Here is a 48542-nt window from a genome sequence, read left to right as displayed (position 1 = left end):
CCTCGCCTACAACATCCTCCGCGCCATCAACATCAAAACCGCCGCAGCCTGAAAGCACCTGAAGCAAAAGAGGCCCCGGTTACCCGGAGCCTCCAATCGTTTCCACACAGCCTGGCTTGGCCGGGCTTTTTATTGATGGAGGGGGCGCTTCGAGCGGCCGCTGGCCTGCCGTTCGCCTCAATGAAGAACTGCACCGTCGCCGTCCGGCCGCGTTGTGTGACGCCGGACACTTTCTCCCGTCTCGCTTTCATCCAGAGTGCCGCCACGCGCTGGATGTCCCGGCCGCACAAGCCAAGGGAGAAGGGTCATGAAGTTTCCTCGTTTCGCTATGTCCGCCTTTGCAGCCACCGTCGGAATTGGCCTGCTGGCAGTCTCCGCCTCGTACTCGCCCGCCGCTGCAGGCGCTTTCGGCCCGGACTACAGCTGGATGGGCAATCGAAAATACATGGACTGCCTGAAATATATGGGGGCGTTCGGGCCCAACTATCCCGGACGGGACAAGAACATCGCGATCTGCAAGAGAGAGTTTCTTCCGGGCGGTCGCTGATCGTGACCGGCAGGCGGCTGCATCGCGCCACGCCTACTTCACCGGACGCTTCTCGAGCTTTCTCGCGAGCGTCCGTCGGTGCATCCCGAGCCGCCGAGCCGTTTCCGAGATGTTGAATTCCGTTTCGATCAGCGTCTGGTGGATCCGTTCCCATTCCAGCGTCTTGATCGAAGTGGGCCGCGCATCGAGGGCGACCTCGGCATTGCCCTCGGCCTTGTGGAAGGCAGCCTCGATGTCGTCGGTGTTCGACGGCTTTGCGAGATAGTGGCAGGCGCCCAGCTTGATCGCCTCGACGGCGGTGGAGATGCTGGCGAAACCGGTCAGCACCACGATCAGCATGTCCGGATCGTGTGCGTGCAGCAGCTCGACGCAGGCGAGGCCTGAGGCTCCTCCCAGCTTGAGGTCGACCACGGCATGGCTGAAGGAGCGTTGCTCCAGCACCTGTCGTACCTCCTCGATCGAGGCGGCGAGCACGACCTCGTAGCCTCGGCGTTCGAAGGAGCGCTTCAGCGTGCGTGCAAAGCCGGCGTCGTCCTCGACGACGATGAGCGAACGGTCAGCCGTCAAAATTCCCTCCGATCGCGAGCGTTGCGAGCGGCAACGTCAGGCGCACCGTGGCCCCGCGCTTCCTGTGGTTCCTGGCGGTCACGGTGCCACCTAGCTTGCGTACCACGTTCACGACCAGGAACAGGCCGAGGCCGCCGCCGGTGCGGCCCTTGCTCGATTGGTAGGGCTTTCCCAGCTGCGCGAGCATTTCCGGCGCAAAGCCGGGGCCGCGGTCGCTGATCGACAGCACCAGATTGTCGTCCTCGCGCTCGGCCACGAGCTCGACCCAATCGCGCGAGACCTCATAGGCGTTGTCGAGCACGTTGAAGATCACCTGCTTCAGCGCGACGTCGGAGACGATCGCGACGTCCTCGCCGAAGGTGTTGACGAAGTAGAGCGTTCGGGCCGAGCGCGCGTCGCGCCACTCCTCGACCAGCGCAGTCACGAACGCCGTCACCGTCGTCGGCGAGGAGCCCTCGCCGCGCGCTTCGCCCGCCGAGACCAGGATCCCCGTGACGATCGACTTGCAGCGCTGCAGCGAGGTTTCCATCTCCGCAAGGTCTTCGGCGAGCTCCTGATCGGCGGCGAGATCCGGCATGCGCCGCCAGTCGCTGAGGATCACCGAGAGCGAGGCGAGCGGCGTGCCGAGCTCGTGCGCCGCTCCGGAGGCGAGCAGGCCCATGCGCACGATATGATCCTGCTCGGCGGCATGCTGGCGCAGCGCTGCCAGATTGGCGTCACGCTCGCGCAAATTCCTGTTGATGCGGGTGACGAAGACCACCAGCAGCACGGCGTTGAGCACGAAGCCCAGGAGCATGCCAAGCACGGTGAGACTATAGGTCTCGCTCAAGGGGTTGGGCGGCAGATCGAGCGGGCGGTAGGCCAATGTCAGCCAGACGAAGCTTGCGCAGGTCAGGGCGACCAGCGACCAGGTCGAGCGGGAATCGAGCAGCACTGCGCCCAGCGTGACCTGGAGCAGGAACAGCGAGGTGAAGGGATTGGTGGCGCCGCCGGAGAGGTAGAGCTGCGCGGTCAGCGCGGCGACGTCCAACATCAACGCGACCAGTAGCTCGTTATTGGTGATCGCGGCGCGATGGCGCACCCACACGAGGCTCGAGACGTTGAGCAGCACCAGGGCGCCGATCACGGCGCCCATCCGTTCCAGAGGCAGCGGGATGCCGAGACCAAAATGCACGACGCCGATGGTCACCATCTGGCCGACCACCGCCGTCCAGCGCAGCTGGATGAGCAGCGCCATGTTCTTGCGGTTGGTCTCGTGATCGGTCGGGGCCGTCCCGACCAGCTCGCTACGCGCATCGGCCTGCGATTGCAGCGTGACCAGCCCGCCGCGCGCAAGCGTCTGGGAAAGCGTCTTCCCGTCGTCAGGTGGGCTCGGCGATCGTTCCAGCATCTGATCCCGTCCTGCGGGCGAGGGCATTCGGGCCGCCGGCCTTGTCGTGGACGAAGCGTTTGCGGCGGAACAGCCCGCCGCCGAATGTGACGAACAGTCGGCCGGCCAGCATGAAAGCCAGGGCAAACCACGTCAGCGCGTAGATCAGGTGGTTATTGGGAAAGCGGATCACGGTCAATCCGCCGATCGGCCCGCCAGCGATTTGTGATTTGGCGTCGGCATCGACAAAGAAGGGCGCGACCTCGTGGAGACCCCGCGCGGCCGCGATCGCGGCGACGTCCCGCGAGTACCAGCGGTTGTGCTGCGGCACGTTGTTCCTGAGGAATCCACCCTTCGGCTCGGTGATGCGAAGAAGACCGGTGATCTCGACCAGGCCCTCCGGATTGCCGTCTCTGCGCGTCGATGCGTCGCGCCGCTCCGACGGCACGAAGCCGCGGTTGATCAGCACCTGCGTGCCGTCATCGCGCTGGAGCGGCGTCAGCACCCAATAGCCGGGGCCTTCCTCGGTGACGGCATGAACCAGCGTCTCGCGGTCGTGGAGGAAGCGGCCGCTGAGGCCGACGTGCCTGTATTCGTCGTTTGCGGCGCTGATGATGGGCCATGAAGCGGCCGAGGGAACCGGCTGGGCCGGAGCGTGGACGCGCTGCTCGACACGGTCGATGAGAGCCAGCTTCCAGGCGCGGCGCTCGATCTGCCAGACGCCCAGAGCGATCAGAAGTACAAGAGCGGTGAGCGAGAGGACCGTGAACCACAAGGAGGGCGGACGCACAGCCTTGCTGTGCATCCCTGTCTCGCTCGTCGCCGGCCGGGTCATGCTCACTTCATCCCGCTCATCTGGTGCATCGGCATCATGTTGCTGTTCAGGTGGCTCATCACCCACAGCGATCCGGACAGTGCAATCACCACCATCACGATGGTGAAGATCAGCGCCATCATGGTCCAGCCGTTCTCGGAGGCCGCGTTCATGTGCAGGAAATAGATCATGTGCACGACGATCTGCACGATGGCGAAAGCCATGATGACCAGCGCGGTGATCTGCTTGCTCGGCAGTGTGCCGCTCATCACCAGCCAGAACGGAATTGCGGTGAGCACGACCGAGAGCACGAAACCGAGCATGTAGCTCGAGAACGTGCCGTGGGCGTGGCCGTCGCCGTGATGATGGCCGTGAGCGTGCGCGGCGTTCGTATCGGTGCTCATCGCAGAACTCCCAGGAGATAGACGAAGGTGAAGACGCCGATCCAGACCACGTCGAGAAAGTGCCAGAACATCGACAGGCACATCAGGCGGCGGCGGTTGGCTTCGATCAGGCCGAACTTTCGGACCTGCACCATCAGCGTCACCAGCCAGATCAGGCCGCAGGAGACGTGCAGGCCGTGCGTGCCGACCAGGGTGAAGAAGGCCGACAGGAAGGCGCTGCGCTGGGGCGTGGCGCCCTCATGGATCATGTGGGCGAATTCAAAGAGCTCGATGCCGATGAAGGCCAAGCCGAACAGGCCGGTGATCGCAAGCCACGCTTGGGTCTGTGCGACCTTGTTCTGCTGCATCGTCAGCATGGCGAAGCCGTAGGTGATCGACGACAGCAGCAGCATCGAGGTGTTCACCGCGACCAGGTTCAGGTCGAACAGGTCCTTCGGTGCAGGTCCGGCCGCATAGTTGCCGCCGAGCACGCCGTAGGTGGCGAACAGGATCGCGAAGATGAGGCAGTCGCTCATCAGATAGATCCAGAAGCCGAGCGACGTGCTCCAGCCTTCCGGATGCGGGTGCTCGTCGGCGAGATAGAAGACCGGCTCGCCGGTCTGCGAGGGATGAACAGCGACGGTCATTCAATTGACTCCCGCGAGCAGCTTGGTGCGCGCGTCCTCGGTCCGGATGACGTCTTCAGCCGGAATGTCGAAGTCGCGGTGATAGTTGAAGGTGTGGCCGATTCCGACGGCGATCATCGCGATGAAGCTCACCACTGCCAGCCACCACATGTACCAGACGAGAGCAAAGCCCATCGCGGTGGCAAGGCCGGCGATGATGATACCCGTGCCGGTGCTGCTCGGCATATGGATCGGCTTGAACCCGGTGAGCGGACGCTGGTAACCCCGGCGCTTCATGTCCCACCACGCGTCGTTGTCGTGAACGACGGGGGTGAAGGCGAAGTTGTAGTCCGGCGGCGGCGAGGACGTCGCCCATTCCAGCGTGCGTCCATCCCAGGGATCGCCGGTGACGTCCTTGAGCTGCTCGCGCCGGAGCAGGCTGACCGCGAACTGCATGAGCATCGAGAGAATGCCGATGAAGATGAAGAGGGCTCCGACCGCGGCGATGACGAACCAGATCTGCAGTGACGGATCGTCGAACACGCGCAAGCGGCGGGTCACGCCCATCAGGCCGAGCACATAGAGCGGCATGAACGCGAGATAGAACCCGGTGACCCAGAACCAGAACGACATCTTGCCCCAGAACGGATCGAGCTTGAAGCCGAAGGCCTTCGGGAACCAGTAGTTGATGCCGGCGAACGCACCGAACACCACGCCGCCGATGATCACGTTGTGGAAGTGCGCGATCAGGAACAGGCTGTTGTGCAGCACGAAATCGGCCGGAGGCACCGCGAGCAGCACGCCGGTCATGCCGCCGATCACGAAGGTCAGCATGAAGGCGACCGTCCACATCATCGGCAACTCGTAGCGGATGCGGCCGCGATACATCGTGAACAGCCAGTTGAACATCTTCGCGCCCGTCGGGATCGAGATGATCATCGTGGTGATGCCGAAGAACGAGTTGACGCTGGCGCCCGAGCCCATCGTGAAGAAGTGGTGCAACCACACCAGGTACGACAGGATGGTGATGACCACCGTGGCGTAGACCATCGAGGTGTAGCCGAACAGCCGCTTGCCCGAGAAGGTCGAGGTGACCTCCGAGAAGATGCCGAAGGCGGGAAGAACCAGGATGTAGACCTCGGGGTGCCCCCAGATCCAGATCAGGTTCACGTACATCATCGGGCTGCCGCCGAAGTCGTTCGTGAAGAAGTTGGTGCCGACATAGCGGTCGAGCGACAGCAGCACGAGCACGACGGTCAGGACCGGGAAGGAGGCGACGATCAGGACGTTGGTGCAGAGCGAGGTCCAGGTGAACACCGGCATCTTCATCATCGTCATGCCGGGGCATCGCAGCTTGACGATGGTGCAGATCAGGTTGATGCCGGATAACGTCGTTCCGACGCCGGCGATCTGCAGCGCCCATATGTAGTAGTCGACGCCGACATCCGGACTGTAGCCGATGTTCGACAGCGGCGGATAGGCCAGCCAGCCGGTGCGGGCGAACTCGCCGATGAACAGCGAGGCCATCACCAGCACCGCCCCGCCGACCGTCATCCAGAAGCTGAAATTGTTCAGGAAGGGGAACGACACGTCGCGGGCGCCGATCTGCAGCGGCACGACGTAGTTCATCAGGCCGGTGACCAGCGGCATCGCCACGAAGAAGATCATGATCACGCCGTGAGCGGTGAAGATCTGGTCGTAGTGATGGGCATTGAGATAGCCTTCGGAGCCGCCAAAGGCGAGCATCTGCTGGCCGCGCATCATCAGCGCGTCGGCGAAGCCGCGCAGCAGCATCACGATGCCGAGGATCATGTACATGATGCCGATGCGCTTGTGGTCGACGGTGGTGAACCACTCGCGCCAGAGATAGCCCCAGAGGCGGAAATAGGTGAGGCCGCCGAGCAGCGCGGCGCCGCCGAGCGCGACCACCACGAAAGTGCCGACGACGATCGGCTCGTGCAGCGGCAGTGACTCGAGGGTGAGCCGGCCGAAGATGAGCTTGGGAAGATCAGGAGACATGCGGGATCTCGTTAGGAGTCTGATTTCGGACGCTGTCCGAGGAAGAAGGACGAGGATTTGAGCGGCATGAACGAGGGTCGCTTCAGGCCGGCGCCGAGCAGAGGCGCGGTATCGAGGGGTGCTGCGATCGAGGCGGTGGTCCTGCCCTGCGGCGCATCGGGTGTACAGGTGCCGGCGACGAAGGTCGGCTCAGGCCCAAGCGCGGTGCCGCGGCGGGCGTATTTGTCGTAGGCCAGCGGCAGGGTGTTGGTGAGGCCCTGATGACCGGCGCCGCCCCTGGCGTCGATCGCCATCATCTCGCTCTGGCACATCTTGCCGGTCTCCACGCACATGTTGAGGATCAGGCGATAGAGATCGGCATCGACGGTGCCCCAGCGCCGCACCGGCTCGTTCTGACTGGGCTTTTCGAGCTGGAGATACTCGGCGCGGCCGAGCGTGCCGCCGGCGGACTTGGCGCTGGCGATCCAGGCGTCGAAGCCTCTGTCATCCAGGCCCTGGAAGTTGAAGTGCATGCCGGAGAAGCCGGCGCCGCTGTAGTTCGCGGAGAAGCCCTTGTAGGTGCCGGCGTGATTGACGACCGCGTGCAGCTTGGTCTCCATGCCCGGCATCGCATAGATCTGGCCGGCGAGCGCGGGGATGTAGAACGAGTTCATCACCGAGGACGCGGTGATGCGGAAGGTGATCGGACGATCGACCGGCGCGGCCAACTCGTTGACGGTCGCAATGCCGTAGCCCGGATAAATAAAGAGCCACTTCCAATCGAGCGCGACCACATCGACCTCGAGCGGAGCCTTGGACTGGTCCACGGCGCGCTCGGCATGGATGCGGCCGAGCGTGCGATAGGGATCGAGCAGATGCGTGCCCATCCAGGTCAGCGCGCCCAGGCAGACGATGATCAGGAGCGGCGCCGACCAGATCACCAGCTCGAGAGCGGTCGAATGATCCCAATCCGGTTCATAGCGAGCGTCGGTGTTGGACTGGCGGTAGCGCCACGCGAACAGCACCGTCAGCGCCATCACGGGCAGCACGATCAGGAGCATCAGGACGGTCGAGATGATCACGAGGTCGCGCTGCTGGGCGGCGATGTCGCCGGCTGGCGCCAGCACGACGTAGTCGCAGCCGCTGAGAGCGGCAGCCAGAGGGAGCAGCGCCAGGATCTTGAGACGGGACACGGGCCGGGCCTTTGAGAATGAGTTTCCTTTGCGGGACCGACGGGTAGCTGCGGCGCAACAGGCCGGACATTGGACAATTTGCCCAATGTTGCAGTGCGGAGCGTTGGACCAGACAGGGCCTGATCGCCTGGCCTCGCCGGGCGGTCGGCTTTGGTTTTCAGGACGTTGAAGGCGCACGGATGGCGACGGCACAGACCCCCGCAATGGCAGACCTCCACACCGGCGAGCACGGCCACGACCAGGCCAGTCCCGGCGAGATCGCCATCGGCGTCATCATCGGCCGCACCTCGGAATTCTTCGACTTCTTCGTCTTCGCGATTGCCTCGGTGATCGTGTTCCCGCGCCTGGTATTCCCGTTCGCGAGCGAACTGACCGGCACGCTCTATTCTTTCATGATTTTCGCGCTGGCTTTCATGGCCCGGCCGATCGGCACCGTCATCTTCATGACGATCGACCGGAGTTACGGCAAGACCGCCAAGCTGATCTCGGCGCTGTTTCTGCTCGGCACAGCCACCGTCGCGATCGCGTTCTTGCCCGGCTATCCGGAGATCGGCGCCGCCGCGATCTGGCTGCTGGCGCTGGCGCGAATCGCACAAGGTCTTGCCTGGGGCGGCGCCTGGGACGGCATGGCTTCGCTGTTGGCGCTGAATGCCCCGCCTTCCCAGCGCGGCTGGTACGCGATGGTACCGCAGTTGGGCGCCCCGCTCGGACTGATCGTGGCGAGCGCGCTGTTCGCCTATTTTGCCGGCAATCTGTCTGCCGACGATTTCTTCGACTGGGGCTGGCGCTATCCGTTCTTCGTCGCCTTCGCCATCAACGTCGTGGCGCTGTTTGCCCGCCTGCGCATGGTGACGACGGAAGAATACGCCTCGCTGTTCGAAAGTCGCGAATTGCAGCCGTCGCGCATCTCCGAGACCGTCGCGCGCGAAGGCCAGAACATCATGCTCGGCGCATTCGCGCCGCTGGCGAGCTTTGCGCTGTTCCACATGGTCACGGTGTTTCCGCTGTCCTGGGTGTTCCTCTTCACCCATGAAAGCCCGGTTCGCTTCCTGATCATCGAGATCGTGGCCGCCGTGTTCGGCGTCGGCGCGATCGTGGCGTCCGGCATCATCGCCGACCGCGTCGGCCGCAAGTCGCTGCTGATGGGATCGGCGATCGCGATCGCGATCTATAGCGGCTTCGCCCCGCAATTGCTCGACGCCGGGGCATTCGGCGAGACCATTTACATGGTGATCGGGTTCATCCTGCTCGGCCTGTCCTTCGGCCAGTCTTCCGGCGCGATCGCCTCGAACTTCCGGCAGACGTACCGCTACACGGCTTCGGCGTTGACTTCGGACATGGCCTGGCTGTTCGGCGCCGGCTTCGCTCCGCTGGTGGCGCTGCTTCTCGCCACCAATCTCGGCGTCATCGCCTCGGGTGCGTATCTCCTGTCGGGCGCGTTCTGGACCTTGCTCGCGCTCTGGCTCAGCGGCCAGCGCGAGAAGGGGGATATGGACACGGGGCGGTAGGGCTCAAGCAGCACGCGATTCGTAGCCCGGATGGAGCATCGCGTAATCCGGGACAGACGGGCCATCGATACAAATCCCGGATTGCGCTGCGCTCCATCCGGGCCACGGCGTGCGCCTGGTGCCAGCCTCAGTCCGCCACGATCTTCACGCGATCGCGCACCTTCACTTGCGCGTTGCGTTCGAGACCGTTGAGCACGCGGAAGCGCTCGGCGGGACGGTCGACGCCGGCCATGCGGTGGGACAGCGATTCCACGGTATCGCCGGGCTGCACGGTGATGACCTTGATCCGCAGCGGGCGCGCGGCCTGGATCTCGTCGAGTGTCAGGCGGCGGAATGAATTGACGGTCTCGCGCGCATTGCGGTCGCTTTCCGTCGACCTCTGCCGTGTCGCAAAGATGAAACGGTACACGTCGCTCCCGAAGCGCAGCGCATAGACCTTGAACTGCCACTGGTCGCCCTTGGCGGTGGCGGATGCCGCCGGAAAACCGTTGATGGTGATGTCCTCGGTCGAGGCCTTCTCGACGCCTTCCATCCAGCCAGAGTTCAGGTACTCGCCGAGCGACTGTTCGGCCGGCACGCGCACGACATCGAAGCGCATCGCCTGCGCGCCGCCCTCGCGCACGCCGATCACGGCCTGCGCGGTGTTGTCGAGCGTAAAATTCTCGGGTGCCTGGAAGGTGAAGCCGAGCTTCGGATGCAGGAAGCGCCGGCCGCGGACGAAACCTTCGCTCGGGTCTTCGCCATAGACGAGGTTGTCGACCGCGGCGAGATAGCTCTCGCGGTCGCGCTCGGCGCCTTCCGGCGCAGTGTATTGCCGCGCGATGTTCTGCGCGTTCTGCACCCGCTCGGGCGTCGCCGGGTGCGAGGAGGTGAAATCCTGCGCGCGCGGATCGAGCGAGTTCTTTCCGGCCTTCAGCTCGGCATTGCGCTCCATCGCGGAGAGGAAGCGCGCCGCTCCATAAGGGTCGAAATGCGCCTTGGCGGAGATGCCGACGCCGATGCCGTCGGCCTCGATCTCCTGCTTGCGCGAGAAGCTCGCCATGGTGAGCTTGGTCTTGGCGAGCGCGAGGGCGGTGAGATCGGGATCGTTGCTCATGTCCGTGACGACACGGGTGACGATCGCGGCCTGGCGGGCCTGGTCCTCGCGCATCGCCGCATGCTTGGACAGCACATGGGCCATCTCGTGGCTGAGCACGGAGGCCAATTCCGAGGTGTCGCTCGCAAGCGCAAGGAGTCCGCGCGTGACGTAGAGCTGGCCGTTCGGCAACGCGAAGGCATTCACCGCGCCGGAATTGAGAATGGTGACCTTGTAGCCCTGGTCCGGACGGTCGGAGGCCGCAACCAGCCGGTCGACGGTCTTGCTGACGAGCGCCTCGAGCTTGGGATCGTCATAGGTCCCGCCATAGCTCGACAGGATGCGCTCGTGCTCCTTCTCGGTGGCCGGCGTTTGCGCGATCGCGGGCTTCGGCTTGGGCATCACGACGGCCGCCGGGGTCGCCGCGGTGTGGAACCGGCCCATATCGCCGCATCCCGCCAGCGCAGTGCCCAGAGCAAGGCACAGCACGGCCGGCGCAGCCCGCAGCCGGCGGCCTTCACCTCGTCCCTGCCGTTCTAGCACCCCATTCACGTCGCTTAACCCGTGCCCGGCCTGATCTAAGGCCTTACCCCTATCGGCTCGTTTGCGCCCAGCAACTCGACCTGTCCCACGAGGCGTATATCGATCCGCGGCCCCGTGTTCCCTTCGACCCAGCCTCGAATTCGAATACGTTTATTCTCCAAGGACTTAAGGGCGATTCCGGTGCTTTCGAATGCCGGTAGCGTGCGCCTTGAAATAGTCGCCGCAAAGCTCCGTGTCCAGTTTCGCCCGAAGTTGAGGTAGGTCATTGCCCCAGCTTGCCGGACCGACAGGACCTTGCCCTCGACCACCGTAAAGCGCCCGATCTCCGCCAAAATATCGTCCGGACTTTCCGCGTTTTTTATGGCCGACGAGTCAGCCCAGCTGCCCATTTTTTGGCGCCGCGCTGCGGCTTCGGACGCCATCAAGACTGCCGCGCAGTCCCTGTCCACGATTTCGGCGGAGACCATGGCATCGCCCTGGGCCAGCAGCATGGCCTGCACCGACGTGTCGCTTCCGCCGATGAACAGCAGCGCGCCCTGGCGGCCGTATCGATCGGGCATGTCGTCGGGACTCCGCAGCGTCACGTCACGGCCGGCGAGCAGCGACACCAGCGCCTGCTTCGTGGCCGCCGTCGGCTCGATGCCGGCGAGGCGGACCTCGCGCCCGTCAGCGAGGCGCACGCTGCGCGGATCGATGATCGCCGCGACGCGGCCCTCGCCGAGGGCTTCGAACTGGCAGGGCGCGGCGAACGCACAATGTCCGGCCACGAGCAGAAATGCGACGATGAGGTGAAGCCGTGGCGTCACGTGACCGGAGAGGTTGCGTTGTCTGCCGAGCATAGCTCAAGCGTGCTGGATTGCGAAGAGACGGTTGTGTGACCTTTCGCTGTTGCCCCACATCCGTCACTGCGAGCGCAGCGAAGCAAATCCAGACTCATTCCATCGTGAGATCCTGGATTGCTTCGCTGCGCTCGCAATGACGCGTGGAAACCTTCGCGGCCGACTCGCCATTCCGTTTTGCGGAAATCATGCGCGGCAATTCTGCTATCGCAACCCCCTCGCGCTTGCTGCGCTGTTGCGCATGCGGCATGATTGCGGCAATAGCAAACACCCATCTGCTATAGCCAAGAGCAATACCAAGCCGCCATCAGAGTACGGCGCGATAAGGGAGGTTGTTTTCGATGAAGATGATTTTGTCCGGCATTTTTGCCGCCGCGTTTGCCCTCAATGCGAGCGCCGCGCAGGCCCAGGACAAGCCGCCGCTGAAGATCGGCGGCATCCTCGACATGTCGAGCCTCTATGCCGACATCACGGGTCCCGGCAGCGAGACCGCGGCCAAGATGGCCGTCGAGGATTTCGGCGGTGAGGTGCTGGGGCGCAAGATCCAGGTGCTGGCAGCCGATCATCTCAACAAGGCCGATCTGTCCGCCAACATCGCCCGCGACATGCTCGACAATCAGGGCGTCGAGATGATCTACGACGTGGCGGCCTCCGCGACCGCGCTCGCCGCCGGCGAGATCGCGAAAGCGCGCAACAAGATCATCATGTTCAACGGCCCGGGCTCGATCCGTCTCTCCAACGAGGCCTGCGGCCCCTACACCATCCACTACGTGTTCGACACCTACGGTCAGGCCAACGTCACCGGCCTTGCGGCCGTGAAGTCGGGCCTCGACAGCTGGTTCTTCCTCACCGCCGACTACGCCTTCGGACAGGATCTGGAGAAGGACACCAGCGCAGTCGTGACCAAGACCGGCGGCAAGGTGCTCGGCAGCGTGCGCCATCCGCTCAACACGTCGGATTTCTCGTCCTTCCTGCTCCAGGCCCAGGCTTCCAAGGCCAAGGTGATCGGGCTCGCCAATGCCGGCGGCGACACCATCAACGCCATCAAGCAGGCGGCGGAGTTCGGCATCACCAAGGGCGGCCAGAAGGTCTCGCCGTTGCTCGCCTTCGTCACCGATATCGACTCGATCGGGCTGGAGACCGCACAGGGCTTGCTGCTTGCGGAAGCGTTCTACTGGGACCTCAACGACGATACGCGCGCATTCTCCAAGCGCTTCATGGAGCGCACCAAGCGGGTGCCGACCTCGGCGCAGGCCGGGGTCTATTCCTCGGTCACGCATTACCTGAAGGCGGTGAAGGCGGCCGGCACCACCGACGCCGCGGCCGTGATCAAGGTGATGAAGGAGACGCCGGTCAACGACTTCTTCGCCAAGAATGGCAAGATCCGCGAGGACGGCCGCATGATTCACGACATGTACCTGTTCGAGGTGAAGAAGCCCTCGGAGTCGAAGGGCCGCTGGGATGACTACAAGCTGATTGCCACCGTGCCCGGCGCCGAGGCGTTCCAGCCGCTGGAGCAGTCGCGCTGCCCGCTGGTGAAGAAATAAGCCTCGTCGTTGCGAGCGAAGCGAAGCAATCCAGAGACGTTTCCGCAGAGACGGTCTGGACTGCTTCGTCGCTTCGCTCCTCGCAATGACGGCGTGGTGAGAGCTAAATCAAAAAACAAGGGAGACGTCCTGTGAGCAACGACATGGTCTTGCAAAAGCTCGAAGGCGGGCTGCTCACCATCACGATGAATCGCCCGGAGCGCAAGAACGCGCTCAACCCCGAGATGGTCGTCGGGCTGGTCGAAGCGGCACGACGCGCAGCCGACGATCCCGAGGTGCGGGCGGTGCTGTTCAAGGGTGCGGGCGGCTCCTTCTGTGTCGGCGGCGATGTCAAGTCGATGGCGGCAGGCCGCGCACCGCTGCCGTTCGAAGTGAAAATGGCCAACCTGCGCCGCGGCATGGAGGTCTCGCGCATCCTGCACCAGATGCCGAAGCCGGTGGTGGCCCAGCTCGACGGTGCGGCGGCCGGCGCGGGGCTGTCGATGGCGCTGGCCTGTGACCTGCGCATCGCCTCCGAATCCTGCAAGATCACCACGGCCTTCGCCAAGGTCGGCTTCTCCGGCGATTACGGCGGGACTTATTTCCTGACGCAGCTGCTCGGCAGCGCCCGGGCGCGCGAGCTCTATCTGATGTCGCCGGTGCTGACGGCGAAGGAAGCACATGCGATCGGCATGGTGACGAAGGTGGTGCCCGACGCCGAGATCGACGCCGCCGCGCACGAACTGGCGCTGTCGCTGGCGCAGGGCCCGTCGATCGCGCTCGGCTTCATCAAGCGCAACATCAACAATGCCGAGCATCTGGCGCTGGAGGATTGCTTCGACGGCGAAGCGATCCATCACACCCGTTGCGGCGATACCGAGGACCACAAGGAGGCCGCAAAGGCCTTCGTCGAGAAGCGCAAGCCCACCTTCAAGGGCGCATGACGATGGCGCCCTATATGCGGCTGCGGCAGATCTGCCTGGTTGCGCCGCAGCTCGAGCCCGTCATCTCGGACATCGCCGAGATCATGGGCCTTGCGGTCTGCTACCGCGACGGCAATGTCGCAAAATACGGCCTGGAGAATGCGCTGCTCCCGGTCGACACGATCCTGCTGGAGGTGGTCGCGCCGTTCAAGGACGGCACCACGGCCGGCCGCTTCATCGAGAAGACCGGCGGCCGCGGCGGCTACATGGCGATCTTCTGCTGCAACGATCCCGACGAGCGCGGCCGCAACGCCAACGCGATGGGCGTGCGCACCGCCAATGTCATCGACCATGCGCCCTATCACGGCGTCCAGCTCCACCCGCGCGACTGCCGCGCCGCCTTCATCGAATTCAATCACACCGAAGGCAGCGACGACATCCTCGGCGCCTATCCGCCGGCGGGACCGGACTGGCAGAAATTCATCCGCAAGGATGTGACGCAGGCGCTGACGGCGGTGGAGATGCAAAGCCCGGATCCGGCGGGGCTCGCGGAGCACTGGGGCAAGATCATCGGTGTTGCGCCGAGTGGCGATGCCGAACTGAGGCTGCCGAACGCCACCTTCCGCTTCGTCAAAGGCCGCAGCGAGATCATGAGCGCACTGGAGTTCCGGGTCGCCGATGCTGCTCGTGTGCTGCATGCCGCGCGGGCGAAAGGCCTTGCGGTGACCGGAAATGAGTTCTTGTTGGGCGGTGCGACGTTTCGCGTTGCTTGAGCCGCTTCATCGTTATCCGTCACCCTGAGGCGCTCGCCTCTTCGGCGAGTCTCAGGGGCGACGTTGCGGGCGGAGCCGTTCATCCTTCGAGACTCTCTGCACGTGCTGCGCCGTGCAGCCCGCGCCCTCAGGATCCAAGGTCCGATGGCGCGGCCGCTCAGGGATGGGACAGGGGCGAGAAGAGATGCTACCGTCCCTTGAAGTTCGCGACCCGCCGCTCTTCGGTCGCCTTCACGCCTTCCTTGAAGTCTTCCGTGGCGCGCAGGCGCGTCTGCTCGGCGAGTTCGTGGTTGGTCGCGGCCATGACGCGGTCGGCGAGGCCGGCGCGCATGGTGGCGCGAGTCGAGAGCAGGCCGAGCGGGGAGCATTCGGCGATCTCGCCAGCGAGCTTCATCGCGGCCGCCTTCACCTGATCCTGCGGCACCAGCTCGTTGGCGAGGCCCCACTTCACCGCCTCTTCGCCGGTGACGCGGCGGCTGGTGTAGAACATCAGCTCGGCGTTGTTCTTGCCGATCAGTTCCGGCAGCGTCACGGTCAGGCCGAAGCCGGGATGGAAGCCGAGCTTGGTGAAGTTTGCGGAGAAGCGCGCTTCGGGACAGGTGACGCGGAAATCCGCCGAGACGGCCAGGCCCAGACCGCCGCCGATGGCGGCGCCCTGCACGGCCGCGACGATCGGCTTCTTGGCGCGGAAGATGCGGACGGCCTGGATGTAGAGATGGTTGATCGGGCCGAGACTGTCGGCCGGATCGCCCTTCTTCTCGGCCTCTTGAGCCTCCTGGGCCTGCCGCGCCGGATCGCCGAAATTGGCGCCGGCGCAGAACGCCTTGCCCTGCGCGGAGAGAACGGAAGCGCGGATCTCGATGTCGCGGTCGAACTCCTCCAGCGCATCCGCGATCTGGTTGATCAGCGAAATGTCGAAGAAGTTCAGCGGCGGGCGGCGGATCTCGATGGTGCCGACATGCCCGACCTTCTCGACGCCGATATCTTTATAGGTGCTCATTTCTAGTCTCCAGTATCTCAGTAGCGAAGAACCACCTCTCCCGACGGGAGAGGTGGACGGAGCGCGGGGCGAAGGTTTCGATCCCATCTATCGCAGGCCAAGTCCGCGGGCGATGATGCCGCGCAGCACTTCCGTGGTGCCGCCCTGGATGGTGAGTTTCGGCGCGGTCTTGATGGCGAAGTCGAGCTGCCGCTCCAGGGTCTCGCGGTTGGTCGCGGTCTCCTCGACGAAGGCGGCGAGATCGCGCACGCGATGCGGCAGCTGCTGCTCCCAGACGGTGCCGATGTCCTTGACGATCGAGGCCTCCACCACCGGCTCCTTGCCCGCTTCCAGCATGCCGGCAACGGAGACCGACATGCGCCGCATCGTATGGAGTTGCGCGACGAGGCGCCCGATGCCCTCGGCGCTGCGCGTATCGGGATCGGGGCCGACCGCGCGGACGAGCTCGGTGAGCACGTAATAGGTCTCGAGGAAGCGCTCGGGGCCGGAGCGTTCATAGGCGAGCTCGCTCGTCGCCTGCTTCCAGGCACCGTCGACCTCGCCGAGCACGTGATCATCGGGGATGAAGTAATCGGTGAAGACGACTTCGTTGAACTCGTACTGGCCGGTGATCTGGCCGATCGGGTTCACCTTGATGCCCGGCTGCTTCATCTTGACCAGAAATTGGGTCAGGCCGTGGCGGCGGTTCTCCTTGGTCGGCGGCGAGGTCCGGAAGATCGCGATCATGTAGTCGGCGATGTGCGCCGACGAGGTCCAGATCTTGGTGCCGTTGATGAGATAGCCGCCGTCGGTCTTGGTCGCGCGCGTCTTCGCGGCGAACAAATCGGAGCCCGAGTTCGGCTCGCTCATGCCGATGGCGAAACAGATCTCGCCGCGGCAGATGCGGGGCAGGATGTCCATCTTGATGTGCTCGGGCGCATATTTCAGCAGCACCGGTCCGCTCTGACGATCGGCCACGAAGAAGCGCCGCGTCGGCGCGTTGGCGACACGCATTTCCTCGGTCACGACATAGCGTTCGAGGAAGGAGCGCTCCTGGCCGCCATATTTCTTCGGCCAGGTCATCCCCAGCCAGCCTTTGGCGCCGACCCGGCGGGAAAATTCCGGCGCATCGGTGTCTTCGCGGTTGGGCTGGTGCGGATCGAAGGTGCCGGCGGCGATCTCCTCCGCAAGGAAGGCGCGCACTTCCTTGCGCAATTGCTCGCACTTCTCGGGGAGGCGGATCGGATCGAAACGGAGGGCAGCGGTCATTGTGTATCTCCCGGATCAGCGCGACGCCACGAGCGGCCACAATTCGTCGGCGCCGCGGTTTGCGACCAGCTTGCCGAGCTCGACCGCCCAGTAGCTTTCCGAGCCGAAATCGTCGCGCCAGGCCAGCGCGCGCAGGGAATAACGGTGCAGGATGTGCTCCATGGTGAAGCCGATGGCGCCGTGAACCTGATGCGCGATGCCGCCGCCTTTCTCCGCGGCTTCGGCGCAGCGGATCTTGGCCGAGGCGGCTTCGAGATAGACCTCGTCGTTGAACGACTTTGCATTCGCGATGGCGTCGGCCGCGGATGTTGCAGCGGCCAGCGCTGCGGCGGATTCGCCGGCAAGGCGCGCGAGATTGTGCTGCACGGCCTGGAATTTCGAGATCTTCTTCTCGAAAGCGACGCGCTCGTTGGAATAGCGCACGGAGATGTCGAGCATGGACTCCAGCGCACCCGCGATCTGAAGGCTGCGTACAACGCCGCCCATCAGCATCAGATTGGTCTGGTCGAGGCCTTTCGGCGCAGGCTTGATGGTGACGGGCTGGACCCTGTCGAGCGTCACGGTGTCGCTGTGGTCATAGCCAACGTTGAGGCCCGCCTCGATGCGCACCTTGGCCGCATCGACCAGGGCGATGGAAACGCCGTCCTTGCTGTGCACCAGCACCGCAAAGTGCTTCGCCGCCTTGGCAAATGGCACGCCGCGCGCGCGGCCGGAAAGCGCGCCGTCGGCATCGAGCGTTACACGGTCCTTCGGTGAGGCCGGCAGCACCGTCATCTCGCCTTCGGGCGAGGCGATCTTCGCCTGCGCCAGCAGCCAGCCTGCCAGCATGGTCTCGGCCAGGGGAACCGCGACGGCGAAACGCCCCGCGGCATTCAGCAAGGCAAAGCCATCGGCAAGGCTGGCACCGGAGCCGCCGAGATCGTCGGGCACCCAGGCCAGCGGCAGGCCGGCTTCGCTCAGCGCCTGCCAGAGCGGCGCCTGCCATGAATCTTTCTTGTCGTTGTTGATGGTTTGCGGATCGGCGAGATCGGCGAAGATCTTCTCCGCGGTCTCGACGACGATATTGTCACTCTCCGCCACAGCGTTCCCCGTGTTTTGCCCATTGGCGCGCCCCTTCGGGCGGCGCGCAGGCTCTTCTTGCGCCCGATGATCCGAAAAAGCCATGGCCCTGACAAGCGTTGATCGCAGATCAACCTGCGGCCTGGGCATGGGCGCGAGGACCGCAGAAGACTAATTCCGCTTAGCGGAGTTTGCTCGATTTGCAGGGCGCGGCAAACTCGCTAAACATGATGCCGACGTCAGAACAGGGGAAGGAATTTCAGGATGGCAAAGGACGGCTTATGCGCAATCGTGACGGGGTCGGCGTCCGGTCTCGGCGCGGCGACTGCGGAAATTCTCGCCCGGAGCGGAGCGCGGCTCGTCATCAACTATTCGTCGAGCCAGAAGGAGGCCGAGGCCACGGCCGAGCTCTGCCGCAAGGCCGGCGCCGCGGAGGTCCTGGTCGCGCAGGGCGACGTCTCCAGGGATGACGATTGTCGCAAGATCGTGGCTGCCGCTGCGCCCTGGGGCCGGCTGGATATCCTCGTCAACAATGCCGGCACCACCAAGCATGTCGCTCACGCCGATCTCGATGGATTGTCAGCGGAGGACTTCCAGCGGATCTACGGCGTCAACACCATCGGCCCGTTCCAGATGGTGCGCGCTGCGCGCAGCCTGCTCGAGGCCGGCGCCAAGGCTTCGGAGCGACCGTCCGCGGTGGTCAACGTCTCCTCGGTCGCCGGCATCAGCGGCGTCGGCTCGTCGATCGCCTACGCCGCGAGCAAGGGCGCGCTCAATACCATGACGCTGTCACTGTCGCGCGCGCTGGCGCCGCTGATCCGCGTCAACACGGTCTGCCCCGGCTATATCGACACGCCCTGGTTCACCAAGGGCCGCGGCGAGGCCGGCGCCAAGCAGGTGCGCGACAGCGTGGTGGCCAAAGTGCCGCTGAAGGTCGCGTCGACAGCGGAAGACATCGCCCAGCTCGTCTGCTTCCTGGCAATGCCGGCCTCCAGCAACATGACCGGCGAAGTCGTGCGCATGGATGCGGGCATGCATTTGGTGACGTGATTGGCGCGCTCTTTCCCCGTCATGGCCCGGCTTGACCCGGCGATCCACGCGTTGCCGCGTGGATCGAAAGACGTGGATGCCCCGGGGCAAGCCCGGGCATGACGATCTGGAGACGGTTCGCCGTCTCTGGGCGCTGCGAGTTGCTACCCCTTGATCACGCCGCTCGCCACCAGCCGATTCCAGATGAACAGCACCACCACCGCGCCGATGGTTGCGGTGATGAAGCCTGCGCCCTGGTCGGGGTTGTAGTGGCCGATGGCCTGGCCGAGCCAGGTGGCGAGAAACGCGCCGGCGATGCCGAGGATGGTGGTGAGGATGAAGCCGCTCGGATTGTTCGGCCCCGGTGCGAGCCAGCGCGCGATGAGGCCGGCGACGAAGCCGACGACGATGATCCACAACAGGCCGCCCATGCTCATGATTGTGCTCCCCTTCCTGAGAACGCTTGGAGCATGATCCAGAGACGTGTGTCGCCGTGCTCCGAAGAGATCATGCTCAGACCAAAACCTCAGATTCGGCCCGAGAGCTCGTCTTCGGTCGGCAGCCGCCCGTCCGGCGTCAGCTGATCGACCACCTGCGGCAGATATTGGCTGAGGCCGGAGAGCAGGTCCTCGCGTGACAGGCCGCTCTGGGCGGACAGGCTGTCGATCTGGTCGGCGCCGAGTGCGCTGGCGAGATCGCCCGGCGCGATCGGCTTGTTCTCGCCCTTGCCGACCCAGGAATTGGCGGTGTCGGCGTGGCCGCTTTGCTGCAACTGGTTGAGGAGATCGCCGAGCCCGCCGCTAAGAATGCTGCCGGCCGCACCGCCGGCGAGCAGGCCGCCGAGGCCGCCCTTGAGCATGTCGCTCAGACCGCCGCCCGTGCCTGCGTTCACAGGCGGAGGTGCGGGTGCCGGTGACGGTTGGGGCGCAGAGCCGGACTGGTTGCCGGTGAAATGCTTGAATGCCTTCCAGGCCAGCAGGCCGAGCAGCGCCATGGTCATCGGCGACATGCCGCCGGAGGATTTGTCGGTGCTCGCTGTGCTCGGACCGCGCGGGCCGTTCTGCATGCCGTTGAGGACATCGAGTAGACCCATGGTGCTCTCCTTTGGCGTCTCGTTCGGCGAGCGCTCGCCGCTGACTGCCCCCCGGGGCGAAAACATATGAGGCGCTCATGACGGTTACAAGGCGGCTGCGACGCGATGGGCAGCGGCCTTTGCCTCTGCTATCGAAGGCCGGCCATTCAGGGAGCGAGTTCAGTGATGACGGATCGACCGATCGTGGTGGCCGGCGCGGGCGCCATCGGCTGTTTCGTCGGAGGCATGCTGGCGGCGGCAGGCCGCCGCGTCGCGCTGCTGGTGCGGCCCCGGGTGAAGGCCGAGATCGAACGCTTCGGACTGTATTTGACCGATTTCGACGGCTCCGAGAAGAAGCTCGATGTGAGCCGGCTGACGCTGGCAGAGGATCCCGTGATCTTGCACAGCGCAGGCATCGTGCTGGTCACGGTGAAGAGCGCCGACACCGCCGCTGTCGCCGAGCAGATCGCGCAGCATGCGCCGCAGGACGCGGTCATCGTCTCGCTTCAGAACGGCATCGGCAATGTCGCGGTCCTGCGCGAGCGGCTCGGCGGCCGCCGCGTGCTTGCCGGCATGGTGCCCTTCAACGTGATCGCGATGGGCGAGGGCCGCTTCCACCGCTCGACCTCCGGCGATATCCACGTCGGAGAGGATCCACAGAATACGGCCGCTGCGCTCTCGGTTGCCGGCCTCGCGGTGCGCGCGAGCGGTGACATCACCGGCGTGCAATGGGGCAAGCTGATCATCAACCTGAACAACGCGCTCAGCGCGCTCTCCGACATGCCGCTCGCCGCGCAACTGGCCAGCCGGGACTGGCGCAGGCTGTTCGCGGACCAGATGGCCGAGGGGCTGGCCGTGCTGAAGGCCGCCGGCATCGTGCCGGTGTCGTCGACGCCGATCCCGATGAACTGGTCTCCGACCCTGCTGCGCTTGCCGGATGCGATCTTCAACGCGATCCTGGGGCGCACGATGAAGATCGATCCCGAGGCACGCTCCTCGATGTGGCAGGACCTCAAGCTGGGCCGCAAGACCGAGATCGACTATCTCCAGGGTGCGCTGATCGCGCTCGCCGAGCAAAACAATGTCAGCGTGCCGCTGATGCGCCGCATTGTTGCGCTGATCAAGGAAGCCGAGGCGACCGGCAGCGGTCCCCTTCGCCTGACACCGCAGCAGATCCGCGGGAACGCGTGAGCGGAATGGAGAACAGGATGAAGCGTCGTTTTGTGATCGGGCTCGCGCTGACCGCGTTTTGCGGTGCATCGACGCTAGCCCATGCGAGGCCGCCGACGGTGATGAACTCTCCGGGCTACGACAGGCGATTGCAGGAGAGCAGGTCGCAGCTGGGGAGTTCGCCGACGGTAGTGGAGCCTGCGAGTCCGCCCGTGGTCAAACCGAAGCGCAGCAAGAAGAAGCGCGCGCGCTGACGCTCCATCCCTCCGCTATCGTCCCGGGCCAGCGCCAGAGGGCGCTCCAGCTTCGCGACTACGTTTTGTTGCAAGGCTATTCCGGCCTGGCGTGGCTCAACCCTTCTTCGCCGGCTTGCTGGGTGCCGGGTTGAACAGCTTCTTCAGATCGTTCAACCCTTCCGACAGGCGTGGCCATTCGCAGGAGAAGGAGCCCTTGGTGCATGCGCCCTTCGCTCGCGCGCGCGTATCGCCGATGGCGGCCTGCTGAACCTTCGGCCGACCGACGGGGATCGGCACGCGCTCGACTTCGGTTCGCAGCGCGACCTGCTGAAGCTGCTGCACCTGTTGCTCTTGTTGCTCGCGCTGCTGGCGGGCCGTGGCTTGCGCCGCTTCATTGCTGCGGCGCTGCTTGGCGAGATAGGCGGTATAGGCTTCGTCGATCTTCTTCTGTTCCTCCGGCGTCGGATTGGGGCCGGCGATGTCGAAGGTGCGATCCTGGAGGAAGTCGTAGTAGGAATAGCCGCCGCCCGGCTTGCGGCGGCCGGCAAACTTGGCGTTGCAATCGGCAAGGGCCGCCGTCTTCTCCGCCTTGGTTGCGGCTTTCTCGGCGGCGTCAGCGCATTCCTCGAAATCGACCGGTGCGCGTCTCCACCATTGCGCCTCGGCGTGTGCAGGCATCAGCAGGAAAAATCCTGCTGCGGCCGCGGGAAGCAGCGCCGCACGACGCGATGTATCTCCGGTCGACATTCTACGAGAGCATTCCTTGCAAGACTCAACCCGAGCTGAGTCGAGTCGGATTTTTGCCCCTTTATCGTCGCCTTGTCACCCGTGGAACCCGGGAATTTCATGGCTGTAATGCTGACATTTTGTGCTTGACGTGGCGCGAGAGTCACAGCGCTGCGGCGGCATGCTGTTACACTTGTGCCGCCAGCCCCTCACTGCCGAGGTGCCGCCAAGAAAATGGAAACGCCTGATGCTGTTGCCCCTGTCCGATGTGCCGCGCTGGTATGCCGAGCGCAAGCCGCAAGGCACGATCGCCATTCGTCACGGGCAGGACACCCTGACATGGGACGAGCTCGAGCGCGGCGCCAACCGGCGCGCGCGGGCGTTTGCGGCCAAGGGCGTCAAGCCCGGCGATTTCGTCGCGATCGGATTGCCCAACGGCAACGCGTTCTTCGAGACGTCATTTGCGGTCTGGAAGTGCGGGGCGACGCCGACCTCGCTGTCATGGCGGCTGCCGCGCGGCGAAGCGGCCGCCGTGCTCGACATTCTCAGGCCTGCGCTCGTGGTCGGCGGCGAGGCCGACTGGAATGCGCCGAACCGGTTGCCCGCCGAGTTCGTGCCGGAAGGTTTCTCGGATGAGCCGCTGACGCCGCCGGTGGCGCGCTACTGGAAAGCGATGACCTCAGGCGGCTCGACCGGCCGTCCCAAGGTGATCCTCGACCACCAGCCGGCGGTGACCGATACCGCGGCCGCCCCGCCGCTCAATATTCCCTTCGGCGTCTCGCTGCTCAATCCCGGCCCGCTCTACCACAACGCCCCGTTCATCGTGTCGCACTACGCGCTGTTCGTCGGCGGCATGCTCACGGGGCTCACCAAATTCGATGCCGAGGAAACGCTGCGCCAGATCGAGCGCGAGCGCGTGCAATGGGTCAATTTCGTGCCGACGATGATGCACCGGATCTGGGCCCTGCCGGAGAGCGTGCGCAACGCCTACGACCTGTCGAGCCTGCAGACGGTCTTCCACATGGCGGCCCCGATGCCGCCGTGGCTGAAGGAAAACTGGATCGCCTGGCTCGGACCCGAGCGGATCTGGGAGCTCTATGGCGGCACCGAGCGGCAGGGCGCCTGCATCATCTCCGGTACCGAATGGCTGACGCACAAGGGCTCGGTCGGCAAGATCGGCGACATGGCGCGCTTGCGCATCATCGGCGAGGACGGCAACGACGTCGCGCCCGGCGAGACCGGGGAGATCTACTTTCTCAACAACGACGGCAAGGACGCCACCTATCACTACCTCGGCGCGGAGCCGAAGCGCCGCGCCGACGGCTGGGAATCGCTCGGCGATATCGGCCGGCTGGATGCGGAGGGCTATCTCTATCTGGGCGACCGCCTCGCCGACATGGTACTGCGCGGCGGCGCCAACATCTATCCGGCGGAGGTCGAGGCCGCGGTGTCCGAGGCTCCCGGCGTGCGCTCCTGCGTCGTGGTTGGGCTGCCCGATCCGGAACTGGGCCAGCGTGTGCATGCCATCATCGAGCCGGAGCCCGATGCGGACGGCCAGGCCATCGCCGACGGGATGGCGGATTTCCTGAAGGACCGGCTCAGCCGCTACAAGCATCCCGAGAGCTTCGAATTCGTCAACGCCCCGCCGCGCGACGACTCCGGGAAGGTCCGGCGCACGCTTTTGCGCGACGAACGCGCAGCATGGATGAAGGAAGGTCGCGCCTTCCGGATTCTGCCGGCGAGAGCGCGGGCGCATGCCGACTGAGACAGATACGGAAGGACTGACATGACGATCGCCATTGCAGCGAACAGCGTGCCGAAACCGCCGGCCGACATCATCGCGGGCTTTCGAGACGCGCCGACCTCGATCATCTCCGACAATCTCTCCCGCCTGCCCGGCGCGGTGGGGCTGAGGCCCTTTCATCGCGGCGCCAAGCTGGTGGGCGCGGCCTTCACCGTGCGCACGCGGCCCGGCGACAATCTCGCCATCCATCGCGCGCTCGAACTGGTCGGTCCCGGCGACGTCATCGTCGTCGATGGCGGTGGCGATGAGACGCGCGCCTTGGTCGGCGAGATCATGAAGAACATCGCGCAATGGCGCAAAGCCGAAGGCTATGTCATCGACGGCGCGATCCGCGACGTCGCAGCCTTCGCGGCCGACGACTTTCCGTGCTTCGCCCGCGCGGTGATCCATCGCGGCCCATACAAGAACGGTCCGGGTGAGATCAACGTGCCTGTCACCATCGGCGGCAGCGTGATCTCGCCCGGCGACATCGTGGTCGGCGACGAGGATGGCGTGGTGTCGTTCCCCGCTGCCGGCGCAACTGCGCTGCTGCAGGCGGTCCGTGCCCAGATGAGCCGCGAGGAGGAGACGCTGAAGGCGATCCGCGAGGGCCGCTACCAGGGCTCTTACGGAAAGTCCTGATCAGAGAAGCGAAGGGGAGGATGGCGTGAGCCAGAAGGACGAGTTCCACAACATCGACGATACGAACGATGGCCTTTTCCGCGAGCTGGCCGCCGGAGTGACGACGCGCATCTTCTCCGGGGAGCAGGCGATGCTGTCTGTTGTGACGCTGGCCCCGCATGCGCAAGGCACGCTGCACCATCATCCCGAGGAGCAATGGGGCGTGCTGCTCGACGGTTCGGCCATCCGCGTTCAGGGCGATGAGGAAATCGCGGTGAATAAGGGCGATTTCTGGCGCACGCCGGGTAACGTGCCGCACACCATGCGCGCCGGACCCGAAGGCGCCCGCGTGCTGGACATCTTCAGTCCGCCTCGGCCGGAATACCGGAAAGCAGGGTCGGGCTTCGGAACGACCTGAAGCGCTCCGCGCTTCAGGTATTGATGTGGGGCATGATCTTTCCGGAGAACCGCTGACCGTTTTTTCCGATCGTGCTCGAGCGCCAAAGAGCAAAAAGCCGGGCGCAACGACGAGGGGGGGACCGTGACGATCACACGACGGGCGCTGCTGGCCGTGCCCGCCATCCTCGCGATGGCACCGGCGCGCGCCCGGGCCTCGAAAATCACGCTGGTGGTGCCGTTTCCGCCGGGCGGATCGACCGATGCGATGGCGCGGCTGCTGCAGAGCAATCTGCCACCCAGCTGAAGGAGACGCAACACATGACGCTGCTGCTCCAGGACGGCGCCGCCTTCAAGACCTTCTTCGACAAGCAGGTCGCCACTTGGCGCAAGGTGGTGAAGGACAACAATATGAGGGCGTAGCCGGCGGCCTCGTCACGCGCCGCGCAGCGGACGGGCGAAGCTCAGCTCATGGCCATCGGGGTCGGTGAGATGAAAGTAGCGCTCGCCCCATTCCGCATCGCGCGGCGTGGTCGACGGCTGCCATCCGGCCGCGCGAGCCTGCTCATAGGTGGCGTCGACGTCGGCGACATAAAAGATGACTCGGCCCCACCAGGACCACTGCCTGTCATCGGGCTGTGCCGTCAGGTTGAGATAGCCGGTGCCGGCGCGAAAGCTCGTGAACGCCGCGGCCTCGCCGCCATACAGGAGCTCGAACCCCAGCGAGCGGTAGAAATGCACGGCGCGCGCCATGTCATGGGTGCCGAGCGTGATGGCGCTGATGCTGTCGATCATGTGGCTGCTCCGGGGCAATGGATCTGGAGCTGAATGTACAGCTCCTTCTGCGCGTTGAGATGACCCGCGTTGCAGCTGGCGAACCGCATCCTCCTCTGCTATGAGAAGGCCGAACCTGCAAGGCCGGGTTCCGCGGTCCCGTAGCTCAGCCGGATAGAGCGGCGGTTTCCTAAACCGTAGGTCGGAAGTTCGAGTCTTCCCGGGATCGCCACTTCGGCATGTATCCAGCCCGAAGACATGGGCTGTGGCGTCCTCGTCCGTGCGCCCCCGTCGGCGAAAGCCGATCGGGTACGCCCCGCAAGATCGACGGCTTGGACGCACCTGTCAGTCCCTTCCCGCCTCCATGATCGCCCTGGCAAGCCGCGCCGGATCGGAGAAGCACAGCTCGTGGCTTCCCGGCACCTGCACCAGGCGGAACAGGCCGAGCTTCTCCGACAGACGCGGATGCCAGCCATAGCTGTGCGGCAGCGCGGTGTCCTCGGTGCAGTTGATGTAGGATTTGGCCAGCGGCATCTCGGCCGGATTGGCCTTGAGCGCGATCTTGTCGGTGAAGGTCGCGAGCGGGTGCGGATTGAGGACGTCATAGGCGCGTTGCGCCGTCTCCAGGTCGGCATCGTTGATGAAAGCCTCGCGCCAGATCGGGAAGGGCAAGACGACGGAGCCGTCGCCGCGCTCGGCTGCGATCGCGTCGAACAGCCCGACATAGTGCGGCGGCACCATGTCGTTGAGGCATTCGCCGTTGTTGGGCACGAAGGCATTCCAGTAGACCAGGCGGCGGATGCGCTCCGGCGCGAGGTCGGCAACGCCGGTGATGATCATGCCGCCATAGGAATGGCCGAGCAGGACGACGTCCTTCAGATTGTTCTCGGCAAGGTGGTCGGCGATCGACTGGATCGCCTCCTTCAGCCCGGTCGTCTTGGCATCGCCGGGACGGTTGCCCTTGATGGTGGGGGTGTGGACCTGGTGGCCGGCCGCGCGGATCGGTGCGGCGACGGGCTCGAACTCGGCACCGGTGTGCCAGGCGCCGTGGACGAGAACGTAGGTCGACATGTTGTGGCTCCTCCCGAGGGTGTGGTTAGATCGAGGCCGCGCCGTTCTGACCGAGCGGCGCCGCCGCACGTCAATTCTGGACGCGCGGCTGATCTGCCGCTTGGCTGGAAGTGAACCGGATTGGTCTCGGAGTGAACCGATGCAGCTGATCGAGCGCGCCGTTTCGTCACGCCAATCGGCCTGGGACACCGGGGGCGTCCGGCCGGCGGAGCAGTTCGCCTATTATCGCGAGGCGATCTGCCAGGCCTTCATGAATCTGACGCCGGAGCCGGCGGCCGCAGCCGGCTTTCCTGCCAGCGTCGAACACATCCGTCTCGGCGATGCCGCGATCAACCGCGTCAGCTTTCCCGAGCACGTGGTGCGGCGCTCGGCGGCCGACATCGCGGCGTCCGAGCGCAGCTGCTTCTACCTCAATTTGAAGCTTGCCGGACGTTGTCGCATTCAACAGGGCGATCGCGAGGTCAGCCTGTCGCCCGGGCAGGTCGGCATCTTCGACAGCGATCGGCAGTTTGCGCTTCTGCACGACCGCGGACCGCAATTGCGCGTCGCCTCGTTCTGGGTGCCGGCCGAGGCCTTGCGCGAATGCCTGCCGGCATCGTTCGGCGTCGCTGCGGCGCGCGTCTCCGATGATCCCTATGTCGGCCATCTCATCGTCGAGACCGCGCGTACGCTCAGCGACGGGGCCTTGCGCATCTCCGAGGAGGAGGGCGTGCTTCTGTTCCGGGCGTTGATCGAGCTCGTCGCGGTGAGCCTGTCGCGGCGCAGCCGGGCAGGCGCAGCGGAATCTGAAAGTCTCGCCGATGCAACTGCGCTGGCGGTGAAGCGCGCCATTCACCGGCGGCTCCGCGAGCCCGGCCTTGCGGTTGCCGATATCGCCGGTGCCGTGGGCATCAGCGAGCGCTATGTGCACAAGCTGCTGGCGCGATCGGGCTCCAGCTTCACCGACTACATCATCGACCGCCGGCTCGACGGCGCGGCGAGGGATCTCGCGGATCCCGCGATGGCGGATCGTGCGATCGGCGCCATCGCGTTCGACTGGGGTTTCTCGGATCTCTCCCACTTCACGCGGCGCTTCAAGCAGCGCTTCGGCTGCCGGCCGCGCGACTGGCGTGCGCGATGATCTAAAGCGACCTCGAAATCAGCAGCTTCATGATCTCGTTGGTGCCGCCGTAGATCTTCTGGATGCGGGAATCGATGAAGATGCGGGAGATCGGATATTCCTGCATGTAGCCGTAGCCGCCGAACAGCTGGAGGCATTCGTCGGCCGTCTCGACCTGCTTTTCCGAGCACCAATATTTCGCCATCGACGCCGTCACCGTATCGAGATCCTTTGCGATCAGGCGCTCAATGCACCAGTCGACGAAGACGCGCGCGATCATCGCCTCGGTCTTGCGCTCGGCCAGCGTAAAGGCGGTGTTCTGGAATTCCATCAGCGGCTTGCCGAAGGCTTTCCGTTCCTTGGTGTAGTCGGTGGCGAGCTTGACCGCGCGCTCCATCGAGGCGACGGCGCCGACCGCCAGCGCAAGGCGCTCCTGCGGCAGCTGCTGCATCAGCTGAACGAAGCCCTGGCCTTCCTCCTTGCCGAGCAGGTTTTCCGGCGGCACGGTGACGTTGTCGAAGAACAATTCCGACGTGTCGGAGGCGTGCAGCCCGATCTTGTCGAGGTTGCGCCCGCGCTTGTAGCCCTCGGCGCCCGCGGTCTCGACCACGATCAGCGAAATGCCCTTGGCACCGGCATCGCCGGTGCGCGCGACCACGATGACGAGATCGGCGGCCTGTCCGTTGGTAATGAACGTCTTCTGGCCGTTGATGACGTAGGAATTGCCCTGCTTCTTCGCCGTGGTCTTCACGGCCTGCAAATCCGAGCCGGTGCCGGGCTCGGTCATGGCGATGGCGCCGACCATCTCGCCGGAGGCCATCTTGGGCAGCCAGCGCTTCTTCTGCTCCTCCGAGCCGTAATTGAGGATGTAGTGGGCCACGATGGCGCTATGCACGGAGACGCCGGTCGTCAGCTCCGGCACGGTGCTTTCGAGATCGTCGAGCACGGCGGCGTCATAGGCGAAGGTCGCGCCGAGCCCGCCATATTCCTCCGGCACGCTGGCCAGAAGTGCGCCCATCTCGCCGAGCCCGCGCCAGGCGAAGCGATCGACCATCTTCTGCTCGCGCCATTTCTCGGCGTGAGGGGCCAGGTCCTTGGCGAGATACTTGCGGAACTGGTCGCGGAACGTGTCCAGCTCTTCGGTCATCCACGACGATCGGTAATGCATCAGCGCCTCGCTCTCAGACAATCAGGCCGCCACCGGCGACGACCACCTGGCCGCTGATATAGTTGGATTCCGGGCTGCAGAACAGATAGACGGCGTCGGCTGCTTCTTCCGGCGTGCCGCCGCGGCCGAGCGGGATCATGCGCGACATGGCTTCCAGCATGTGCGGCTGCACCCCGACCTTGATGTCCCGGCCGGCGACGTCGATGGTCTTCTGCTGCGCCTCGATCGGCTGGGTCAGGCGGGTGTTGATGAGGCCGAAGGCGACGCAATTGACGTTGACCTTGTAGCGGCCCCACTCCTTGCACATGGTGCGGGTCAGCCCGATCAGCGAGGCCTTGGCCGAGGAATAGCTCGCCTGACCGGCATTGCCGTAGAGGCCCGCGATCGAGGAGATGTTCACGACCTTGCGGAACACCTCGCGCCCCTCCTCGGCTTCCTTCCTGGCGAAGACGCGGATCGGCTCGGCGGCGGCGCGCAGGATGCGGAACGGGGCGACGAGGTGGACGTCGAGCATGGCCTGAAACTGCTCGTCCGTCATTTTCTGGATGGTGGAGTCCCAGGTGTAGCCGGCATTGTTGACGATGATGTCGAGCCCGCCGAACTTGTCCAGCGCGGCTCCGACGAAGCGGTCGGCGAAACCCGTCTCCGAGACGCTGCCGTTCACGGCGGCGGCGTCGCCGCCGAGCGCCCTGATCTCCGCGACCACGGCGTCGCCCGGTTCGGCATCGAGGTCATTGACGACGACGCGCGCGCCTTCACGCGCGAGCTTGAGTGCTATCGCGCGCCCGATGCCGCGGCCCGAGCCGGTGACGAGCGCGACCTTTCCCTGCAGTTTTGCCATTCTGAATGAGTCCTTTTGCTGTTACAGCGCGACGACGGCGCTGCCTTCGAGCTTGACCTCGCCGCGATCGTCGGCGGCGGTGAGCGCAAGCCTTGCGCGGCGCTCGCCATCCTCGGCGAAGAGCTCGGTCACCGTGCCTTCGCATGTCAGCTTGGCGCCAAGCTGGGTGATGGCGACGAATCGGGTCGCGAAACTGCGTAGCCGCGACGGTGGCACCGCATCCGTCAGCGCCTGCCCGAGATAGGCCATCGCCAGCATGCCGTGAGCGAACACATCCGGAAATCCGGCCGCCTTGGCGAAGTCGAGATCGACATGGATCGGATTGTGGTCGCCCGAAGCGCCGCAATAGAGCGCCAGCGTGTGACGGGTGATCGGCGGAAAGACCTTGTGGACGATCCGGTCGCCGGCCCTGATGTCTCCGGGTGCCGTCATCACGTCACCTCGTTCCGGACGACGATGGTGCGCGCGGTATCGGCAACGTGCACGCCGTCCTGGTTGGTCACCTCGCATCGAATGCCGATCAGCGTCATCGCGCCGCCCTTCTTGTCCGTCACGCTGGTCACGCGCGGCCGGAACGTCAGGGTGTCTCCGACCAGAACCGGCGCGTGATAGGCGAAGCTCTGCTCGCCATGCAGCACGCGGGCGAGATCGATGCCGAGCGCGCTGAACATCTCGAAGGGGTCGTCGACGTCCATCATCTCCAGGCAGAACAAGTAGGTCGGCGGCACCGGCATGCCGTCGAATCCGGCCGCCCGCGCCGCGTCCGCGTTGCGGTAGACCGGGTTCTCTTCACCCAGCGTATTGAGAAAATAGCGGAGGCGGCCCGGCTCCACCCGCGCGGTGACGGGCGTGAAGCTGCGCCCTACGGCGGACTGATCGACCATGTTTGTCAGTGCCGCTTGTAGAGCGTAACGACGCAGGCGCCGCCGAGGCCAAGATTGTGCTGCAGCGCGACCTTGGCACCCTCGACCTGCGTGGAGCCGGCCGTGCCACGCAGCTGCCGCGTCAGCTCGTAGCACTGCGCAAGTCCGGTGGCGCCGAGCGGATGTCCCTTCGACAGCAATCCGCCGGACGGATTGGTCACGATCCGGCCGCCATAGGTGTTGTCGCCGTCATTGATGAACTTGCCGGCTTCGCCCTCGCCGCAAAGGCCGAGCGCCTCGTAGGTGATCAGCTCGTTGTGGGCAAAGCAGTCGTGCAGCTCGACCACGTCGAGATCGTCGGGCCCGATGCCGGCGCTTTCATAAACCCGGCCTGCCGCCTCTTTTGCCATGTCGTAGCCGACCAGCTGCATCATGTCGCCGGCCTTGAAGGTCGAGGGCGTGTCGGTGGTCATGGCCTGCGCCGCGATGCGAACCTCCTTGCCGATGCCGTGCTTGTCGGCAAACCGCTCGGAGACCAGCACGGCGGCTGCGCCGCCGCAGGTCGGCGGGCACGCCATCAGGCGCGTCATGACGCCGGGCCAGATCACCTGGTCGTTCATGACGTCGTCCGCCGTGACCTCCTTGCGAAACAGTGCGAGCGGATTGTTCTTGGCATGGCGGCTCGCCTTGGCGCGCACCTTGGCGAAGGCGTCGAGCGGAGTGCCGTACTTCTTCATGTGGCTCAGCCCGGCGCCGCCGAAATAGCGCAGCGCCAGCGGAATGCCGGGAGCGTCGATCAGCTGGTCCGCTGCCGCGTCGAATTCCTCGAATGCGCTCGGACGATCGGTATAGACGCTGCCGAGCGCGCCGGGCTTCATCTGCTCGAAGCCGAGCGCCAGCACGCAATCCAGCGCTCCGCTCGCGATCATCTGCCGCGCCATGAACAGCGCGGTGGAGCCGGTCGAGCAATTGTTGTTGACGTTGACGATGGGGATGCCGGTCATCCCGACATGGTACAGCGCGCGCTGCCCGCAGGTGGAATCGCCATAGACGTAGCCCGCGTAGGCCTGCTGCACCTTGTCGTAGCCGAGGCCCGCATCGGCGAGCGCCAGCTTGACCGCTTCCGTCCCCATCTCGTGATAGGGCGCGCTGGCTCCCGGCTTGGCGAAGGGAATCATGCCGACCCCTGCGACGATGACGTCAGACATCGCTTCCTCCAAATAAATTACCCGTTGGACTTTTTCTTACCCACGGGTAACATATCGGTCGATGCCCACGAGAGTCAACCGACCGAGCATGGATTCAGCGCCGCCCGTTCCGCCCTCATTGCCGTCCTCTTCGCCCTGGCTGCCGTTCGAAAGCCGCCGCCGCGCCCGCGACGAAAAGCGCGAGGCGGTGCTGCGCGCCGCCGTGCAGCTGTTCCTGGAGCAGGGCTATCATCGCGTGACGCTGAACGAGGTCGCCGAGCGGCTGAACATCACCAAGCCCGCGCTGTACAATTATTTCCGCGGCAAGGACGAGATCCTGTTCGAATGCTGGTCGATGGGCGCCGAGCTCGTCGACAGCGTCATCACGGAGATCAACGGCGGCGGCGGTTCGGGGCTGGCCAAGCTGCGCAAGCTGGTGCACGCCTATGCCGCGCTGATGGCGACCGATTTCGGCGCGAGCCTGGTGCGTTTCGACCTGCGCGACCTGACCGAGCGGAACGCCGCGGTCGCGCGTGCCGCCAAGAAGCGGATCGACGCCACCTTCCGGCGCTACATCGCCGCAGGCACGGCCGACGGCTCGATCAGGCCTTGTGATCCCAAGCTTGCAGCCTTCGCGATCGCGGGCGCGCTCAACTGGATCGGCCATTGGTATCGCCGCGACGGCGAGCTGTCGCCGAGCGAAATCGCCGACGAGTTCACGGTTCGCCTGACGGAGGGCCTCGCAACCGAGAGCCGGCAGCAGATGACAAAGAAGACGCCGGGGGCGCCGCAACGGCGCAACTCAGGACGCACGACGGCAGGGAAGAAGCGTACAGGAGGAGGAACGCGATGAACATCACGCACGGACTGCGGCGCGCGCTGCAGATCAACCCGAAGGGACTCGCCACCGTCTATGGCCAGCGGCGTCGCAGCTGGGGCGAGCTCGGCGAACGCGTTGCAAGGCTGGCCGGCGGGCTGCGCTCGCGCGGCGTCAGTGATGGCGATCGCGTCGCCGTGCTGTCCTTCAACTCGGATCGCTACCTCGAGCTCTACCTGGCGACCGGCTGGGCGGGCGGCGTGATCGTGCCGCTCAACATCCGCTGGAGCGCCCTTGAAAACGAGGATGCGCTGCGCGACTGCCGTGCCTCCGTTCTGTTGGTCGACAAGGCCTTTGCGCAGGTCGGCGCGCAGCTCGCCGGCGCAATTCCGGGTCTGAAGCTGATCTATGCCGACGACGGCGAGGTGCCGGCCGGAATGGAGAGCTATGAGGAAATGGTCGCGGGCAGTGCGCCCGTTGCCGATGCCATGCGCAAGGGCGAGGATCTCGCCGGCATCTTCTACACCGGCGGCACCACCGGGCGTTCCAAGGGCGTGATGCTCAGCCACCAGAACCTGATGGCCAATGCGCTCAACGCTCTCGGCGAAGGACTGTTTCCGGCGAGCACGATGTACCTGCACGCGGCGCCGATGTTTCACCTCGCCAACGGCGCGGCCATGTATTCGCTGCTGCTCTCCGGCGGCTCCAACGTGATCGTTCAGGGCTTCACGCCCGAAGGTGTGATGGCCGCGATGCAGAGCGAGCGTGTCACCGACGTGCTGCTGGTGCCCACCATGATCCAGATGCTGGTCGATCACCCCGCGATCGGGAACTACGACCTGTCCTCGCTCAAGCACATCATCTATGGAGCCTCGCCCATCAGCGAGGCGGTACTCGACCGTGCTGCGCGCGCACTGCCGCATGTGCGTTTCACCCAGGCCTACGGCATGACCGAATTGTCGCCGATCGCGACGCTGCTGCATGCGAACGAGCATGTCGGGGAGGGGCGCAGGAAGGGACGTCACCGCGGCGCGGGCCGCGCCACGCTCGGCTGCGAGGTGCGGATCGTCGACGAGAACGATCAACCCCTGCCCACGGGCGCTGTCGGCGAGATCGTGGTGCGCGGCGACACCGTGATGATGGGCTATTGGGAGCGGCCGGAGGAGACCGCGCGGGCCGTCGTCGACGGCTGGATGCACACAGGCGACGGTGGCTACATGGACGAGGACGGCTTCATCTATGTCGTCGACCGCGTGAAGGACATGATCATCTCGGGCGGCGAAAATGTGTACTCGGTCGAGGTCGAGAACGCGCTGGCGCAGCATCCCTCGGTGCTGCAATGCGCGGTGATCGGCGTTCCCAATGAGCAATGGGGAGAACAGGTCCACGCCGTCGTGGTCAAACGCAGCGGTGTCGAGGTTTCGCCCGGCGAGCTGATCGAGTTCACGAAGACGTTGATTGCCGGTTATAAATGTCCCCGCAGCATCGAGATCACAGAAACGCCGCTGCCGCTGTCCGGCGCCGGCAAGGTGCTCAAGCGCGAGCTGCGCAAGCCGTTCTGGGAGGGGCGGGAACGGCGGGTCAGCTAGGGCCTTCGCGGACACGTGCGAGGTTTCCTGTTTTCAGATCGCGGTCGCGCAGGTACCATCGAGAGCATTCATCGGGAACATTCGGTCTTGGTCGAGACGCGCGAGCTCAAGCTCGACATCGAACGCATTGGTACGGTCTCGGCGATCCTGACGCGGCCGGACCATGCGCGCGCCTGCTACGTGCTGGCGCACGGCGCCGGCGCCGATATGCGGCATTCCTTCATGGAGAAGGTCGCGGAGGGGCTCGCGAGCCGCGGCATCGCGACCTTGCGCTTCAATTTTCCCTACATGGAGAAGAAACAAGGGCGTCCCGACCAGCCGGCTGTTGCGCATGCCGCCATCCGCACGGCAGTCGAGGAGGCGGCGCGGCTGTGTCCTGGCCTGAAACTTGTTGCCGGCGGCAAATCGTTCGGCGGGCGCATGACCTCGCAAGCGCAGTCGAAGGCACCGCTCCCTGGTGTCAAGGGCCTCGCCTTCCTCGGCTTTCCCCTCCATGCCGCCAAGAAGCCGTCGTCCGAGCGCGCCGAGCACCTCGCCGGCATCGCGATCCCGATGCTGTTCCTGCAAGGCACGCGCGACGAGCTTGCCGATCTCGGCCATCTCAAGCCGGTGACCGAAATGCTGGGCGCGAAGGCGACGCTGCATGAGGTCGAAGGCGGCGACCACTCCTTCGCGGTGCTGAAGAAGTCCGGCCGCAGCAATGACGAGGCGCTCAAGGAGGTGCTTGATACTCTCGCGGCCTGGATCGACCAGCGCGCCTGACCTCAGGCTGAATAGAGCCCCTTGTCGCGCGCTTTCTGGATCGCCAGTGCGCCGATCAGGTCGAGCGTCGGCGTCGACAGGCCGGCGGTCCGCGCGAAGGCCTGCGGCGCCTTGACCAGCACGTCGATCTCCATGGCGCGGCCGAGTTCGTAGTCCTGCAGCAGCGACGGCTTGTGATTTGGGGCGGGGCCGCTGCGCGTGACGCGCTTGACCTCTGGGATGAAATGCTGGGCAATCTCGTTGGCCTCGTTCAGCATGCGCGGAATCACGTCCGCGAAGGCCGGGTCGTCGCGCACGCCGCGCGCGGTCTGGCCGGTGAGCAGGCACAGCACCGAGAGCGACATGTTGGTCAGCAGCTTTGACCAGATCGCCTCGCGGATCTCGGCCACCGGCGGCGATTCCAGCCGGGCATCGTTGAGGACGTTGCGGAGCTTCGTGATGCGCTCGCAATTGCGGTCGTCGCATTCGCCGATCAGAAGCCGGTTGCGGTCCGGGGTCAGGTTCTGCACCACGCCCGGCGCGATCACCTCGTTGGAGGAGAACACGACGCCTCCGATGATCCGCTCCTTCGGGATGCAGGCGCGCAAGCGTCCGCCGGGGTCGAGAAATGAAATGTCGGGCGGGGCGGGATGCCGCGGCGGCAGGCCGATACCGTACCACCAGGGAATGCCGTTCTGGGCGAACACGATGGCGGTGTCGTCCTGGAGCAGCGGCTTGATGCTGGAGACCAGTCCCTGCAGCGCCGTCGCCTTCAGCGTCGAGATCACCACGTCCTGCGGGCCGAGCTGGGCCGGATCGCCTGTTGCGTTCACCTTGGCGCCGACCTCGGAATCGCCGACGCGCAGCTTGAGGCCGCCCGCGCGCGCGGCCTCGAGATGCGCGCCGCGCATCACGCACGAGACCTCGTGGCCGGCGCGCGCCAGCCGTACCGCAATGTGGCTGCCGACGGCGCCCGCACCGAAAATGCAGATACGCATGATGATGTCCGGTCCCTGTCTCTTTGCCGCCCGGAAGCCAGCATGACACAAGCCGCCATGCGGTGGACGCGGCCGCCCCACGCCGGAAAGATATGGATCAGGACACGCCGCGTCGGCCATAGTGCGCAGCAAAGAAACCGACCGGAGGACCACCGATGACCGCCAACCCCGTCCTGTGGACATCAGATGAGCGTGGGGTTGCGACCGTCACGTTGAACCGCCCGGAGGTCAACAACGCCTATGATGGCGCGCTGATCGCGGGCGTGCTCGCGGCCATGGACGATCTGTCCAAGAAGCCGAACCTGCGCGTCGTCGTGCTCAGGGGCAACGGCAAGCATTTCCAGGCCGGCGCTGACCTCAAGTGGATCAATAGCGTGCGGCCGCAATCGGCTGAGGCCAACGAAGCGGCCTCGCGGGCGACGTTCGAGGCTGTGCAGCGGCTCAACACGCTGCCGATCCCCACCGTCGCGCTGGTGCAGGGCGGCTGTTTTGGCGGCGGCACCGGCGTGATCGCGGCCTGCGACGTCGTGATTGCCGCGGATAACGCGTTGTTCTCGATTACCGAGGTGCGCTGGGGGCTGACGGCGGCGATCATCATCCCGCAGCTCTGCGACGCCATTGGTGTACGCCAGGTCCGCCGCTACGCGCTCACCGGGGAACGTTTCGGCGCCGAGGACGCCCGCCGCATCGGCCTCGTCCACGAGGTGGTGCCGCTCGCCGATCTCGAAGGCGCAGGCAGCAAGGTGGTCGAGCAATTGCTCGCCAACGGACCGGATGCGATGGCCGAGACCAAGCGTCTCGCGCTCGAGAGCTCGTTCGGCGGCATGGCGGTGGGCGATGCCGCCTACACCCGGCTCGTGCAGTTGCATTCGCTCAAGCGACAGAGTGCGGAGGCAGCGGAAGGGCTGGCGTCGTTCGCCGAGAAGCGGGCGGCGAATTGGGGCGGCGGTAAGGGCTGAACGTCAGCAGCCGCGGCAGATGTTGTTGATGCTGCGATAGACTGCGTCGTCGTTCTGCCGCATCTCGCGGAGCGTTTCGAGCGCGGTACTTTCGCGAGGCGGCTCGGGCCTGCGCTTGGCCGCAAGCTCATCCTCCTGCCGCTTGTAGCAGGCTTCGCGGTCAGGCTTTTCCCGGATGAAGCGGCAGTTCTGCTCCAATGCCGCTGCATGGCCCGATGGGAGCACGAAGGCGACCAGGGCAACGAGCGCGGATTTCTTGGCCATACGATACATGGCTGCCTTGTCTCAGGTCCAGCGAGCGGGAGCAACCGTGATCTTGCGATGGTGGGGCGAGCCGGGCTAATCCTCCATCCCTCCAGACAAATGCCGGGAGCGGACGCGCCATGCGGCCCAGGATGATCGAAGAACCGGCACGGAAAGTGCCGCTCTATGGCGAATACGAAGTGGTCGTGCTTGGCGGCGGTCCGGCCGGCATCGTGGCGGCGGCCTCGGCCTCGCGGGCCGGGCGGAAGACGCTGCTGATCGAGCGTTACGGGTTTCTCGGCGGCATGGGCACCGCAGCCGGCGTCACCAACTTCTGCGGCCTGCATGGCAATGTCCATGGCGAGCACCGGCGGCTGGTGCAGGGCATGGCGTCGGAGCTGCTGGCGCGGATCGATCGCTTGAACGGCCTGAACACGCCGCATCTGATCCTCGGCAAGGTCTATGCGCAGGCCTACGACACCGCGGCCTACAAGATCGCGGCCGATCAACTGCTCGCCGGTCACCAGGTGAACATCCTTTTCCATGCGCTCGGCGCCGGCGTCGTGATGGGGGATGACCGCCGCATCGACGCGTTGCTGGTCGAGACCAAGGCTGGCCGACAGGCGGTGCGGTCCGAGATCTTCATCGATTGCTCCGGCGACGGCGATCTTGCCGTGTGGGCCGGCGCGCCGTTCGAGCTCGGCGATGAGCACGGTCATCCGCTCTACCCTTCGATGATGCTGCGCCTCAACGGCATCGATCCGGAGAAGGCGGGCGATGCGTGGCGCACCATTCCGCAATTGATGGACAAGGCCCTTGCGGCCGGCACCCACACATTCCCGCGCAAGAGCGCGATCGTGCGGCCGCAAAAGTCCGGCATCGAGTGGCGGGTGAACTTCACGCAGGTCGCGCGCGAGGACGGCCACGCCATCAACGGCGTCGAGCCCGACGATCTCACCCGCGGCGAGATCGAGGGCCGCAAGCAGGCGCTGGCCGCGTTCGAGTTCCTGCGTACCGTGCCGGGCTTCGAAAGATCCTATATCGTCGACTTGCCGCCGCAGCTCGGCATCCGCGAGACCCGCCGCATCAAGGGCGGCTACCAGCTCAGCGGCGAGGACGTGCTCGGCTGCGCCTCGTTCGAGGATTCCATCGGCGTCAATGGCTGGCCGATCGAGGCGCATGTTCCCGGCGACGTCGTCTTTACATTCCCGCCGATCCCGGACTCGCGCGGCTACAACGAGCTGCCTTACCGGATGCTGGTGCCCGAAGGCGTCGACAATCTCCTGGTTGCGGGCCGCTGCGCGTCCATGACACATGAGGGCCAATCGGCCGCGCGGGTCTCCGGTGCCTGCTTCGCGATGGGCGAGGCCGCAGGTTCCGCCGCCGCGCTCGCGCTCGCTGGAAATCGGATTCCGCGCGACATCCCCATTGAAAAATTGCAGGAAACCTTGAAACAACAGGGCGCCTTCGTCGGGCGGGACCAGGCGCTGCCTGAAGGCCTGTAGCGGACTGCAAGACAACCACGAGAGGAAACGGGATGATCGGGATGGTGCGGCTCGTGCTCGCGGGCCTGGTGGCGATCATGGTGATGGGTACGGCGCGGGCCGAGGACGGCCTGAAGGCCAAGATCGGCGTGCTCCGCCTGTCCTCCTCCGCGCCCGTCTTCATCGCGCAGGATAAGGGCTATTTCCGCGACGCTGGCCTCGAGGTCGAGCTGAAATTCTTCGATGCGGCGCAGCCGATCGCGGTCGCCACCACCTCGGGCGACGTCGATTTCGGCATCACCGCCTTCACCGCCGGTCTCTACAATCTTGCCGGCAAGGGCACGCTGAAGGTGATCGGCGGTATGAGCCGCGAGAAGGCCGGCTATCCCCTGATCGGCTATTTCGCCAGCAACAACGCCTATGCGGCCGGCCTGAAAACGCCGAAGGACCTCGCCGGCAAGCGCGTGGCGATGACGCAGGTTGGCTCGAGCTTTCACTATTCGCTCGGCCTGCTCGCCGATAAATACGGCTTCAAGCTCGCCGATGTGAGGATCGTGCCGCTACAATCGCTTTCGAATGCGGCGGCAGCGCTCAAGGGCGAGACCGTCGATGCGGCGCTGCTGCCGATCTCCACGGCGCGCAAGCTGATGGACGATGGCGGTGCGAAATTCCTGGGTTGGGTCGGCGACGAAACGCCGTGGCAATTGGGTGCGGTGTTCGCCTCGCCGAAGACACTGACCAACAAGATGCTGGTGACAAAACTGCTCGGTGCGCTCGCCAAGGCCGATCGCGAATATCACGACGTCATCCTTGCCGCGATGAAGGACGGCGTCGCCCCGATTAACGAGCAGACAAAACCGCTGCTGGAGATCATCGCCAAATACACCAACTTGCCGGTCGAGCAGGTGGTCGGCAACTGCGCCTATATCGATCCCGACGGCAAGCTCGACGTGAAGAACGTCGACAACCAGATCAAATGGCTGCAGGAGCAGGGTTTTGTCGACAAGGGCTTTGATGTGAACACGATCATCGCCAAGGACTACGTGAAGGCGGACTGATGTTTCCGTCATTCCGGGGCGATGCAAAGCGAGAACTATGGTGCGCCCTTGCGCACCTGAGAATCTCGAGGTTCCCTGGTGCGCAATTGCGCACCGAGGTCTGATCCTTCGGATCATCCCGGAACGACGCAGGGATAGACAACGCGCATGGACCTGATCGCCAGCCACATTTCCCACCGCTTCGGCGATCTCGCCGTACTCGATGACGTCTCATTCACGGTCGGCGCCGGCGAGGTGGTGGCCGTCGTCGGTCCTTCCGGTTGCGGCAAGAGCACGCTGCTGTCGATCCTGGGCGGCCTCTTGCAACCGACCTCCGGCGCGCCCGAGTTGCGCGGGACGCCGCCGGCGGACAGTCTCAATCCGCTGACTTTCGTATTCCAGGATTTTGCGCTGCTGCCCTGGGCCACGGTCGAGGAGAACGTCGAATTCCCGCTGCTGCACACCCAGCTCACGGCCACGCAGCGGCGCGCGTTAGTCGAGGACGCCCTGCGACGAACCAGCCTGACCGATTTTCGCCAGACCTATCCAAAGCAGCTCTCCGGCGGCATGCGCCAGCGCGTCGGCATTTCGCGCGCGCTGGCGGTGAGGCCCGCCATTCTCCTGATGGACGAGCCGCTCTCGGCACTGGATTCGCAGACTCGCGAACTCTTGATGGAGGATTTCGTCCGCCTGCTCTCCGATGGCGGCATGGGTGCGGTCTATGTCACCCACAATCTCGAAGAGGCGGCGCGGCTCGCGGACCGCATCGTCGTGCTGTCGCGGCGGCCCGGACGCATCCGCGAGGTTGTGACGGTGCCGATGACGCGCACTGAGCGCGGTGAGACCGCGGCGCGTGAAAGGCTGCTGGCGCTGCAGACGCAGATCTGGTCGCTGATCCGCAACGAGGCGATCGATGCCGAGCGCGAGGTCCAGCATGCTTGATCGCGCGCCTGCCGAGGAGACCTTGAAGGATCAGGCGACGCGCCGCGTCCGTTTCCGCGGCGCCGGCTTCGTGCCTGCGTCGAGTCGGTTCGGCGGCTGGTTCGCGCTCGCGCTTGTCATCGCGATCTGGCAGGCCGCCAGCAGCGCCGGCCTCGTCAATCCACTGTTCCTGCCGGCGCCTACCGCGATCGCGCGCGCGATCTACCAGCTCGCGATCTCCGGTGCGCTCTGGCAGCACGTTTCGGCCTCGCTGCTGCGCATTGGCATCGGCTGGCTGTTGGGAACGGCGGCTGGCGTCGCCGTCGGCTTTGCCATCGGCCTGTCGCGGCTCGCGCGCAGCGTCGGCATCACCTTCATCTCGGCGTTGTTCCCGATCCCGAAGATCGCGCTGCTGCCGCTTTTGATCCTTTGGCTGGGCATCGGCGAGGAGCCGAAGATCGCGACCATCGCGCTCGGGGTGTTCTTCTCGACCGCGATCTCGGTCTATAGCGGCGTTGATGCGGTGCCGCGCAACCTGATCCGCATGGCGCAGAGCTTCAACGTGCCGTTCGCGACCATCGTGCGCAAGGTGATCTGGCCGGGAGCGCTGCCCGCGATCCTTGCCGGCTTCCGCATCACTGCATCGGTCGCGCTGCTCCTCGTCGTCAGCGCCGAGATGATCGGCGCGCAATATGGGATCGGGGCCTTCGTCTTGCAGGCCGGCAATTTGATGCAGACGGATCAGCTGCTCGCGGGCGTGGTGATCCTGTCGGTGTTCGGGCTCGCGGTCGGCAAGGTGATCGGCTGGCTGGAGACGCGGCTGCTGCACTGGCGCTGAAGCCTACTCCGTCATTGCGAGCGCGGCGAAGCAATCCAGACTCTTTCCACCGCGGCAGCCCGGATTGCTTCGTCGCAAGGGCTGCCCGCAATGACGATCTGGCTAGCACCAGAATCTCACGCGTTGCCGCGGTCCTCGCGGAACAGATCCAGCTTCTGCTGCACCGGGCGGTCCGAGAAGCTGAACAGCACCGCGTCCTCGTCCGCCTCGTGCGTGACCCAGTGCCAGCTCGGCACCACGAACAGGTCGCGCGGGCCCCATTCGAAAACGGCATCGCCGATGCGGCTGCGCCCCTTGCCTTCGATCGGGCAGAACACGGTGGCATCGGTCGACCGATAGCGCGCGGTCTTGAAGCCCTTCGGCAGCAGCTGGATGAAGGTGCCGATGGTCGGCATGGCGAAATCGCCGGTCTCGGGATTGCTGAACTTCAGCTTCAGGCCGTGGCATGCGTCCCACTCCTGGCTCGTGCGCGCCTTCTCCAGCGCCTCGCGGGTGTAGGCGTAGGGATAGCTGAAGATCGGCGAGGTCTTCGAGCTGCGCTTCACATCGACCGGCAACAGGTTGTGGCCGTAGCGCGCAAAGCTGTCGCCGGCGGGCTTCGTGATCTTCTGCTGATCCTCCTTCGAACCTTCCGCGAAGGAGCAGTCGAAGAACTGCACCAGGGGGATGTCGAGACCGTCGAGCCAGAACATCGGCTGATCGGTTTCATTGGAATGATCGTGCCAGGTCATCGAGGGCGTGATGATGAAGTCGCCGGGCTCCATCGCGGTGCGCTCGCCGTCCACCGCGGTGTGGGCGCCCTTGCCTTCGAGCACGAAGCGCAGCGCCGACTGGCTGTGGCGGTGCGCAGGCGCGACGTCGCCGGGCACCACCATCTGCACGCCGGCGTAGAGCGACGTCGTGATCTTGGATTGCCCGCGCAGGCCGGGATTCTCCAGCACCAGCACGCGCCGCTCGGCCTCCTTGGCCGTGATCAGCTTGCCGGCTTCCGTCATGTAATCGCGGATGACGTCGAATTTCCAGAGGTGAGGCCGGCAGGCGCTCTTCGGCTCCGGCGTGATGAGATCGCTCATCACCGTCCACAGCGCGGTGAGGTTTTCGCCGTCGATCTTTCTGTAGAATGCCTCGCGTTCCGGCGTCTTGGCCACGGCTTCCATGGTCGCTGCTCCCGATCGTTTGTTGATTGACAGTATACTGACGATCTAGGTAGCGTCAACGTAACGAAGGGCATACAAGCCACCGTCATTCCGGGCGTGCGCTAGCATCGGACTATGGTGCGCACTTGCGCGCCTGAGAATCTAGAGGTTCCGGGTTCTCGCTGCGCGAGGCCCGGAGGACAGAAAATTGGGAGGTCTACATGAAGCTGCACGGCTATTTCCGCTCCAGCGCCGCTTACCGGGTGAGGATCGCGCTGAACCTCAAGGGCCTCGGCGCCGAGCACCTGCCGCACCATCTGCGCAAGGGCGAGCAATGCGCGCCCGCCTATCTTGCCATCAATCCGCAAGGCCTCGTGCCGGCGCTCGAAAACGACGGCGGCGCCGTGCTGACCCAATCGGTCGCGATAATCGAATGGCTCGACGAGACCCACCCCAATCCGCCGCTGCTGCCCAAGGATCCGCTGCGCCGCGCCAAGGTGAGGGCGTTCGCGCTCGCAATCGCCTGCGACACCCATCCGGTACAGAACCTGAAGGTGCTGGCGCGGCTGCGCGAGCTGGGCCTGCCCGAGGAGAAGGTCCAGGATTGGGCAGCCTGGGCCAATCGCGAGGGCCTGTCGGCATGCGAGACCCTGATCAGGGACGAGCCGGGCCCGTTTTGCTTCGGCGATGAGCCGAGCCTGGCCGATCTCTGCCTCGTGCCGCAGCTCACCAATGCGCGCCGCTTCGGCGTCGATGTCTCCGCCTATCCGCGCCTGCTCAAGGCCGAGGCCGCGGCGAAGGCGCTGCCAGCGTTTGCGGATGCCGCGCCGGAGAAGCAGCCCGATGCCGAGTAAGCCGCTTCCTCCGATCACGATGGACGCGGTCTATGCCGCGCCGGGTTATCTGTTCCGGCGCATGCAGCAGATTGCGGTCTCGATCTTCATGGAGGAGTGCAAGGCATTCGATCTCACGCCGGTGCAATATGCCGCGTTGATCGCCATTCACACCCATCCCGGCATCGACGCCACGCGCCTCTCGGCGGTAGTCGCCTTCGATCGCTCCACGCTCGGCAGCGTGATCGAACGGCTCCAAGCCAAGGATTACATCGAGCGCAAGCCGGCGCCGGAAGACAAGCGCATCAAGCTGCTCCACCTGACCAGATCCGGCGCCGCGATCCTGCGCGAGATCATCCCCGCCGTCGAGCGCGCCCAGGCGCGCATGCTGGAGCCGCTGAAGCCCGCCGACCGCAAGGTGTTGATGGACCTTCTTGGGCAGCTCGTCGATCTCAACAACGAGGCGTCGCGCGTGCCGCTGCGGGCGGAGGATGCGATGGAGCATCTGGGGAAGGCGGGCTAGTGGAGTTTGAGGCGATACAGTTGCGTCATCTCCGCCGTCGTCCGGGGCGCCGTAGCGCGAGCCCGGGACGACACCAGCAGTGCTTCGGCAGTGGTTGCTACAACCTGAGCAGCGCCTGCCGATCGATCTTCCCCGTGCCGGTCTTCGGCAGCTCGTCGATGAAGATGACCTCGCGCGGATATTTGTAGGGCAGCAGCTTGCCCTTCACATAGTCCTGCAGCCTGCGTGTCGTTTCGCCGTGGTCAACGGCGCGGTTGTTCATCACCACCACCGCCTTCAGCGTCATGCGGCGGTCCGGCAGTTCGGCGGCGAACACAGCGCATTCGCGGATGTCGGGGTGGTCGGCGAGGCACAGCTCGACCTCGAGCGGGTAGACCCATTGGCCGGAGATCTTGATGAGGTCGTCGGCGCGGCCGCGGAAAAAATGGAAGCCGTCGGCATCGCGGATGAAGCGGTCGCCGGTATAGATCCAGCCACCGTCGCGGATGGTCTCGGCGGACTTGTCCGGCCGGTTCCAGTACAGCGGCGTATTGGAATCGCCGCGGACCCACAGGATGCCTTCCTCATTGTCGCCGACGTCGCGTCCGTCCGTGTCGCGCAATGCGACCTCGTAGCCGGGCACGCGCAGGCCGGCGGCGCCGAGCTTCTTCTGCTCCGGACGGTTGGACAGATAGATGTGCAGCACCTCGGTCGAGCCGAGACCCTCGACGATTTCGAGGCCGGTCAGGGTCTTCCAGCCGTTGAACACCTCGGCCGACAGCACTTCGGCCGCCGAAAGGGACATGCGCAATGACGAGAAATCCGTCTTGTCCGCGCCTTCGGCCTTGGTCAGCGATGTGTAGAGCGTCGGCAGGCCGAAGAACACGGTCGGCTTGTACCGCTCGATCGCGGCGAAGATCGCGGCAGGCTTCGGCTGACCCGGCAGCAGCAGCGTCGCCGCTCCGGCCGAGAACGGGAAGGTGACGGAATTGCCGAAGCCGTAGGCGAAGAAGATCTTCGGCACCGAGAAGCAGATGTCGTCGGGCGTCAGCTTCAGGATGTTCTGCGCGAAGGCGAGATCGCTATAGGCCATGTCGTGCTGGAGATGCACGATGCCCTTGGGCTTTCCGGTCGAGCCCGACGAGTACATCCAGAACGCCATGTCGTTGCGATGGGTGTCCGCTTCCCTCAGCTGGGTGGAGAATTGCGCAAGCCAGTCTGCCGCCGCGAGCACCCTCGGTGCGGCGTGGTCGCCGGGCGCGCCGTTGACAGCGATCAGCGTATGCAGCCGGGTGTCCTTGCAGGCCTCCGCATTGAAGCGCGCGCAGAACTCCGCGTCCGCGACCGCGACACTCGCCCCGGAATCGGCGAGATAGAATTGCAGCAGGTCCGGCGGCGTCAGCGTGTTGATCAGGAGCGGCACGAAGCCGGCCCGCACCGCACCGAAGAACGCGGCCGGATAGGCCGGCGTGTCGTCGAGGAACAGGAGCACGCGGTCGCCGCGCTTCAGGCCGAGCGAGGCAAGGCCATTGCCCCAGCGGCACGCTTCCGCGCAGAGTTCGGCATAGGTTCGCGTACCCGCCGGGCCCATGAGCGCGCATCTCTCACCACGGCCCTTGCCGAGATTGTCGAACAGCACGCGGCTGGCATTGTAGGTGTCGGGGACGACAAAGCCGATCTCGCGTGCCCCCGCGCTGTCGGCTGGCACCTGGTCGCGAATCTCGTTGCTCATGCCGCATCCCCGGCATTCCTGGCGGCCTCGTAGCGCGCCATGAAGGCCGGCGACATGTGGCGCAGGCGTGCGTCGTCGATGCGGCCGGAGCGGGTGATGTAGCTGTAGGCGAAATCCAGCAGGGGAAGCTTCATGTGCTCGGCGAAGTGTTCGTACCAGAACGCACTCGTGCGCGCGGCGTTGACGAGCTTCTGCACGATGGGCTTGCGCGCGGCCTGATAGCGATGCAGCGCCGTCGCAAGATGCGCGTCGGATTCCAGCGCCTTGACCAGCGCGATCGCGTCCTCGATCGCGAGCCGCGTGCCCGAGCCGATCGAGAAATGCGCCGAATGCAGGGCGTCGCCGAGCAGCACCATGTTCTTGAACGACCAGTGCTCGTTCCAGACCCAGGGAAAGTTGCGCCAGATCGATTTGTTGGAGACAAGGCAATGGCCGCCGAGCGTGTCGGCGAACACCTCCTCGCAGACTCCCTTGGATTGCTCGACGTCCTTGTAGGCGAAACCGTAGGCCTGCCATGTGGCGTGATCGCATTCGACCAGGAAGGTGCTCATGCTGGGCGAATAACGGTAGTGATGGGCGTTGAAGGCGCCGCGCTCGGTCTTCACGAAGGTCTGCGACAGCGTGTCGAAGCGTTTCGACGTACCGTACCAGACGAACTTGTTGGAGGAGTAGGACAGGGAGGTGCCGAAATCGCCTTCGAAGGCGCGGCGCACCAGCGAGTTCAGCCCGTCGGCGGCGACGATCAGGTCATGGCCGTTGAGCTGGTCGATGGTGTGGATCTGCGTGTCGAAGCGAGGCGTCACTCCGACGCCGAGCGCACGCTGCTGCAGGAATCTGAGGAACTCGAGCCGCCCGATCGAGGAGAAGCCGACGCCATCGATGGCGACGCTGTCGCCGTGCAGGTGCAGCGTGATGTTCTCCCAGCTCTCCATGTGCGGCGCGATCGCATCGACCGTTTCGGGGTCGTCGGCGCGCAGGAACTCCAGGGCCTGATCGGAGAACACGACGCCAAAGCCCCAGGTCGCGTCGGCCGGGTTCTGTTCGAACAGATCGACCTGATCCTCGGGGTGACGCTTCTTCCAGAGATAGGCGAAGTAGAGCCCGCCGGGCCCCCCGCCAATCACGGCGATCCGCAACGTCTGCCTCCCTTTAATTGACAGTATACTTACTATCTAGGGGTAGACTAATGTGCTCCAGCCGCTGGCGCCAGCGGAATTATCGGCAAGCCTGCGTGCGGCACCTCGGCCTCGGATGCGTATAGGCGTGCGTCCAAAATCGTCTGGTCAGAACCATAGCCAAACCACTCCGGAATGGCCACCGCAGTGTCAGGCGGACGCTGTAGCCCAAACCCCATTCACCGGCTCGCCGGTGGCGGCGGACGACCGGACCAGGTTTGGGGATCGCGACCTGCCTCGCCTATCGCGCGGCGAATCGCCCCAGCACGTCCCTGCAGGCCGGTGACAGCGATGCGGCATTGCTGGCGAGGCACTGGATGATGCGGCCGCCGCCAGCCTCGACGCCGGCGCAGATCGCGCGGATGTCGGCTCCGCAGGCCGATTGGGCGACGAACAGCTGCTCGCGTGGCCGCAGCGGGCGGAGCACGAGCACGGTCGGCGCCGCAGCGGGCGCCGTCGCGGGAGCTGCGCCTGCGGGCGCAGCCGTCGCCGCTGTGCCGGATGCCGCGCCCAACGCGGCTTGGCAGGAGGGAGAGACCTTGGCCTTGTTTTTCTCCAGGCATTCGAGCGCGGCCGTTCCGCCCGGGGGCACGCTGGCGCAGACCTTGGGATAATCGCCACGGCAAGCGCTCTTGATGGCCGAGACCTGGGCAGTGCTCGGCTGCTTGGCGGGAGCAGTCTTAGGCGCCGCGGCAGTGGCCGGCTTGGCAGGTTCTGCGGGAGGCACACCAGGCGCGGCCTGGGCCTTCGGTGCTGCGGGTGCCGCCGGCGCGGCCTCGGTCTTGGGTGCAGCCGGAGCGGCTTCAGCCTTCGGCGCCGCCGGAGGCTCGAGCGCGCGCACGGCAGTCTGGCATCCCGGTGACAGGCTGGACATGTTCTTCTGCAGGCATTGAAACGCTTCCGCGCCGCCAGGCGTCACGCTCGAACAACGTGCCATGAAGTCCGAACGACATGAAGAGCGGATCGCGCTCTTCTGGGCCTCGGTCGGTGTCTGCGCGATCGCCACTGTTGCCGTTGCGAGGAGCGCTGCCGCCAGCAAGGTCACGCGCGCGGATGTGTGCTTCAACGTATTGAACATCTGACTGCTTTCCCGCCCCTGTCGGCAAACGCCGTCGGCTTCCTGAGATGTGATGCGATTGCAATCGTCGCGAGTGGTGCCCGCGACCGATATCATTGGCCGCTTCAGCCCCACCTGCAAGGTCAATTATTCCGGTGCAACCTGCCTCGTCAAAGCCTGATCATGCGCTTGCCGCGGTTTTCGCCCGCGAGCAATCCGATCAGCGCCTTCGGCGTGTTCTCGAGGCCATCAATGATGTCTTCCTGCACCTTCAGTCTGCCGGACTTGACCCATGCCTGCAGGTCGGCGAGTGCGCGCTGGCTCTCCTTCATGTAGTCCATCACGATGAAGCCCTGCATGGTCAGCCGCTTCACCACGATCAATCCAGGCACGCCGCGCGGGCCGTGTGCTGCGGGCGCGCCGTCATATTGCGAGATCGCGCCGCAGCAGGCG

The 48542-nt window shown here is 65.3% G+C and carries 52 protein-coding genes and 1 tRNA gene (1 of these 53 cut by a window edge); 24 read left to right on the top strand and 29 right to left on the bottom strand.

Annotation, left to right across the window (positions count from 1 at the left end; genetic code table 11):
* Positions 1-307 precede the first annotated feature (307 nt).
* Positions 308-547 carry a hypothetical protein gene (locus ASG57_RS08760; RefSeq protein ID WP_024339236.1) on the top strand — a complete coding sequence of 80 codons (240 nt, stop codon included), beginning with the start codon at positions 308-310 and terminating at the stop codon, positions 545-547.
* A gap of 33 nt (positions 548-580) precedes the next feature.
* Here ASG57_RS08760 and ASG57_RS08755 read toward each other — a convergent pair whose 3' ends face one another.
* From ASG57_RS08755 to cyoA, 7 genes are read right to left on the bottom strand one after another with little or no spacing between them, the layout of a single operon-like run.
* The gene (locus ASG57_RS08755) at positions 581-1114 is read right to left on the bottom strand and encodes a response regulator transcription factor (protein WP_024339235.1); all 534 of its coding nucleotides are present in this window, start codon (positions 1112-1114) and stop codon (positions 581-583) included.
* Entirely contained in the window at positions 1104-2504 is a 1401-nt protein-coding gene (locus ASG57_RS08750; RefSeq protein ID WP_057196075.1) for an ATP-binding protein, read from the bottom strand. Before ASG57_RS08750 ends, ASG57_RS08755 begins: the two co-directional genes overlap by 11 nt.
* Positions 2476-3288, bottom strand: coding sequence for an SURF1 family protein (locus tag ASG57_RS08745; protein WP_230646626.1), 813 nt, complete (start codon positions 3286-3288; stop codon positions 2476-2478). The genes ASG57_RS08750 and ASG57_RS08745 overlap by 29 nt, the downstream gene beginning before the upstream one ends.
* Positions 3289-3320: 32 nt before the next feature.
* The gene (gene cyoD / locus ASG57_RS08740; protein WP_057196073.1) at positions 3321-3701 is read right to left on the bottom strand and encodes a cytochrome o ubiquinol oxidase subunit IV; all 381 of its coding nucleotides are present in this window, start codon (positions 3699-3701) and stop codon (positions 3321-3323) included.
* Complete coding sequence (cyoC, locus tag ASG57_RS08735; RefSeq protein ID WP_024339231.1) at positions 3698-4327, bottom strand: cytochrome o ubiquinol oxidase subunit III; 630 nt, start codon at positions 4325-4327, stop codon at positions 3698-3700. The genes cyoD and cyoC overlap by 4 nt, the downstream gene beginning before the upstream one ends.
* Positions 4328-6325, bottom strand: a complete 1998-nt coding sequence (gene cyoB / locus ASG57_RS08730; protein ID WP_057196072.1) for a cytochrome o ubiquinol oxidase subunit I — start codon at positions 6323-6325, stop codon at positions 4328-4330.
* Between the two features lie 11 nt (positions 6326-6336).
* Positions 6337-7497, bottom strand: coding sequence for a ubiquinol oxidase subunit II (gene cyoA, locus ASG57_RS08725; protein ID WP_057196071.1), 1161 nt, complete (start codon positions 7495-7497; stop codon positions 6337-6339).
* A 179-nt stretch (positions 7498-7676) separates the two neighbouring features.
* Here cyoA and ASG57_RS08720 point away from each other — a divergent pair, with 179 nt between their 5' ends.
* Positions 7677-9005 (top strand): MFS transporter, encoded by a 1329-nt coding sequence (locus ASG57_RS08720; protein WP_057196070.1) that lies wholly within the window; start codon positions 7677-7679, stop codon positions 9003-9005.
* 127 nt (positions 9006-9132) lie between these two features.
* On the opposite strand, the gene ASG57_RS08715 is transcribed toward ASG57_RS08720, so the two are convergent.
* Both ASG57_RS08715 and ASG57_RS08710 read right to left on the bottom strand, forming a co-directional pair.
* Positions 9133-10623 (bottom strand): M48 family metalloprotease, encoded by a 1491-nt coding sequence (locus ASG57_RS08715; protein ID WP_057196069.1) that lies wholly within the window; start codon positions 10621-10623, stop codon positions 9133-9135.
* 35 nt (positions 10624-10658) lie between these two features.
* On the bottom strand, positions 10659-11462 hold the full coding sequence (locus tag ASG57_RS08710) for a thermonuclease family protein (protein WP_057196068.1): 804 nt from the start codon (positions 11460-11462) through the stop codon (positions 10659-10661).
* Between the two features lie 341 nt (positions 11463-11803).
* Between ASG57_RS08710 and ASG57_RS08705 the strand changes: the two genes are divergently transcribed.
* From ASG57_RS08705 to ASG57_RS08695, 3 genes are all read left to right on the top strand, one after another.
* Complete coding sequence (locus tag ASG57_RS08705) at positions 11804-13009, top strand: ABC transporter substrate-binding protein (RefSeq protein WP_057196067.1); 1206 nt, start codon at positions 11804-11806, stop codon at positions 13007-13009.
* Between the two features lie 131 nt (positions 13010-13140).
* On the top strand, positions 13141-13932 hold the full coding sequence (locus tag ASG57_RS08700) for an enoyl-CoA hydratase (RefSeq protein ID WP_156402619.1): 792 nt from the start codon (positions 13141-13143) through the stop codon (positions 13930-13932).
* 2 nt (positions 13933-13934) lie between these two features.
* Positions 13935-14684 carry a VOC family protein gene (locus ASG57_RS08695; protein WP_057196065.1) on the top strand — a complete coding sequence of 250 codons (750 nt, stop codon included), beginning with the start codon at positions 13935-13937 and terminating at the stop codon, positions 14682-14684.
* 187 nt (positions 14685-14871) lie between these two features.
* Here ASG57_RS08695 and ASG57_RS08690 read toward each other — a convergent pair whose 3' ends face one another.
* The 3 genes from ASG57_RS08690 to ASG57_RS08680 all read right to left on the bottom strand — a co-directional run bounded on the left by ASG57_RS08690 (position 14872) and on the right by ASG57_RS08680 (position 18012).
* Entirely contained in the window at positions 14872-15684 is an 813-nt protein-coding gene (locus ASG57_RS08690) for an enoyl-CoA hydratase/isomerase family protein (protein ID WP_024339222.1), read from the bottom strand.
* 87 nt (positions 15685-15771) lie between these two features.
* Complete coding sequence (locus tag ASG57_RS08685) at positions 15772-16932, bottom strand: acyl-CoA dehydrogenase family protein (protein WP_024339221.1); 1161 nt, start codon at positions 16930-16932, stop codon at positions 15772-15774.
* 15 nt (positions 16933-16947) lie between these two features.
* On the bottom strand, positions 16948-18012 hold the full coding sequence (locus ASG57_RS08680; protein WP_057196092.1) for an acyl-CoA dehydrogenase family protein: 1065 nt from the start codon (positions 18010-18012) through the stop codon (positions 16948-16950).
* Positions 18013-18255: 243 nt separating this feature from the next.
* Here ASG57_RS08680 and ASG57_RS08675 point away from each other — a divergent pair, with 243 nt between their 5' ends.
* A complete protein-coding gene (locus tag ASG57_RS08675; RefSeq protein ID WP_024339219.1) occupies positions 18256-19041 on the top strand; it encodes an SDR family NAD(P)-dependent oxidoreductase in 786 nt (261 codons plus the stop codon).
* 143 nt (positions 19042-19184) lie between these two features.
* Here ASG57_RS08675 and ASG57_RS08670 read toward each other — a convergent pair whose 3' ends face one another.
* Both ASG57_RS08670 and ASG57_RS08665 read right to left on the bottom strand, forming a co-directional pair.
* A complete protein-coding gene (locus tag ASG57_RS08670; RefSeq protein WP_196232368.1) occupies positions 19185-19457 on the bottom strand; it encodes a GlsB/YeaQ/YmgE family stress response membrane protein in 273 nt (90 codons plus the stop codon).
* Between the two features lie 89 nt (positions 19458-19546).
* Positions 19547-20113, bottom strand: coding sequence for a YidB family protein (locus ASG57_RS08665; protein ID WP_057196091.1), 567 nt, complete (start codon positions 20111-20113; stop codon positions 19547-19549).
* A 162-nt stretch (positions 20114-20275) separates the two neighbouring features.
* On the opposite strand from ASG57_RS08665, the gene ASG57_RS08660 reads away from it, so the two are divergent.
* Positions 20276-21283 carry a 2-dehydropantoate 2-reductase gene (locus ASG57_RS08660; RefSeq protein ID WP_057196064.1) on the top strand — a complete coding sequence of 336 codons (1008 nt, stop codon included), beginning with the start codon at positions 20276-20278 and terminating at the stop codon, positions 21281-21283.
* A 17-nt stretch (positions 21284-21300) separates the two neighbouring features.
* Entirely contained in the window at positions 21301-21516 is a 216-nt protein-coding gene (locus ASG57_RS08655) for a hypothetical protein (RefSeq protein ID WP_057196090.1), read from the top strand.
* Between the two features lie 96 nt (positions 21517-21612).
* Here ASG57_RS08655 and ASG57_RS08650 read toward each other — a convergent pair whose 3' ends face one another.
* Positions 21613-22245, bottom strand: coding sequence for a hypothetical protein (locus ASG57_RS08650; RefSeq protein WP_024339215.1), 633 nt, complete (start codon positions 22243-22245; stop codon positions 21613-21615).
* Between the two features lie 226 nt (positions 22246-22471).
* On the opposite strand from ASG57_RS08650, the gene ASG57_RS08645 reads away from it, so the two are divergent.
* The 4 genes from ASG57_RS08645 to ASG57_RS37595 all read left to right on the top strand — a co-directional run bounded on the left by ASG57_RS08645 (position 22472) and on the right by ASG57_RS37595 (position 25331).
* Positions 22472-23989, top strand: coding sequence for an AMP-binding protein (locus tag ASG57_RS08645; RefSeq protein WP_024339214.1), 1518 nt, complete (start codon positions 22472-22474; stop codon positions 23987-23989).
* A 21-nt stretch (positions 23990-24010) separates the two neighbouring features.
* Entirely contained in the window at positions 24011-24649 is a 639-nt protein-coding gene (locus ASG57_RS08640) for an RraA family protein (protein ID WP_057196063.1), read from the top strand.
* 25 nt (positions 24650-24674) lie between these two features.
* Positions 24675-25046 carry a cupin domain-containing protein gene (locus ASG57_RS08635; RefSeq protein WP_024339212.1) on the top strand — a complete coding sequence of 124 codons (372 nt, stop codon included), beginning with the start codon at positions 24675-24677 and terminating at the stop codon, positions 25044-25046.
* A 123-nt stretch (positions 25047-25169) separates the two neighbouring features.
* Entirely contained in the window at positions 25170-25331 is a 162-nt protein-coding gene (locus ASG57_RS37595) for a hypothetical protein (RefSeq protein WP_155248412.1), read from the top strand.
* 128 nt (positions 25332-25459) lie between these two features.
* Here the strand turns inward: ASG57_RS37595 and ASG57_RS08630 are convergent, their stop codons facing one another.
* Positions 25460-25819, bottom strand: a complete 360-nt coding sequence (locus ASG57_RS08630) for a VOC family protein (RefSeq protein ID WP_057196062.1) — start codon at positions 25817-25819, stop codon at positions 25460-25462.
* A gap of 134 nt (positions 25820-25953) precedes the next feature.
* Between ASG57_RS08630 and ASG57_RS08625 the strand changes: the two genes are divergently transcribed.
* Positions 25954-26030: transfer RNA gene (locus ASG57_RS08625), tRNA-Arg, on the top strand.
* Positions 26031-26143: 113 nt separating this feature from the next.
* Here ASG57_RS08625 and ASG57_RS08620 read toward each other — a convergent pair.
* On the bottom strand, positions 26144-26869 hold the full coding sequence (locus tag ASG57_RS08620; RefSeq protein ID WP_057196061.1) for an alpha/beta fold hydrolase: 726 nt from the start codon (positions 26867-26869) through the stop codon (positions 26144-26146).
* 139 nt (positions 26870-27008) lie between these two features.
* Here ASG57_RS08620 and ASG57_RS08615 point away from each other — a divergent pair, with 139 nt between their 5' ends.
* Positions 27009-27989 carry a helix-turn-helix domain-containing protein gene (locus ASG57_RS08615; protein WP_028145884.1) on the top strand — a complete coding sequence of 327 codons (981 nt, stop codon included), beginning with the start codon at positions 27009-27011 and terminating at the stop codon, positions 27987-27989.
* A 1-nt stretch (position 27990) separates the two neighbouring features.
* On the opposite strand, the gene ASG57_RS08610 is transcribed toward ASG57_RS08615, so the two are convergent.
* From ASG57_RS08610 to ASG57_RS08590, 5 genes are read right to left on the bottom strand one after another with little or no spacing between them, the layout of a single operon-like run.
* Positions 27991-29136 carry an acyl-CoA dehydrogenase family protein gene (locus tag ASG57_RS08610; protein ID WP_057196060.1) on the bottom strand — a complete coding sequence of 382 codons (1146 nt, stop codon included), beginning with the start codon at positions 29134-29136 and terminating at the stop codon, positions 27991-27993.
* Between the two features lie 13 nt (positions 29137-29149).
* Complete coding sequence (locus ASG57_RS08605) at positions 29150-29977, bottom strand: SDR family NAD(P)-dependent oxidoreductase (RefSeq protein ID WP_057196059.1); 828 nt, start codon at positions 29975-29977, stop codon at positions 29150-29152.
* 21 nt (positions 29978-29998) lie between these two features.
* A complete protein-coding gene (locus ASG57_RS08600) occupies positions 29999-30409 on the bottom strand; it encodes a MaoC family dehydratase (protein ID WP_057196058.1) in 411 nt (136 codons plus the stop codon).
* Positions 30409-30861: a MaoC family dehydratase N-terminal domain-containing protein gene (locus ASG57_RS08595; RefSeq protein WP_057196057.1), complete on the bottom strand. Its 453-nt coding sequence runs from the start codon at positions 30859-30861 to the stop codon at positions 30409-30411. Before ASG57_RS08595 ends, ASG57_RS08600 begins: the two co-directional genes overlap by 1 nt.
* Before the next feature lie 5 nt (positions 30862-30866).
* Positions 30867-32048, bottom strand: coding sequence for a lipid-transfer protein (locus tag ASG57_RS08590; RefSeq protein ID WP_057196089.1), 1182 nt, complete (start codon positions 32046-32048; stop codon positions 30867-30869).
* Positions 32049-32136: 88 nt separating this feature from the next.
* Between ASG57_RS08590 and ASG57_RS08585 the strand changes: the two genes are divergently transcribed.
* From ASG57_RS08585 to ASG57_RS08575, 3 genes are all read left to right on the top strand, one after another.
* Complete coding sequence (locus ASG57_RS08585; RefSeq protein ID WP_057196056.1) at positions 32137-32880, top strand: TetR/AcrR family transcriptional regulator; 744 nt, start codon at positions 32137-32139, stop codon at positions 32878-32880.
* A complete protein-coding gene (locus ASG57_RS08580; RefSeq protein ID WP_057196055.1) occupies positions 32877-34433 on the top strand; it encodes a long-chain-fatty-acid--CoA ligase in 1557 nt (518 codons plus the stop codon). Before ASG57_RS08585 ends, ASG57_RS08580 begins: the two co-directional genes overlap by 4 nt.
* A gap of 87 nt (positions 34434-34520) precedes the next feature.
* Complete coding sequence (locus ASG57_RS08575; RefSeq protein WP_024339201.1) at positions 34521-35195, top strand: alpha/beta hydrolase family protein; 675 nt, start codon at positions 34521-34523, stop codon at positions 35193-35195.
* Between the two features lie 2 nt (positions 35196-35197).
* Here ASG57_RS08575 and ASG57_RS08570 read toward each other — a convergent pair whose 3' ends face one another.
* Entirely contained in the window at positions 35198-36172 is a 975-nt protein-coding gene (locus tag ASG57_RS08570; protein ID WP_057196054.1) for a ketopantoate reductase family protein, read from the bottom strand.
* A gap of 155 nt (positions 36173-36327) precedes the next feature.
* On the opposite strand from ASG57_RS08570, the gene ASG57_RS08565 reads away from it, so the two are divergent.
* The gene (locus ASG57_RS08565; protein WP_057196053.1) at positions 36328-37131 is read left to right on the top strand and encodes an enoyl-CoA hydratase-related protein; all 804 of its coding nucleotides are present in this window, start codon (positions 36328-36330) and stop codon (positions 37129-37131) included.
* Positions 37132-37134: 3 nt separating this feature from the next.
* On the opposite strand, the gene ASG57_RS08560 is transcribed toward ASG57_RS08565, so the two are convergent.
* Positions 37135-37404, bottom strand: a complete 270-nt coding sequence (locus ASG57_RS08560; RefSeq protein WP_057196052.1) for a hypothetical protein — start codon at positions 37402-37404, stop codon at positions 37135-37137.
* Positions 37405-37514: 110 nt separating this feature from the next.
* Between ASG57_RS08560 and ASG57_RS08555 the strand changes: the two genes are divergently transcribed.
* The 4 genes from ASG57_RS08555 to ASG57_RS08540 all read left to right on the top strand — a co-directional run bounded on the left by ASG57_RS08555 (position 37515) and on the right by ASG57_RS08540 (position 41654).
* Positions 37515-38879, top strand: coding sequence for an FAD-dependent oxidoreductase (locus ASG57_RS08555; RefSeq protein WP_057196051.1), 1365 nt, complete (start codon positions 37515-37517; stop codon positions 38877-38879).
* 32 nt (positions 38880-38911) lie between these two features.
* Positions 38912-39916, top strand: a complete 1005-nt coding sequence (locus tag ASG57_RS08550; RefSeq protein WP_057196050.1) for an ABC transporter substrate-binding protein — start codon at positions 38912-38914, stop codon at positions 39914-39916.
* A gap of 147 nt (positions 39917-40063) precedes the next feature.
* Entirely contained in the window at positions 40064-40837 is a 774-nt protein-coding gene (locus ASG57_RS08545; protein WP_057196049.1) for an ABC transporter ATP-binding protein, read from the top strand.
* The gene (locus ASG57_RS08540; RefSeq protein ID WP_057196048.1) at positions 40830-41654 is read left to right on the top strand and encodes an ABC transporter permease; all 825 of its coding nucleotides are present in this window, start codon (positions 40830-40832) and stop codon (positions 41652-41654) included. Before ASG57_RS08545 ends, ASG57_RS08540 begins: the two co-directional genes overlap by 8 nt.
* Positions 41655-41770: 116 nt before the next feature.
* On the opposite strand, the gene gtdA is transcribed toward ASG57_RS08540, so the two are convergent.
* Positions 41771-42811, bottom strand: a complete 1041-nt coding sequence (gene gtdA, locus ASG57_RS08535; RefSeq protein WP_024339193.1) for a gentisate 1,2-dioxygenase — start codon at positions 42809-42811, stop codon at positions 41771-41773.
* Positions 42812-43011: 200 nt separating this feature from the next.
* Between gtdA and maiA the strand changes: the two genes are divergently transcribed.
* On the top strand, positions 43012-43644 hold the full coding sequence (gene maiA / locus ASG57_RS08530; RefSeq protein WP_024339192.1) for a maleylacetoacetate isomerase: 633 nt from the start codon (positions 43012-43014) through the stop codon (positions 43642-43644).
* Positions 43634-44146, top strand: coding sequence for a MarR family winged helix-turn-helix transcriptional regulator (locus ASG57_RS08525; protein ID WP_057196047.1), 513 nt, complete (start codon positions 43634-43636; stop codon positions 44144-44146). Before maiA ends, ASG57_RS08525 begins: the two co-directional genes overlap by 11 nt.
* A 97-nt stretch (positions 44147-44243) precedes the next feature.
* On the opposite strand, the gene ASG57_RS08520 is transcribed toward ASG57_RS08525, so the two are convergent.
* The 4 genes from ASG57_RS08520 to ASG57_RS08505 form a co-directional block, all read right to left on the bottom strand.
* Positions 44244-45857, bottom strand: coding sequence for a benzoate-CoA ligase family protein (locus ASG57_RS08520; protein ID WP_057196046.1), 1614 nt, complete (start codon positions 45855-45857; stop codon positions 44244-44246).
* A complete protein-coding gene (locus ASG57_RS08515) occupies positions 45854-46993 on the bottom strand; it encodes an FAD-dependent monooxygenase (RefSeq protein WP_057196045.1) in 1140 nt (379 codons plus the stop codon). Before ASG57_RS08515 ends, ASG57_RS08520 begins: the two co-directional genes overlap by 4 nt.
* A gap of 280 nt (positions 46994-47273) precedes the next feature.
* A complete protein-coding gene (locus ASG57_RS08510; RefSeq protein ID WP_057196044.1) occupies positions 47274-48110 on the bottom strand; it encodes a cysteine rich repeat-containing protein in 837 nt (278 codons plus the stop codon).
* A gap of 149 nt (positions 48111-48259) precedes the next feature.
* Positions 48260-48542, bottom strand: partial view of an NADP-dependent oxidoreductase gene (locus tag ASG57_RS08505; RefSeq protein ID WP_057196088.1) — the 3' end only. The gene runs 719 nt beyond the window's last position; the window shows 283 of its 1002 coding nt (coding positions 720-1002); its start codon lies off the right edge, out of view; the stop codon is at positions 48260-48262.

Origin of the sequence: Bradyrhizobium sp. Leaf396, from assembly GCF_001424605.1 — a bacterium.
Lineage (GTDB): Bacteria > Pseudomonadota > Alphaproteobacteria > Rhizobiales > Xanthobacteraceae > Bradyrhizobium > Bradyrhizobium japonicum_C.
This window is presented reverse-complemented; position numbering and strand designations above follow the sequence as displayed.

Bases quoted from the DNA above. Each gene is read 5' to 3' on its own strand.
- ASG57_RS08760 (WP_024339236.1), top strand. From the start codon at position 308: ATGAAGTTTCCTCGTTTCGCTATGTCCGCCTTTGCAGCCACCGTCGGA.
- ASG57_RS08750 (WP_057196075.1), bottom strand. From the start codon at position 2,504: ATGCTGGAACGATCGCCGAGCCCACCTGACGACGGGAAGACGCTTTCC.
- ASG57_RS08745 (WP_230646626.1), bottom strand. From the start codon at position 3,288: ATGCACAGCAAGGCTGTGCGTCCGCCCTCCTTGTGGTTCACGGTCCTC.
- cyoD (WP_057196073.1), bottom strand. From the start codon at position 3,701: ATGAGCACCGATACGAACGCCGCGCACGCTCACGGCCATCATCACGGC.
- cyoC (WP_024339231.1), bottom strand. From the start codon at position 4,327: ATGACCGTCGCTGTTCATCCCTCGCAGACCGGCGAGCCGGTCTTCTAT.
- cyoB (WP_057196072.1), bottom strand. From the start codon at position 6,325: ATGTCTCCTGATCTTCCCAAGCTCATCTTCGGCCGGCTCACCCTCGAG.
- ASG57_RS08720 (WP_057196070.1), top strand. From the start codon at position 7,677: ATGGCGACGGCACAGACCCCCGCAATGGCAGACCTCCACACCGGCGAG.
- ASG57_RS08710 (WP_057196068.1), bottom strand. From the start codon at position 11,462: ATGCTCGGCAGACAACGCAACCTCTCCGGTCACGTGACGCCACGGCTT.
- ASG57_RS08705 (WP_057196067.1), top strand. From the start codon at position 11,804: ATGAAGATGATTTTGTCCGGCATTTTTGCCGCCGCGTTTGCCCTCAAT.
- ASG57_RS08695 (WP_057196065.1), top strand. From the start codon at position 13,935: ATGGCGCCCTATATGCGGCTGCGGCAGATCTGCCTGGTTGCGCCGCAG.
- ASG57_RS08690 (WP_024339222.1), bottom strand. From the start codon at position 15,684: ATGAGCACCTATAAAGATATCGGCGTCGAGAAGGTCGGGCATGTCGGC.
- ASG57_RS08685 (WP_024339221.1), bottom strand. From the start codon at position 16,932: ATGACCGCTGCCCTCCGTTTCGATCCGATCCGCCTCCCCGAGAAGTGC.
- ASG57_RS08675 (WP_024339219.1), top strand. From the start codon at position 18,256: ATGGCAAAGGACGGCTTATGCGCAATCGTGACGGGGTCGGCGTCCGGT.
- ASG57_RS08670 (WP_196232368.1), bottom strand. From the start codon at position 19,457: ATGAGCATGGGCGGCCTGTTGTGGATCATCGTCGTCGGCTTCGTCGCC.
- ASG57_RS08665 (WP_057196091.1), bottom strand. From the start codon at position 20,113: ATGGGTCTACTCGATGTCCTCAACGGCATGCAGAACGGCCCGCGCGGT.
- ASG57_RS08655 (WP_057196090.1), top strand. From the start codon at position 21,301: ATGAAGCGTCGTTTTGTGATCGGGCTCGCGCTGACCGCGTTTTGCGGT.
- ASG57_RS08650 (WP_024339215.1), bottom strand. From the start codon at position 22,245: ATGTCGACCGGAGATACATCGCGTCGTGCGGCGCTGCTTCCCGCGGCC.
- ASG57_RS08645 (WP_024339214.1), top strand. From the start codon at position 22,472: ATGCTGTTGCCCCTGTCCGATGTGCCGCGCTGGTATGCCGAGCGCAAG.
- ASG57_RS08640 (WP_057196063.1), top strand. From the start codon at position 24,011: ATGACGATCGCCATTGCAGCGAACAGCGTGCCGAAACCGCCGGCCGAC.
- ASG57_RS08630 (WP_057196062.1), bottom strand. From the start codon at position 25,819: ATGATCGACAGCATCAGCGCCATCACGCTCGGCACCCATGACATGGCG.
- ASG57_RS08620 (WP_057196061.1), bottom strand. From the start codon at position 26,869: ATGTCGACCTACGTTCTCGTCCACGGCGCCTGGCACACCGGTGCCGAG.
- ASG57_RS08615 (WP_028145884.1), top strand. From the start codon at position 27,009: ATGCAGCTGATCGAGCGCGCCGTTTCGTCACGCCAATCGGCCTGGGAC.
- ASG57_RS08610 (WP_057196060.1), bottom strand. From the start codon at position 29,136: ATGCATTACCGATCGTCGTGGATGACCGAAGAGCTGGACACGTTCCGC.
- ASG57_RS08605 (WP_057196059.1), bottom strand. From the start codon at position 29,977: ATGGCAAAACTGCAGGGAAAGGTCGCGCTCGTCACCGGCTCGGGCCGC.
- ASG57_RS08600 (WP_057196058.1), bottom strand. From the start codon at position 30,409: ATGACGGCACCCGGAGACATCAGGGCCGGCGACCGGATCGTCCACAAG.
- ASG57_RS08595 (WP_057196057.1), bottom strand. From the start codon at position 30,861: ATGGTCGATCAGTCCGCCGTAGGGCGCAGCTTCACGCCCGTCACCGCG.
- ASG57_RS08590 (WP_057196089.1), bottom strand. From the start codon at position 32,048: ATGTCTGACGTCATCGTCGCAGGGGTCGGCATGATTCCCTTCGCCAAG.
- ASG57_RS08585 (WP_057196056.1), top strand. From the start codon at position 32,137: ATGGATTCAGCGCCGCCCGTTCCGCCCTCATTGCCGTCCTCTTCGCCC.
- ASG57_RS08580 (WP_057196055.1), top strand. From the start codon at position 32,877: ATGAACATCACGCACGGACTGCGGCGCGCGCTGCAGATCAACCCGAAG.
- ASG57_RS08570 (WP_057196054.1), bottom strand. From the start codon at position 36,172: ATGCGTATCTGCATTTTCGGTGCGGGCGCCGTCGGCAGCCACATTGCG.
- ASG57_RS08565 (WP_057196053.1), top strand. From the start codon at position 36,328: ATGACCGCCAACCCCGTCCTGTGGACATCAGATGAGCGTGGGGTTGCG.
- ASG57_RS08560 (WP_057196052.1), bottom strand. From the start codon at position 37,404: ATGTATCGTATGGCCAAGAAATCCGCGCTCGTTGCCCTGGTCGCCTTC.
- ASG57_RS08555 (WP_057196051.1), top strand. From the start codon at position 37,515: ATGCGGCCCAGGATGATCGAAGAACCGGCACGGAAAGTGCCGCTCTAT.
- ASG57_RS08550 (WP_057196050.1), top strand. From the start codon at position 38,912: ATGATCGGGATGGTGCGGCTCGTGCTCGCGGGCCTGGTGGCGATCATG.
- ASG57_RS08545 (WP_057196049.1), top strand. From the start codon at position 40,064: ATGGACCTGATCGCCAGCCACATTTCCCACCGCTTCGGCGATCTCGCC.
- ASG57_RS08540 (WP_057196048.1), top strand. From the start codon at position 40,830: ATGCTTGATCGCGCGCCTGCCGAGGAGACCTTGAAGGATCAGGCGACG.
- gtdA (WP_024339193.1), bottom strand. From the start codon at position 42,811: ATGGAAGCCGTGGCCAAGACGCCGGAACGCGAGGCATTCTACAGAAAG.
- maiA (WP_024339192.1), top strand. From the start codon at position 43,012: ATGAAGCTGCACGGCTATTTCCGCTCCAGCGCCGCTTACCGGGTGAGG.
- ASG57_RS08525 (WP_057196047.1), top strand. From the start codon at position 43,634: ATGCCGAGTAAGCCGCTTCCTCCGATCACGATGGACGCGGTCTATGCC.
- ASG57_RS08520 (WP_057196046.1), bottom strand. From the start codon at position 45,857: ATGAGCAACGAGATTCGCGACCAGGTGCCAGCCGACAGCGCGGGGGCA.
- ASG57_RS08510 (WP_057196044.1), bottom strand. From the start codon at position 48,110: ATGTTCAATACGTTGAAGCACACATCCGCGCGCGTGACCTTGCTGGCG.